The following is a 57,671-nucleotide window of genomic DNA, read 5'->3' on the forward strand; positions in this document are numbered from 1 at the left end:
CATAGCACTATTAACCGACTGTGCTAAATTGTCATTATCATAAATACCGCTTTGTAACTCATCGTTACTTGGTGTCTGATAATCAACACTATAAAGTTCTGGCGGCGGTGCTAACGCTTCATGTGCAATAGCATCTGGAGCTGATGCGGAAGGAGCTGGTTCTATAGCTGGTACTTTGGTAGCAGACCCATTACTATCATAAGTATTGCTCAAGACTTCATCGACTGGTAAAGGACGAAACGCCAATAAACGCAAGATGCACATCTCAAGCGCTTGCATCGGCGTACTTGCAAGCTTGACACCTTCACGAGCTTGTACAACGATCTCATAATACAGCTGCAAGACATCAGGGCTAATATGCTGAGCTAGCGTATAAATATCTTTTGCTTGCGCCTCATTAACATTGAGAGCGACCTCAGGTAACAGCTGAGTTAATGCCAACTGATGTAACAGTTCAGCAAGCCCATCAAACATACTGGTCGCATCGACCATTTGCGCGCGCATTTGCTCAATATGAGCAGCAACCGCCGACTTATCATGATTATAGATATCTGTGATTAGACGCACTAAGTCAGCAGCATCAATAAGACCAAGCATTGCATTAACAGTCGCATCATCCAGTGCGCCTTGACCAAAAGCAATGGCTTGATCAGTCAATGATAAAGCATCACGTACAGAACCTTTGGCTGCACTTGCCAACTGCCAAATCGCTGGCTGAGTATAGCCTACCTGTTCTTTGGTCAAGATATTTGCCAAGTGCTCGCTAAGTAACGTTTGAGGTAATGGGCGCAGAACGAACTGCAAGCAGCGCGAAATAATCGTAATCGGTAGCTTTTGTGGATCAGTCGTCGCTAATAAAAACTTCACATGTTCAGGTGGCTCTTCTAGCGTTTTAAGTAGCGCGTTAAAGCTGTGCGTAGACAGCATATGTACTTCATCAATCAGATAGACCTTATAACGCCCTTGGCTTGGCGCATAAGGCACATTGTCTAACAGCTCACGCGTGTCTTCAACCTTGGTACGAGATGCGGCATCAATCTCAATAAGATCAATGAAACGCCCCTGATCAATAGCAACGCAATTATCACATACGCCGCAAGGGGTACTGGTAATACCTGTATCACAGTTCAAGCATTTAGATAAAATACGCGCAATCGTCGTTTTACCCACACCGCGCGTACCTGTAAACAGATAGGCATGATGCAAACGATTGTAATCAATCGCATTAATCAACGCTTGAGACACATGCGTCTGCCCAATCAACTCATGAAAGTTTTTTGGTCGGTATTTGCGAGCTAAAACTTGATATTGCTGCGTCATAAGAAATGCCAATGTAAATAATACAAATATAAAGGAAGCGTCAAACTATTGAATCATACTATGTTTAGGTTATAACTGAGCTTGAAGTTGGGCCAGTCGGTCATATAAGCGTTGAGTACTTTCATCAATCAATGAGCCTGCTTGATGAAATATATCGAGATAAACTTCAGTATTTACACTGTCTTCACATGGCCGAAACTCTACGCCCAGTAAAAATAAATCGTCCATTACTGGCTCTTGTAACTGGACATTGATATCTGACAATAAATCTTTATAAGAGCGCCTAACATTCTCTGCGCTTAGCGAACTGCTATCGTCTTGCGCATAAAACACCATGAGATAATGGCGTCCAAATACATGATAAGAATGCTCATGACGGACATAACCATTCCAGCGCGAGTCTTGATCCATGGTTCTATAAGCTAAGATTTTTTCTACTAGACACGCATAGGTATACATTGACTCATCTACCAAAATATCAACCTGCTCATTTGGTAAAGGTCTACCCGCTTCATAATAACGCTCAAGAACACTGTTAAACAGCTTGAACCACATCCGAGTATTTTTTTGCATCTCAGCCATTAAGGCATCGGCATACACGGTCTGGTTCGACTCTACTGCTTTAAGTAAGCGTAATTCAACTTGCTCAATTAACTCGTTATCGATTAGCTGCTCTTGCACCCTAATCGCTCTTTGGTGAAAGTCAGGTGATTGTAGAAACTGTTTAAGTAATGTCGATTCGTTTTGAAATGATGCAAAGCTAGATAGTTGACGACGATGAAAATCTAAAAAGGTTGTCAAATCACTTGGCGTCACTAACTGATTAAGGATATCAACGAAGTTTTGATGACTAAAGACTTGTAGGATACTTTGCTCATCATCCAAGTCTAAAACACAGTCTTCTGCAAAAAACCGACTGCCATATTCGTAGCCAACTGCATAAGATGAATGGCCCGATTGATCGTCTTGATGATTAATAGACAATGACGTTAAGCCAATAAAATAAACCGCTTTATCAGTTGTCGCGGCATTTCTATCTACAATTAGGCTATCATTTTTTTGATAAATCTGAGCGTGGCGTTTGATAAGTTGGTTAACAACTTCTTTTCTCCACTCACGAAATTTAGCATTATCCACTTCTTGCTTATTTGCCTGCATCACGACGGTATTGACGAGCAAATAAATAGTAGCGCCAGAAAACTCAAAAACAAAATCATAACCCTGAAAATGATCAGAGTCAGTGATTTTGTCATCAGGCAACTCATACAATGATAAAAAGCATTGCTGAATCATTTTTTGCCATGGCGCATGTGATGCTTGCTGAATATCCATAATACCTCTATAAACGATATTTCACAAAAAAGCTGATACCCATTCTGTGAAAATGAGCAAAAGCTTTTTGTGCTGAGTTAAGTATCAGTTTGGATTTATAGCAAGCAAACCCATCTTAGCTGTCTTGTTTGCGGCGCATGTGCGGGAACAAGATCACATCACGGATACTAGCAGAGTCGGTAAATAGCATTACTAGACGATCGATACCAATACCCTCACCAGCTGTCGGTGGCAAACCATAAGACAATGCTTCGATATACTCTTCATCGAAATGCATGGCTTCATCATCGCCAGCGTCTTTTTCAGCAACTTGACCACGGAAACGCTCGGCTTGGTCTGCTGGATCATTAAGCTCACTGAAGCCATTAGCCAACTCACGACCACCAACGAACAGCTCAAAGCGATCGGTAATCTCAGGATTGTCATCACTACGGCGCGCTAGTGGTGATGTCTCAGCAGGATATTCAGTAATGAACGTTGGCTGACGTAATTGATGCTCAGCCGTTTCTTCAAAGATAATCGTCTGTAGTTTACCCACACCGAACACATCTTTGACTTGCTGCTTAAGTGTCGTAGATGCATATTCTGCTAGGTATTCACGATCATTGATACGTGTCATATCAAAGTTTTCAGCATATTTTGCAATCGCATCAGACATTGACAGACGAGCAAATGGTGCTTTTAGGCTAATGGCTTCTTCTTGATACGTAAGCTCTGTTGTGCCCAACACATCTATTGCTAACTGATTAAACAGACGCTCAGTCAAATCCATTAAGTCATGATAATCAGCGTATGCTTGATAGAACTCAATCATGGTAAATTCAGGGTTATGACGGGTTGAAACCCCTTCATTACGGAAACTACGGTTAATCTCAAATACGCGCTCGAACCCGCCAACGACTAGACGCTTAAGATAAAGCTCAGGCGCGATACGTAGATATAAAGGCATGTCTAATGCATTATGATGCGTCTCAAACGGACGGGCTACTGCACCGCCTGGTATCGGATGCATCATTGGCGTTTCGACTTCCATAAAACGCTCATTAAGCATAAATTGACGAATACCACTAACGATCTGACTACGAACCATAAAGGTATTGCGAGTCGTCTCATTGGTCATCAAATCAAGATGACGATTACGATAGCGCGCCTCGACATCAGCCAAGCCATGGAATTTATTTGGCATTGGACGTAGTGATTTGGTCAGTAGCGTAATTTCTTCAATATGCACATACAAATCGCCTTTACCTGAGCGACCGATGTAGCCTGACACCCCAACGATGTCACCCAAATCTAGTGATTTAATGCTCGCACGCGTTTCCTCATCAAGCTCTTTACGTGCTACATATAACTGAATACGGCCTGTCATATCTTGGATCACGATAAACGAACCACGGTTGAGCATGACTCGACCTGCCACGTTGACCTGTGTTTTTTCACCATTTGCTGCTTTTTCTTCAATTTCCTGCTTTGAGACACCATCAAAAGCCGTCTGTAAGTCTTGCGCATAATCAGTGCGTTTGAACGTATTAGGATACGGCTGTTTACCTGAAGCACTGATATCATCTAGCTTGGCTTGCAGTTGTGCGATTAGCTCGTTAGCATCTTCTACGACTGGGGTTTGATCTTGGTTCTGATTATTGTGCTTTGACATAACACTCTCAATATTTTTAGGTAATTAAATGGATAAACGAAAACAGAAAACAGAAAACAGAAAACAGAAAACAGAAAACAGAAAACAGAAAACAGAAAACAGAAAAATTAAATCAATACTTATTATTATAAGAACAGACATGGTGATAAAAACGATAAAACTACTGGTACTCTTAAAGACTAGCTACTAGTCATTGCCACCGATACTGGCCATCAAATCAGCCTGATGCTCACGCAGTAGTGCATCAAGAATCTCGTCCAAGTCGCCTTCCATAATGGAATCAAGCTTATATAAGGTAAGGTTGATACGGTGATCGGTCATGCGGCCTTGTGGAAAATTATAGGTACGGATACGCTCTGAGCGATCGCCACTACCGACCAAGTCACGACGTATAGAGTCCGCCACATCGACCTGTGCTTGCACTTTGGCTTGTTGAATTTTAGAGACCAGCATTTTCATAGCATGCGCACGGTTTTTGTGTTGGCTACGCTCTTGCTGACACTCTACCACGGTACCTGTCGGAATGTGTGTCAAACGTACGGCAGAGTCAGTCGTGTTCACGTGCTGACCACCAGCGCCGCTTGAGCGGAAAGTATCCATTTTGATATCAGCAGGATTGATATCGACGGTATCATCAATCTCAACTTCCGGCATGACCGCAACCGTACAAGCTGACGTATGCACACGACCTTGGCTCTCGGTTTCAGGGACACGCTGTACGCGGTGAGCGCCTGATTCAAACTTTAGACGACCATATACACTATTGCCAGATACACGAGTGATGATTTCTTTATAACCGCCATGCTCACCTTCATTTGCAGAGAGCACTTCTAGTGTCCAGCCTTGGCTCTGCGCGTATTTTTGGTACATACGGAACAAGTCACCAGAGAAAATCGCTGCTTCATCGCCACCTGTCCCTGCACGAATCTCTAAAAATGCTGGTACTTTATCGTTAGGATCTTTTGGTAGCATCATCAGATTAAGCGCTTCTTCCATCTCTACGATGGTATCACGCGCACTCTCAATCTCATCGATCATCATCTCTTTCATGTCAGGATCTGTTGCATCGGCTAGCATCGCTTCTGCATCAGCCTGATCCGTTTCTGCACCCACGTAGTTTTGCCACAGCGTCGTGATCTCCATCAAGTCGCTGTGCTCAACAGACAATTCACGGAACTTATTATTATCACTAATGACACTAGGATCTGATAATAAAGCGGTGACCTCTTCATAACGGTCTACCATCTGGTCTAAACGCAGGCGTAAGGATTCTTTCATAAAAGGACTTTTAATTAGATAAGAGGAATAAGCCCGTGATTATAGCAAATTTTTTGGGGTAAATTAAAACCTCTAATCATTCTTGTTGATATTGTCGGTAATCTCGATGTTATCTTCTCCAACATCTCTGTTTATATTTAGATGTCACAGCTTAATTTCAATAGCAAAAACAACAGACAAAAAAATAGCTAAGAATATTCTTAGCTATTTTTATCAAAACAAGTAGTCAAAGTATTAGACCTTGCGAACTAAGACCGATCCAATAGAGTAACCTGCACCAAATGAGCAAATAACGCCCAGATCACCTGATACTAAGTCATCTTTGTGGCGATGGAATACAATCATAGGACTCGCTGAGCTTGTATTGGCAAATTCAGCAATAACACTTGGGGCAATCGACTTATCGGCATCTTTACCGACTACGGTACGTAGAATCAAATCCAACATATTGGCATTGGCTTGATGCAACCACATCATCTTAACGTCAGATGTTGGGATGTCGTTTTCTTGCAAGTGCTCAGTGATAATCTCTGACACTTTTGGACAGACTTCACGGAATACTTTACGACCGTTTTGCAAAAACAGCTTATCAGTAACCGGTGCTTTGATATCTGGATACATTTCAGTCTGCGCTGCTAGGTACTCTGAGCGATCCATAAAGCCATATTCGTTTTTAATGTTGGTCGAAAACTGAGTAAATAGCTTAGAGTTTAGAATCTCATAACCTTTTGGCGTATCTAATTCTTCAACGATAGAAGCAGTCGCTACATCACCGAAGATAAAGTGGCTGTCACGGTTGCGCCAGTTTAGATGCGCTGAGGTAATCTCGACGTTGACCACAGCAATACGTTTGGCCAAACCAGAGATGATAGAACCATGTGCTTGTGACAGACCAAAAGTCGCCGCACTACATGCAACGTTCATATCATAAGCAAAGCCGCCAATCATACCAATTTCGTTCTGGATCTCGATAGCAACCGCAGGATAAGTACGCTGGAAGTTTGAGCAAGCAAGGATGATACCGTCTAAGTCATTGGCCTCAAGTCCAGCATCCGCCAAAGCGTCTCTCAGTGCTGCTGCACCCATTTCAGCCATGACTGACAACTCTTCGCCCAAGTTGCGGTAAGGGATAACTGGCGCCATGATTTCAGTATTTAAGATACCTTCTTTTTCCATCACATAACGTGATTTGATACCAGATACTTTTTCGATAAACGCAGCTGAAGAAGGCTCAAGTGCCGTCACTGTCTCTGCAGCTATCTCTTCAGCATGTTCGGTATTATAGTTTTCAACATACTGGTTAAATGATTCAACTAGCTCTTCGTTACTAATGCTGTAAGGTGGGATATAAAGACCAGTGCCTGTGATACAAGTCGTCATGATAAGCTTCCTTGTCTACTACTGTGGTGCTTGGAATAAGCATAAAAGTGGAAAAATAATAGCCATTCAAATTCAGTGAATAACTGTAAACTTAAAATCAGTGTGTTTATTATGCCTGAATATTATAATTTTTCTAATACTTTGTTACAAATAATCTGTTTCTTGCCATAAATTAGCAAAGACTGCCGTCCTTTTTGGATAGCTACGTTATAATTAGCATCATTTATTCTGTACTATTCATCGAACTATCTTAATAATTCAGAACATTGATACGCGCTCATATTTAGGAATACTAATGGCAGAACTTCTCAACTGGTTATTTGGTCAATACGCTGACTACTCTACGATATTTATCATTCTCGAACTGATTGCCGTTGTCTTCGGCGTAGCAAGTGTCTTACTCGCCAGCAAAACCAATATTTTAGTCTTCCCTATCGGTCTGGTCAGTACTGCTATATTTGTGTACCTACTGTGGAAGTGGCAGCTGTTTGGCGATATGTTCATCAATGCTTACTATACCGTGATGAGCTTGTATGGCTGGATTAACTGGTCAAAAAATAAGAAAAACCAGTCTGTTGAACACAAGCAGTCAAATACCAACAATGTTCGTATTGAACATTTGCATGCAGGTGACATCCCTATACTTTCTGCTTTGGCAGCGGGAACGATAGCTTTTGTAGGATTGGTTTATTATTTCCGCCCAGTGATTAATAATGGCTTTAGTTTCGATGGTGCGGTACTTGGAATCCATTTATTTACTTGGGTCGATTATACTGACATGCTCACTACGGCTTTATTTTTGATGGCAATGTGGCTCATGGCACGGCGCAAAATCGAGCATTGGATACTCTGGATCATCGCTGATGCGATATCGGTACCGCTATACTTCTATAAAGGTTTTACTTTTACCGCGCTACAATATGTAGTCTTCACTCTTATCGCAATCTGGGCATACTATGAATGGCAACGACGCTACCGTGTACAACCTCGAGCAGCATACGCCTAAATCTGTCATCAACGTCGCGGTTTTAGGGGCAGAAAGTACGGGTAAGACGACCTTATGTCGTGATTTGGCCGAGCATTTTGATACTCCTTGGGTGTCAGAATACATGCGCACCTACTTACAGGCAAAATGGGACGACGAGCAGCTGACTTGTACGTGGGAAGATCTGATCCCTATCGCACAGGGACAGGTTACACTAGAGAATACCTTGGCCAAACAAGTCGCTCAGTCGTCTAATGCCAGTCATTATTTGTTTTGCGATACCAGTTTGTTTGAGCTGATGGTTTATTCTTATTGGTATTATGGCGACTGCCCTACGGCCCTTGAGCAAGCAGCGTTGGCGCATCACTATGATTTGATATTATTGACTGAGGTTGATACGCCATGGGTCGCCGATGACCTGCGAGACAGTCCACACCAGCGTGATGAGATAAGTGCTTATTTCGCCAGTCAATTAAGCAAGCATCAGAAATCATTCCAACGCATTAGTGGCGATAGAAAAGCGCGTGTTCGGCAAGTAGTAGCGCAGCTCGCTAATATAGATAGAATATCGCCACACTAAAGCTAAAATGAACCATACCCATAATCAACGTTATTTATTCTTTAAGACTTTCGTGTCTTTAAAAATTCTTTGTATTTGAAACCTAAGAGATACCCATGCTAAAGAAGTTTGAGCTTTATTTAGAAAAAACCATATTTAATAGCCGCTGGATACTGGCACCTTTTTATCTAGGATTAGTGCTAGGCATTATTTTATTATTTATTAAGTTTGTCCAAAAGCTATGGCATATGTTTGCTGACATTCTGACGGCCTCTGAAGCCAGTGTGATTGTAGATATATTGGTATTGGTTGATATCTCTCTGGTTGCCAGTTTACTGCTTATCATTATATTCAGTGGCTATGAGATCTTTGTCTCAAAAATCGATACTGGCACTCATGATGATCGTCCTAGCTGGATGGGAAAAGTAGACTTTTCTGGTCTGAAGCTCAAAGTCATCGGAGCAATTGTTGCTATCTCGGCGATTGACCTTTTGAAATCCTTTATGGATATCTCTAGCGGAATGAGTGAACTTGATGCTGACAAGCTCATGTGGAAGGTCATTATTCATATGACCTTTGTATTGTCTGGCTTGTTATTCGCTATCATGGATAAAGTCGTTGGCGATACAAAAAAGCATTAAACACATTAATAATCGAAAAACAATTATCCGAAAATATCAACTTTTACCCTTTCACAGTTATTCCATATTTCCTGCACATCTTCTCTTCATGCCCTCTCTATGATGTCTTTTAAAGCCACAGTCTGCTATCTCGGCAGCTGTGGACTAAAGACACTTAGGAGACGACAACATGCAAAAAACATTATTGACTAAGTTATCCATCATTGTAGGACTATGTATTATCTTTTCAATCGGGCTCACTATGATTGGCTCTATCATATATGAGAGGCAAAACTACGCAGCGTCAGTAATAAAAGAAATCACCCAGCAGCATGTCAATCCACAAGAAGTCATCACCCCTTTTATCGCCATTCCTACGACAGTCACACCAGCCTGCCAGTCAGATGCAACAGATACACTAAATGTAAAGCGCAAATGCGAACCTTCATACTCGAAAACTGAGACGATATTTGCCACTCAGACGCAAGCTGCACAAACCCTAAAAGTAAACACAGACACTTATAAACGCGGTATCTATAGCGCGACTAGCTATGATGGTCAGCTGACATTCGATCAGAGTTATACGTTTGTAGAGTCTTTAGAAAACTTAGATCAGATTGGAACTACAATTGACAATGATGCAGATTCAGTCGGTACCTCTCCTAATGCAGATAACACGCCATTGGCCAAAACCATTACCCACTGGAATAAAGCAAAATTGATCATTCCCGTGTCTGACTTACGCGGTGTCGCTACCCTGCCTACTGTCACAATCAATCAAAAATCAATTGCAGCAAACTATCCGCAGATACCAATGATAGAGAACTTAAACTATGTCGAAGTAGATATTCCTAAAGATGTATTGGATCAATTAATCAATCCTACTAGCCAGCAGAATAAAGATAGCCTTATTGCCACAAACTCAGCGGATATAAATTTAGATAAATCAGTGTTAAGTAGCCAATTATCCAGCCCTAAAGACAATCAAGCGCTCAATATTGTGATCGACTTACCATTAGCTGGCATTAGTAATTTAACGACTGTCCCAACTGGGCAGAACTTTACTCTGTCTATGCACAGTAACTGGCAGACACCAAACTTCATCGGCAAAGCATTACCAAATACCAAGAGCATCACCGCTAAAGGATTTGATGCCAGTTGGCAAAATCAGTATTTAACCGTTGCAAATAATCAGTACCTCTCTCAATGTCTCAGCGTGTCTAACCATCAATGTACTGTCATAAGTGAATCAACGCTCAATATCGATAGTCATTCGTACAATCCTGATTCGCTTGAGGCATCAAGAGGTCTGACGACAGACAGTGCAGCAGTAGCTGGTAGTAATCAAAGTGTTCTGCTAAACAGCTTTGGCGTTAGTTTTGCAAGCCCCAACGATGTCTATCTACAAACTGAAAGAGCCATAAAGTACGCGTTGCTATTAATTTTGGTATCTTTTGGCACTTTCTTTTTATTTGAAGTGCTCAAATCAAGTCGTATCCACCCTATTCAGTATCTACTAGTCGGCTGCGCACTATTTGTCTTTTATGTTTTACTACTACCGCTTGCAGAACAAATCGCATTTTGGCAAGCCTATATGGTAGCGGCCAGTGCTTGTGTGGGACTTATCGGTTGGTATAGCTATTACGTTTTTGGCGGGTTCAAACGGGCTTTAGTCTTTACCGCGACACTTGCCGGACTATATGCTGCGTTTTTCGGTATTTTAAGTACAGAAGATTTAAATCTATTACTGGGCGCGATATTTTGTTTTGTGATACTTGCCTGCGTGATGGTGATGACTCGCAAACTTGACTGGTATAAAGTGACATAAATGATGAGAGCCATGCGCTGTATAAAACAAGTCAGACAAACTGGTAGTAGATAGTATATTTTGAGCTGGCAATTTAAAGGAAAAAAGCACTTGGCTGCCTTAGTTTATCAACTGAGCTAAGGCAGCTAATCGTTATATTATTTGACGATATGATTGTTTAACGCTTTAGCCCAATTATTGCAATTATCCTCACAGCGCGGACAACAATGATTGGGGTCAGATATTTCATCGACGTAACCGCAATACATACAAGCATAATAAACCCCTGCTTCTACTTGCTCGACCGGTCGATATTGCTTAGGGAAAAGCGGCATACCGTAGTCTGTCTTTTCAGAGGTGTGCAATAGAATACTAAAATTGCCATCTGTCTCGAGCAAACCGACACGAACTTGCCCTAAATGCTCAACGCCCTGCTGACGCATTTCAGCAAAAAACTCATCGTGTGACATTTCACCTTTTTTGATTTTATCAAGCACCAGCATGCCATCTTCTACAATATAAAGTGACTTGCCTTCTAACAGGTCTTCAAAAGGCTGAAATTTCATCATCGCCCAAGTACAAAGCCTATAGAGCGAAATGACGGTACCCATGATTAATACCGCTTGAATGATGGGCAGGTCTTCGGTGAACATGGGATCACCTGCAATAGAACCTAGCGATAAAATGATGGTTAACTCAAAAATAGAGAGCTGACGGACACCGCGCTTACCAGTAAATCGTAAAAATGTGATAATCAATACAAACATGACAGTGACACGTATTAAGATTTCAAAGGCAAATAACCAAGTTGTGTCATGAATAAAAATACTTGCCCAATCCATACTATCGTTTCCTATTTATTTATCTGATTTATTGTGTTTAATGAATGTTGTTCTAAAGATTCATTTGATGCAAAGCACATCATCCCTATTTTTAGACCTTATCGTCAATACAACTATCGTTATTCTGATTTAAAAGAGACTTTTTGCCATAAGTACGACAAAATATCCTGTCTTGTGAAACGGCTATAGATTAGATTAATCAGTTATGAATCTATTATCTTTGCTAAGAAATAAGCGTTCGTTATGACAGCGTATCTCAAGACCTAAAAATAAAATCCTATGTTTGCCTGTTTTGTGCCATTTATTCATTGTAGGAATTACTTTTGAAAGCCACTATTTATACCATTATTGCGTTAATCGCCTTTGCTGCAAATTCTCTGTTTTGCCGAATGGCATTGGCGGAAGGCTACATCGATGCTTGGAGCTTTACCATCATCAGGCTAGTTAGTGCGACGGCCTGTCTAGGCATTATCATGGCTATACATGCTTACAGACTGCGACGCCAAACGTCTAATCATGACGAATCTACTGTCCACGCTATATTAAATGACAAAGGCAGTTGGTTAAGTAGTCTCAGCTTGGTGATTTATGCGCTGTGCTTTTCAATTGCGTATGTAGAGCTGGATACTGGCACTGGGGCATTGATTTTGTTTTCAGCGGTTCAGCTGACGATGATTGGCTGGGGTATCTATAAAAAAGAACAGCTCAGCGCGCTACAATGGTTAGCGTTTGTCGTTGCAGTGGCAGGGTTTGTATATCTGATGTTGCCATCCGCTGCCATACCGTCACCATTGGCTGCAGCGTTAATGGCTATGAGCGGCATAGCTTGGGGAGTATATAGTATACGCGGCAAATCATGTGTCTCACCGCTGCGAGCGACAGGGTTTAATTTTGTGCGTAGTTTAGTCGCTGTGCCTATACTACTACTGGTAGGTATGACGTATCTAGATGACTTAGGTTTGAAAAATATCAATTTGGATGGTATTACCATTGAAGGTGTACTACTCGCCTGTGCATCCGGAGCGATCGCCTCAGGGTTGGGCTATAGTATCTGGTATACAGCGATGCCACTATTGAAAAACACACAAGCCGCTATCGTTCAGCTATGTGTCCCTGTGATTGCTGCCTTGCTAGGTGTGATATTTTTATCTGAGCAGTTAACTATGCCCTTTATTATCGCAAGTACGGTCATTTTGGGCGCGGTCTTGGTGTTTACCTTAAATAAAAAAGTACCGGTATAAAATAATGCTATTAACAACCTATCATTAGCTAAACTGCTCAGAAAAAGTTCCAGCTTATGATTCTACCAGACAACATAAAACTCCCCGACTCTTATAAATCGAGGCGTTTTATATTCGAGTTATTATTTTAATATTGCTAGTCTACGGTCAACAGTCGTTGAACAATAGCATTTAAGCAACAGTAACTTCTAGACGAGTATCGACATTGCCGCGAGTAGCATTAGAATACGGGCACACCTGATGCGTAGCTTCGATCAACTGCTGCGCCTGCGCTTCATCAATACCTGATACTTCTACAGACAGCTCTATCTCTAGGTTGTAGCTACCGTCAGCTTTCATACCGATACCCACTTGCGCAGAAGTTTTTGAAGCGGTAACAGGCAATTTCATGTGCTGTGCAGTCATGCTCAAAGCGCTATCAAAACAAGCCGCGTAACCCATGGCAAAAAGCTGTTCTGGATTCACGCCTTCTTTGTCTTGCTCTTGAAAAGATACCAAGTCAAATCCTAAAGAACCATCGTCTAATCCAGTATGGCCAGAACGTCCACCAGTAGCGGTTGCACGCGTTTTATAAAATATTTTCATGAGTAATTATTCCTTGTTTCATATTATTAGAGGTCGTACTTACGCTGTTGCGATGAGATTATTATAGAATCCTCTGCATTTATACGTTAGAACAAACCTCTATAACTCTTGCCTAATCCTACAAATATTTATACTATCAGGCAACTCTATAAAATAAGCACTCGTGATGAATCAAACGACTATTGACCAACTTTTAGCAGTACTACCTAGAAATAAAACCATCGAGTCCGCTGTTTCAGGCTTGTTCTTTTACTGCGCGGACAAACCAAGCAAAGCCGTAAGCTATATTCAAGAGCCAAGTATTTGTATTGTATTGCAGGGAGAACGCGAGATTTATTTGGGTGCTGACTGTCAAAGGTTTGACAATAGTAACTTGATGTTCTGTCCAGTTAATATACCGCTAAGTATGCATATCAAGCACGCTTCGATAAAGAACCCTGTCATTGTTTTATCAATGAAATTAGATTTAGCCATGATTAGAGATGTGTTAGCGCAGATACCGACCACACAACCAGTAGCAGGCAATCATTTAGGGATAAAGTGGCACCTAGATGACACCATAATGGACGCGTTTGAGCGATTGATACGCTTGCTTGATTATCCAAACGATATTGATTTTCTGTCTTCTCTAATTCAACAAGAAATATACTATCGCCTACTCTTGGCTGAGCAAGGCAACAAACTTAAACAATTGGTCGTTATCGGTAGCCATACACGCCGCATTGCCCAAGCGACTGACTGGATAAAGGCACATCTAGATGAACCTATAATGGTTGAGAGCTTGGCTAGTAGATGCGGCATGAGTGTCTCAGGGTTTCATCAGCACTTTAAAGAAATAACCCAGCTGAGTCCACTACAGTATCAGAAAAACTTACGTTTAATGGAAGCTAGGCGCTTAATTAAGATGCATGGGGCGCAAATATCACAAATAGCGATGCAAGTAGGCTACGAAAGCCCTAGTCAATTTAGCCGAGAATATAAGCGGTTTTTTGGTCTGAGCCCGAGTAGTGAGTTGTAGTTATAATCTTATTTTTTAATAGAATAAATTTAACTCGCTTAGGCTACTTTCTATTATATCTATGAAATTCTTCCTCAAAAAACTTCATTTTTAAATTGAATGATTTATGGAGTATTTTAAATAAATAGAAAAATTGGTTGACTCGACTATATATTCGTATTATAACATATTATATATTTAAAAAAAATGAATGTATGGGAGTAGCTTTATTCTGCGTACGATCGATGTAAAGCAATCAATAGAAAGCTTAGGGAGGAGATAACATGATTCGTTTAAGCTACACTCTCAAATGCTGGGCACTTGGCATCACGTTTTTTACAGTGTTCTACTTTATGGTAGTCATGAGTGACCCTGGCTTTAGTAAGTACATTTATATGTTAGCTTTCAGCACTTTGCTATTCCCTATCGCTAAGCGTGCAGTCGATGTCATGACCGATTTTTTCGCACCAGATATTGAGCTGTTCAATGGATTGCTACCATCACTTTTAATCAATATTGTGATTTGGATACTTACTCCATTTATCGTCGCATTAACTGTGATTGCCTATATACTTTATAGCATGGGTGTATTGACAGAAAAGATTAGCCATTAGATATTATACAAATAGAAAGGCTAGGGCGTGTCCTCATTTTAAAAATGGTGATAAAAATGAGATAAATTGCAGTCAAACAAGGAAAATAGCGTAGATAATATCGGGATATTAACCAGCTATTTAACGATGTTTGGCAAAATTTAGCCATTTTTAGCCCGTTTAGATATGATCAATTGAATTGAGGACACACCCTAGATTAGTGCTTGCTAACTTAAACTTTCTATTTGTACATTAAAGTTCTAAACAAATACCTGATAAGATCTTTTGTATCACGTCTCAATCCGCTCACTATATGTAATATGGATTTTTAAATGCTTACTTACTAACTTCATTTCCTCATATATTTCCCGTGTATGAGACTTTCTCTGTAATGTGTCTGAAGAGTTTTTTATAACGAGATAAGAAATCAAATTCAAACTACGGCAACCTTCAATAAGATTTGATTCGCTTGGCATTCTCAATATTTTTGCAAAAACACTATAAAGTAAAATAGCTTGTTTCTTTGCCAAAATCATTGAAGATAATCTTATAACTTCGTTTTGTACATCCTTGTTGACATTATCATTTATAAAGCCAGATTGTTCTCGAAGGAATAGAGATGAAACTTCTCCAAGTATTTCTTTTAACCCTACTATGGGTTCTAAAATCAACTTTAAAGTAAACTGACCTATGACAAAAATTGTGACACCTGCAATTATAGTTAGAAACATTTTATAAACCTCACAATTAAAGAGAATTATATACAACCTTCTAACTCACCTTGTCCCACATTTTGCTTAGACGCTTAGGCGATACTGCCATACGAGTTTTCATAGGCTGGGCAAACAGTTGAATACGGTATTCCTCCACCATCCAGCGATACTCACTGATGGCTTCTTTGTCCGCACGTCCTGCTAGCCGTTCCATATGCAAGTCAAGCGCGTAAACACCATCAAGGTCGGCATCGAGATTGTGCTCCAAACGCTCTAGCCGAATCTGTAACGCTTCAAGATAGCGTGGGTACTGTTGCCAATGGCTATAGTCCATCCGATAAACAAAATCAGCCAAATGTAAATCTTCTAACTGATCTTCGATATCATCGATAGACTCACCAAATATCTCGCGATCTAACATCAACAACCCTTGGCGAATACGCTGCCAACGAGTGTAAACATTCTTAAGCGTTTTAATAACGCTTTGACCAGTTAATAAGAAATTACTCACTACCACTTCGAGAGTCTGAGTATACTCCTCAGAGGTAAACGGTAGCTCCTCGCTCAATCCGACTGCAATATCATCGGCGCTTTCTGGTAAATTTTCAGAATGATCAAATAAGACATAGTGCTCTTCGAGAGCCGCGTCTAACGCAGCATCTATAACGATCGTTTTGAGTTTATCCATATCGCCAAGTGGTGCAAATGCCAGTTTAAATATACTATCGATTTGGCTCGTTAGCTGCTTTTTCTTTGCACCAAGTTTGCCTTTGATTAAAGTCAGCACCCCGATACGATGTGCTTGAAGTGCTGCATTGACATCAGTGTATTGATGAATCGACACAGCTTCTCCCGCTTCATCAGCGACAAGCGCTGCAAACTGTTTCATCACCACACCTGCACTATGATGGTTTTTGCTAAAAGCAAAATGCTCAGGAAACTCAGTATGCACGCCTTGCTGCTCATTTACCGCTTGACTGGTTTCAGATGCATGACGAATCTGTAGGGTTTGTAGATCACGGCCTTTTTCGATGATACGGTTTTTCTCATCGACCACGCAGATTTGTGGCTGCAAATAACGATCAATCGTAGATGGATTGAAGTTCTCTGGCGTCACCGACATGATACCGCGACGATGTAATGCCTGACACAGCTGCTTCAGTAACCCTTGTCCACCCTTTGGTTGCAACTCATCAAACAAACTGTCTGCAGTATTGGGTATCGGTACGATTTGACGACGTATCTCTTTTGGTAGCGACTTGAGCAGCTGCAACACCAATTCATAGCGCCAACCGGGCACGCCCCACAGTAGCTCAATCGCGTCGAGCTGCGGTAATGCGGCAAGCGGTACACGTATGGTCACACCATCATCATCGCTGGCCGGATCAAAGATATAACGGAGTGGCAGTTTTAAATCGCCCAGCTTCCACACTTCTGGAAAGTCCCCTGTGGTCGGCGCTTGGCTATTAAGCACATCTTCATCGGTGAAGAATAGATGCTTGGCATCATGCTTTTCGACTTCTGCACGCCAATCCTCAAACGCTTTGCGACTGGCAACGTGCTCAGGGATTTTCTTATCATAGAACTGATAGAGAGTCTCTTCATCCACCAATAAATCACGGCGACGCAGCTTGTCCTCGATACGCTCAACATGAGCAATCTTATCCATGTTATGTTGCAAAAATGGTGCATTGCGACCAAAGTTACCCGTCACCAAGCCATCACGAATAAATATCTCTCGTGACTCGACCAGATTGACTTGCTCATAATTAGTCAGCTGCTTACTAATAATAATCAGCCCAAACAGACTAATCTGTGCGTAGGCTTTGACGCGTCCTGTTTTCTTGGACCAGTGTGGTTCGAAGTAATGATATTTCAGCAAATCACCTGCTGCTGAGATAATCCATTCTGGTTCAATTTTGGCAACAGTACGCATAAAGACTTGTGAAGTCTCCACCATTTCAAACGCCATCACCCAAGGTGGTATTTGTTTAAACACCGTACTAGCTGGGAATATCTTGGCCTTTTGCTGACGCGCAGCCAAATACTCACCGCGGCTTTCAGTCTTATGCGCGATGATAGACAACAATCCTGTTAACAACGCTCTATGCAGATTGGCATATTTGACCGCTTTTAACTCTTCGTCTTCGATCGCTGTTGGATCATTAACAGCCACATTTTTATCAGCAGCTTTTGACTCATTGACATCCGTTAACTTCAGCTCAGTGACCATCTGTACCAACTGACGATGCGTCTGATGCCATTCACGTACACGCGGGAAGCTTAAATAGTTTTTCTTAGCAAACTGCTTACGCTGATTACCAGACAGTTTATTGCCGTCTTCATCTTTTTCAAACAGCGCCTTCCATAGGCTCAGATAAAACAAAAAGTCAGAGTCGTCTTGACGGAAGACCGCATGCTTTTGATCCGCTTGTGTACGTTTATTGGCAGGACGCTCGCGTGGATCCTGTACAGCAAGCGCTGCCACAACGATCAGCATTTCACGAATACAATCAAAATCAGAACCAGCCACCAGCATACGTGCCAGCCTTGGATCGATTGGCATACGTGCCATTTTCTGACCAGTCGCTGTCAAACGTAGGTGATCAAGCCCTTTTCTCGCTTTTGGCTTGTTAGCTTTGTCTTGAGCAGCAATGTCTTTCTTAGAAGTAATAGCGCCCAATTCATCTAGCAGTTTATGACCATCAGTAACCAATCGGCTATCAGGCGGCTCAATGAATTCAAAGTCATCCACACTACCTAGACGTAGATTGGCCATTTGCAAGATTACTGACGCTAAGTTAGTACGTAAAATCTCAGGCTCAGTAAACTCAGGGCGGCCACTAAAATCTTCTTCACTATAAAGACGAATACAAACACCTGGAGCAACACGCCCACAGCGACCTTTACGCTGATTGGCAGCTGCTTGCGAAATTGCTTCAATCGGTAAACGCTGTACGCGTGAGCGATATGAGTAACGCGAAATCCGCGCAAAACCCAAGTCAATCACATAACGAATACCCGGTACGGTTAATGCGGTCTCAGCAACGTTGGTCGCGATAACAATACGGCGACCTCGACCCGATGGTTGAAAGATACGCTGCTGCTCTTCATAAGTCTGCCGTGCAAACAATGGCAGTACTTCTGTATGGCGAGGGCCATGACGCTCAAGCACTTCCTGCGTCTCACGAATCTCAGCTTCAGTTGCAGCAAATATCAAAATATCAGCCTGATCGGCGTGACCTTTACTTTGCGCGTCGCTAAAGCACTCTTCGACCGCAGCAACCACAGCGCGCGGCAGGTTCTCTTCAAAATCATCGTAGCTGTCATCTTCTGAGCTGTTCACTGGCTCATCTGTCAACGGACGATAACGGACTTCTACTGGAAAGCTACGCCCTTCTACATTAAAAATAGGCGCAGGAACTTGCCGTTTGAGCTTATTGTCATAACGGCTGAAGTATTCACTAAAGCGCTTAGTATCCAGGGTAGCTGACGTAATAATGACTTTTAAATCTGGGCGATTGGGCAGCATCTTTTTGAGATAACCCATAATAAAATCGATATTTAAGCTACGCTCATGCGCCTCATCGATAATAATCGTATCGTACTTACTCAAAAACCGATCATGACCCAACTCAGCGAGCAGAATACCGTCCGTCATGAGCTTTACAATAGATTGCGCTGTCCCTTGCTCATTAAAGCGAATCTTAAAACTGACCGTATTACCTAATGGCTCACCCAGCTCTTCTGCGATACGGTTTGCCACACTACGAGCAGCCAATCGTCTCGGCTGTGTATGCCCTATCTGCCCTGTAATACCGCGCCCTGCTAGCATTGCAAGCTTAGGCAACTGCGTCGTTTTACCAGAACCCGTCTCACCAGCAACGATAATAACTTGATTATCGATAATCGCTTGTACTAAGTCTTCTGCGCGTTGGCTAACAGGCAGATCCAGATTTAGCTTGGCAGGTAAATCACTTGGAATACTATTGATACGTGCCTGCACAGCTTCTTGAGAACGCATTTTTATTTTCTCGTACTGAGCACGTTTTTTAGCGAGTACATCATCTAGCTTCTTTTCTTGCTCAGAATCATGATTAGATTTTTTATTCTTAGGCACAGCAGCACGTGCCAGCTCACGTTCAAGACGGCTTAAGTAATAGCTATCCTTGGCAAGTACTGGTAGATCCGCCAGTGGTACTGCTGGCTTCTTAGTATCTTGAGTTTCATTTACAGTAGATGTATCTGAATCGCTGTTTTCAGGAATATTGAGCTTAGAAGTATTGGGCATATTTGCTTAGGCTATTTATTATGTAGAAGTGGTTAGATTATGGGGGTAATTGGGGTATGATTCAAGTTAGTCGAGTCTTGATTGCTCTTGTATCAATAATGCTGAAACTATCACACATTACAGAACGTATCCGAACTTAAACTATCCATTAAGTTCATTTAATCAGGCGTGTATTGGGTTACTTTTATAAAATTTAGATAAACCTATTATAGCGCCAATTTCTTTAAATTCTTGATGCTTAGATAGCCGACGTACTCTTTGTCTTCTTTAGCATTCAGCTCATCTGTATCACTAATATGCTCAATCGAAAGCTGAACATTGGAGATAAGATCGTTTACGTTATATATATCATCTATATCTACTGCAAACTTATCATCAATATGAGAAGCTGCATTAAAAGGTGACGTTTCATCTTTAAAAGTAAACTGCTTATAAAAATCACTTTTTTTTGCTTGTTTGATCGCGTCAGCTTGGTTAGGTGCAACGATGAGTAGCTTGTAGTGAAATTCTTCAAAACTGCCCTGCTGATAGCCACCTAAATTGATAAAGAATAAATTTAAGTCAGTAGCAACCTTTACTTGCTCCCTTGGTTCAATTAACTTGATGGCATAACTACCCACTTTAGTAATTGCTCTATATGAATCAATATGCCATTTATTTTTTACCTCAGGCCAATGCTCATTGATATCTCCTATTAAGTCACTCACTTGACTGGCTGCGCCAAAGAAAATATCGTGTTGCTCAATCAGACGGCCTTTAGGACGACCTCCAAGCTGAACCATATATAGTGTTAGCATTTTACGTAATCTCTATTAAATCAAAATCCATAGTTAACCTAAAGGTAATGCTGTCATTGCTAGGATAGAATGTTCTTAAGTACTGTCATACTGGAACTACTCTACCCGTCTTCAATGCAAATGCCCAATCTTCACGTCCGTTTCTTAGAGCCATATTTGCTGCTGCTTCATGGTTATAAGCCACCTTGACATGCTCAGTTTGCCAATGTTTACCCTGTTGGGTCTCAATACACTTGATAAGAGCATAATTAGCATGAGGCGAATAAGTTTGCATCTTATGAAGAATAGGCAAATCATCTTCGTAAGCTGGATAGCCAACGCTACCACTATTCACAATAGTTTGTCCTGACGACAGTACTACTGTTCGCGGGATGTGTGTATGACCACATAAGATAACATCATTATCAATACCATCGAGTAACGCCAATATAGTCGCATCATTACGCACTATTGGTTGACCCGTTTCGATATCCTCTAGTAAATATATCATGTCATCGGTCGGCGAACCGTGGCAGAGGTATACATCCTCACTGACATGAAAATCAAATGGTAAAGACCGCATCCATTCAATCGCTTTTTTAGAGAGATCTTTGATAATAAAACCCATGGTTGGATTATTAGCAATTTCTGCCATAGTAGCTTCATAAATCTGCCTATCCTGATTGCCTCTAATAGTAATAATATCATCTCGATTTGCCATTAATAGCTCATAGGTAGCATGAGGTGCTATTGGCCCGTATAAAATATCACCAAGATTGACAATCTGATCAACATCTCGATATCTTATATCAGCAAGCACAGCTTCAAGGGCGTAGACATTACTATGAATATCTGAAATCGCAGCGATGGTTGTTATCTGTTTCTTTTCTAAGTTATCCATTTTCTGACTCACTAATCAAAAACTGCTTTACAACGTCAACGGTTGCTAACGGATCTTCTTCGTGCGGTACATGACCTAAGTTATCAAATATTTTAAGCTGACTATTACGTATATCTCTATGAAATAACGCGGCATTTCCTACAGGAATAAGATCATCTTTTGCACCCCATAAGATCAAAGTCGGCATGTCTAGCTGCTTTATTTGAGCTTGATCGCTCTCATCATCAGTTTCATTTAGGCGACGACTCAAAGCCTGCCGATTACCTTTACGTAGGGTCAATTCATAGTATCTGTTAATCAACTCCTCATCGACTTTGCTGTCATCGGCATACACGCTTAAAACGCTTTTCTCAACAACACTTCTGGGTAGGATGCGATTTAAAATTGGTGACATCGCTGGATATTTAGCAAGTTTAAAACCAATAGGAATATGTTTGGGCGTTGCTGGATAACCAACTGAATCTACCAATATCAATCGATTGACACGCTCAGGATACAAAGCTGCAGTACGCCACGCTACCTTGCCTCCCAATGAATTACCAGCTAGCGTGACACGGTCCAGCTTCAAATGATTAAGTACTTCAATGACAAACGCCGCATAATTTTCGCTGCTATATTGTGTGCTCTCGTCCACATAAGGACCTGTCAAACCAAACCCTGGCAAATCCATGCTCACGACACAGTATTGATCAGACAGCGCCTTGGTCCAGCCCTCCCATGTATGCAAACTTGCCGATGTACCATGCAATAAAACGATTGTTTCGGGTCGGTTTTTTTCGGCTGCATTGTCACGATTTTTATAACAGTTAGCTGACTGCACTACATGCGCCTGCATACCTTGTATGTCTATAAATTCGCTGTTGGGTAGTTGCCATTGTTTTAGCTCAGCGACGGTACGATCAGGTGCCCAGTATTTTGCTATAAATACCATTAACACGGCAATTGCGCCTAGCACTATGAGAACAGTTGCTTTCAATAAATACTGTGTCATATGATCAAATCCATTTAATAAGATGACGTTAATAATAAACATTCTATACCGTTAGCTCGTATGATAAGCCATAAAAAACCCCAACGTTCAATTTGTCTTGAACATTGGGGTTTCACTTATACTAAGCAGATATGACTAGGATTGTAATGACTACTTGATTATATCAAGAAAAAGTACGCCCATAGCCCGATAACGATAGTAGCAATGATATTTAATATGATACCTGTACGAATCATTTCTGTTTGCTTGATCAAACCTGTACCAAACACAATAGCATTTGGCGGTGTGGCAACTGGCAACATAAAAGCACACGATGCACCAATACCGATGACCAATACGAGCACCTCATGTGGCAAACCCATCTGCTCTGCAATAGCGGCAAATACAGGTACTAGCAATGCTGCCGAGGCAGTATTGGAAGCAAATTCTGTCAAGAAAATAATAAATGCTGAGACTGCCATCATCACAACAATAAGTGGTGCCGAAGACAACGCAGTTGCTACGGTTTCCCCTAGTACCAAAGACGCCCCAGATACTTTCAAAATTGTCGATAGCGCAATACCGCCACCAAACAACATGAGCACACCCCAATCCGTATTATCTGATACTTGCTTCCAAGATACCAACCCTAAGCTCACTACTGCTGCCGCTGCTGATAGTGCAACGATAGCATCAGTGTCCGTAATATCTAAAGCTGCACCAATCTTTTTGGAAAATATCCAGCTCAATGCCGTAACGATAAAGACGATGATAGTGACGATACGTGGCTTGTTCCAAGCAATCGGCGCATCATCAACTAGGACAATGGTACGGTTTAGGTTCGGCTTTAGATACAAATACATTGCACCCAACAGTACTGGTAATAGTATCAACATCATTGGGATACCAAACTTCATCCAATCAACAAATGCGATATCCAATGCTTTTGCAGCAATGGCATTTGGTGGCGAGCCGACAATCGTGCCCAAACCACCCAAACTTGCTGAATAAGCAATACCAAGCAGTACAAACACAAAAGTACCGCGATCTTCTTTACTATCAACTTGCGTTAAAATACCGAGTGCCAATGGGAGCATCATTGCCGTTGTCGCTGTATTCGATATCCACATGGACAAGAATGCCGTCACACCAAATATCAAAAATACTGCTGTACTAAGCTTGCCGCCCGACAACGATAGAATTTTTAGCGCGATTTTTCTATCGAGCTTTTGTACATGTAACGCGGCAGCCAAGGCAAAACCACCAAAGAAGAGATAAATAATGGGGCTGGCAAAGCTCTGCAGACCGACTTCAGCATTAAAATCAGGAATGCCAATTAATGTCCCAACCACAACCACCAAGATCGCAGTGATTGTGACGTGTATCGCCTCAGTGAGCCATAGCACGCCGATAAAAAACAGCATTGCTAGCCCTTTGTTAGCACTGACCTCAAATGGCAATACACTATAAATAATAAAACTAATGATTGCCGCAATGGCGACCACGATCAATCCTTTTCCCGTTCCCTTTGGGAATGTATCCGTAAATAAATACTCGTTACCATCATCAGGAATATGGCTATCCAGCTTTTTCTCTGACATAAATTATCCTTATCGCATCCAAAGTGAGTATGAAGTCAAAATTATTGCAACACACACTTATTATAAGACATCATGATATTCATATAGCGAACATTACGCGCGAAAATATCATATCAGAATAACTTATATATGAATACATTTTGATTAATTTTGTTTTTTTAGGATATCTGTTTGATTCGTTAATGATAATCACCTCTCGACTTTGTGAGATTTTTCAATAGTAGCTCTCTCACTACTTTGTTCTCACTGCTTTGAATGGACGCCTTGGTTGATAAAAATTACATAAAGCATTCAAACATTCATCATTTGGGGCTATACAAGTAAAAACCGATACCACATAATTTTAGGGTTAGATAGATAATCATCAATAAAAACAAGAGGAATGACACTATGACAGATGCAAATAAAACCGATGCAACCACAAAAATGGCGCCAAAAGACATCAATCAAGATAGTCTGGCCAAAGAAGATCAACAGCGTACTGACGACTCAGCGCTAGATATGATGCAAGGTATGCATGAGCACGAAGATCACAAAGAGTAAGAGCAAAGCATGTTTTAACAGCTCGCTATTCTACACCTAAATAAACATGTAAAAACCAATACGGTTAATAACAGGCATGATAGGCGTTTATCACTATGATAAGCGCCTATCTTTTTTTGGTTCTCTCATTTCTGGCAGATGGTCTGAGACATAGTTGTATACAAATGCTGCTGTCGACACAATGGCGATGGGAACAAACAAAGCATCATAGCTAACTTTGGCAAACAAAAAAGCCCCCACTGTACTGCCACCGCAGAAGCAATACCAGATAATGGCTTGGAACCCCAAGGTTGGCTTACTAATAGAGCGACCAGCAAGCCAGTTACCGATTGCTGCACCCATATCGGATGTCAGTCCTGTCAAATGAGTTGTGCGAATAACTGCCCCACTATAAGTGGCTACCATCGCGTTTTGTAATCCGCAGGCCATCGCTGCTGCCAATTGTCCGAGATAGTCATGCTGCTGATATAACCAGTAGGCAGCTATTAGTAATGCTGCTTCAAAATATAGCGCACGCCCGTAACGACGGCCTAGTGTTAAGGATGTCTGCCCAATGACAAAACCACTCAATATCGCTCCTGCCAAAAAAGACAGCAAAAGCGCTCCGATATACAAAATACTGTGGGCGTCTGAATAAGCGATAGCTGCTGCAAACAAGCTGACATTACCGGTGACATGCGAGACTGATAAATTGGCAAATCCCATCAATGCGGTTGTATTCACGCAGCCGGCGCTAAATGCCAATACTGCCCCACCCCACAATATCCACTTTGGTAACTTGGTTATCATATTTGTCACCTAAAGGTCTACTGCCAAAAAGACTCATAGTATAACGAGAAAAGGCAGCCAATTGGCTGCCTTTTCAATTTCAATAGCTGAGTGAATCATTGGTAATGACCATCAACGCAAAAAATACTTAAATGATTATTGCGCTGGCTCATCCAGCATCATCAACTGCTCACTGATAGCGACGGTATTAAAGCCTGCATCAACAAACATGATCTCACCCGTGATACCAGATGCCCACGGAGATAATAGGAATAGTGCTGCGTTACCTACTTCCATCTGATTGACATTACGTTGTAGTGGTGCGATTTTTTCGCTGATATCGAGCATTTTGCGGAATGATTTGATGCCACTAGCCGCTAGCGTGCGAATTGGACCTGCTGAGATCGCATTGACACGGATACCTTCGCCGCCCATAGAAGTCGCTAAGTAGCGCACGCTGGCTTCAAGACTGGCTTTTGCCATACCCATGACATTGTAGTTTGGCAATACTGAGATACTGCCTTCATAAGTTAATGTCAGCATAGAACCATGACGCATTGCAAGCAACTCACGAGCTGCTTTTGCCAATGCCACAAAGCTGTAGCTAGAAATATCATGTGCTATGTGGCTGCCTTCACGCGTGGTAGCATTGACAAAGTCACCATCGAGCTGATCCATTGGGGCAAAACCAATGGCGTGTACCACACCATCAATACCATCACCCCAATGCGCGGTTACTTGCTCAAAACAAGCAGCAATCGACTCATCAGAGGCGACATCACACTCTAGCACCAAATCCGCTTCGAACTGTTCGGCAGCCATGTCCACACGCTTTTTGATTTTATCATTCGGATAAGTCAGGATCAGTGAGGCGCCTTCGCGGTGTAGCGCTTCTGCAATAGCCCAAGCGATAGAGAGTTTACTTGCGATGCCAGTTACGACAAATCGTTGTCCTTGCAATAGCATAAGATTTCCTTTTGAATCAATCGAGATGATTTAGAGTATAGGTTTATTTAGAGTAATCAGAAAGTGACGCGTCATGAAATGATGCAAATCAAAAGATGACCTATTATACACGAATTAGTTTAAGTAAACAGTCGTAAACTGTACTTGTCGACTCTCATTAACGTTGTATTAACCTCTCATTTAGTAAACCAATCAGATATCTGCCATCCATAACGGTCTTTATATAAACGTTCTAAACGATATACACCGTTATAGTTATGACCCTATTGATTTGTCTGAGACTCTGAACAGATTAAACACTCAACTGCTTGCTACAGCAGTATGAAGTTCAGCAGATTTCGAGTATAATCACAGCCCTTCCCAGCTTGCACAATTTTATAAGAATCCTGACATGATAGGATTCAACGTTAAGCTACACCCACATTTTGGATGGCTGCCAAACTTATGAGTAACACCCCAATAATAACCCCAGATTATAAAGAAAGTACCGAATCCTATCGCCAACTGATTGGTTCAACTGGCGAAGACTTAGATCGTCCTGGTTTATTAGACACGCCTGTACGTGCGGCAAAGGCTTTTGCTCACTTAACCAAAGGCTATCATCAAAGCATTGAAGAGGTGGTCAATGATGCGGTTTTTCCATCGACCAATCGTGAGCTAGTACTGGTACAGAACATTGAGTTTTATTCACTGTGCGAGCATCATATGCTACCGTTCCATGGTGTGGCTCATATTGGCTACCTGCCTGATGGTCAAGTACTGGGGCTATCGAAGTTTGCCCGCATTGTCGATATGTTTGCCCGTCGTCTACAAATACAAGAAAACCTGAGTGAACAGATTGCACAAACCATCATGGATGTTACTGGCTGTCGCGGCGTGGCGGTAGTCATGGATGCCTCGCACATGTGTATGATGATGCGCGGTGTCAGCAAACAGCATTCAACCACGCGTAGTACCGCGATGCTTGGCGAATATCAACACGACAATCAAGCCCGTAATGAATTTTTGGGTGCGGTACCTAAACGTCAGCCAGCGTTTTAATTGGCTGTTAATTGATTAAGCTGTTGTGAATAACAACCAAATAAAAAGGACGCATATGATGCGTCCTTTTTATTTGGCTGAGCGGTAGAAAAATAGTACTAACCAACTGGTTTTACATCATCTACCCAATCGCCATAACCAGCCGCTTCCATCTGCGCCAGTGGAATAAAGCGGAGCGCTGCTGAATTCATGCAATAGCGCTTGCCAGTCGGTGCTGGACCATCATCAAATACATGGCCTACGTGTGAGTCCGCGTAACGGCTACGAATTTCAGTACGGGTTCCAAATATTCCTCGATCTGGCTTTTCAACCACTAAGCTCGTATCCAATGGACGAGTAAAGCTCGGCCAGCCTGTACCAGATTTATATTTATCACGCGAAGAATACAGTGGCTCACCAGATACGACGTCTACATATAATCCAGGCTCTTTGTTATCCCAGTACTCATTATCAAAGGCACGCTCAGTACCTTCTTTTTGAGTGACTTTGTACTGAATATCACTAAGGGACTTCTTTAGCGCATCTTGTGAAGGTTTTACAAATGTATCTGGATTAAAACCTTTGCTTACTTTGCTATCTGATATGTTATTTAATGTCACTTGCTGTGTGCTATCTGCTTTGGGCGTAAACTTACTAAAATCAAGCTCGTATTTTTTACCATAAACACTCTCGATAAACTGATAGCGACCAGAATTGAAGGTATAAGCTTTATAGCGTATTGGGTTCTTTTTATAATAATCCTGATGATACTCTTCAGCAGGATAAAAAGTACTAGCAGGTACAATCTCGATCACTACTGGCTTGTCATACACACCAGATGCTTGCAGTGATTGCTTGGCCGCTTCTGCGATTTGCTTTTCTTGCGCATTATTATAAAAAATCGCTGGACGGTACTGTGTGCCACGATCAACATACTGTCCTTTATCATCAGTAGGATCAGCGATTCTCCATAGCGCCTGTACTATGCCATTGTAAGTAATTTTCTTAGGATCATAATACACCTGCGCTGCTTCTGTATGCCCAGTACCACCTGCTGATACTTGCTTGTAGGTTGGGTTTTCAGCGGTGCCACCCGTATAGCCAGATACGACTTCTACCACGCCAGGGATTTTTTCATAGCCTGCTTCAACACACCAAAAACACCCACCCGCTACCGTGGCTACTGCCAATCCTGGCGTAGTCGGTGCATATGGGTTAGCGGCAGTTGTACTCTTTACAGTAGAGCTGTTTTCAGTTGATGCGCAGCCTGCGTAAATCGCACTACTCGCTATGATAACTAACCCTATAATTCTAGATGGTAATATGCGATTCATGAGAATCTCCTAAGCGTAATGTCCTCTAAATATCCTAATGCTTTTGTATCACTGAAACATTCCTATACTGTTATATATTTACAGTTCATTAAGATATTTTTTATCAACTGAGTGTAATCACAAGATAAATTAAACGATTATTTGATAACGATTACATATTTTAGTATGACTTAACTATAGAAATAAGACGGAAACTTTATTATCTCAATGCATTAAAAAAGCCTATCCTCCAAAGAGTAATAGACTTTTTTATTTTAATATCACTAGCTCTATAAAAAACTATGACGCTGTTTCATTATTACTATCAGCACGTTCGTCGCTAGCTTGCTTAATTTTCGTTAGAATTTCTTTGATTTCAGATGCTGATAGATAGGTGGGCACAGCATAGGTGTCACTGACTTCTTTTGCCGCTGCCTTTGCAATATCATCAAAGTCGCTGGTTTGCATACCATTGACAGTCGGATCAATATTTAGATCTGCAATCAAGTCTCTAACTTGGGTGATAAGGTGATCTGCTATCTCACTATCGCCATTGGCTGCTTGACCATCCTGTACCATACCGGTTCTTTTCGCCAATGCAGCCAGTCTTTTTTTGCTCGCTTTGCGATTGACGTCGAGCACATAAGGCAACACGATGGCATTAGCACGGCCATGCGGAATACTATAGTAAGCGCCTAACTGATGCGCGATAGCATGCACATAGCCCAGACCTGCTTTGTTAAAGGCAATCCCGCCGTAATGAGCGGCGATACCCATCTCTTCTCTTGCTTTTAGATTACCACCGTCTTTATAAGCTAGTGGTAGATAATGCATGACAGATTTTACGGCAGAGGCTGCATAATAATCTGTCTCTACGCTGGCATTAGCACTCATCCATGCTTCTAAGGCATGGGTCAATACATCAATGCCAGTATCTGCTGTGATATGGGCTGGCATGCCTTTCATGATAACTGGGTCAATCGCAGCGGCTAGTGGTACCATTCTTGGGTCGATAGACAATGCTTTTTGATGCGTTTTGTCATCAGACACTACTGCACCAAGTGTCGCTTCTGAACCCGTGCCAGCTGTCGTTGGTACGCAGTATAGCGGCGTTGCAGGCTTTCTTGCTTTAAGAATACCGATTAGCTGCTTTGGCTTGCACTTGTTGCCTTGAGACATGGCTATCATTTTGGCCGCATCGATCACTGAGCCGCCACCAATGGCTACGATAGAGTCACAATTGGCCTCTATAGACTGACGTAGTCCTTCTTCAACTACTTTAAAAGTAGGATCTGGCGTAACACCGTCATAGATGTGGTAACTGATATTTTTCGCATCTAGATAATCGGTAACTTTTGCTGGTATGCCCAGTTTGTTGAGCACTGCATCCGTGACAATAAACACATTGGTATTGCCTTCATTGATAAGCATATCGCATAGCTCGTCACAGGCAGTCTCGCCAACGAATAACATCGGTCTTCTGATAGGTATCACATAAGATACTGCTTTTAATACCTTTGCCCGAGTCTTAGCCACAGCCAAATAACCAGCATGCTGCAAACTGTTGTTCTTTACCAATTTAGTAATACTGTTTTGTGTTTTCATGAGCACAAAAATCCTTTTTAATGATGGTTTTAACTGCAATAAAGACCGTTAAAGACCGTTTTTGCCAGCCAGTTAAATATTACTAATTTACGAGCGCCAGAATGTATAAAGATACGCATCACAGCATTATAAAATGGGCAGCTCTCTAAAATTATTGTACCACTGCTCTTTTCAATATGTCGCTATTATTATGAACTGCAATGTGTCAATTTTATACCAAGCCGCTTATTTTAGTTGCTTATTTTGATTGATCAATCTAAGTGGCTACAGTAAGTCGTTTAAACTAGTCAGTACTTGCCTTTAACAGTTGCTGAGTATAAATATGTTGTGGGTGATTAAAGAGATCTTCGGTACGTCCAGACTCTACGCAAGTGCCTTGTTTCAATACCATGATATGCTGACACAGTGCACGTACTACCTTGAGATCATGACTGATAAAGACATAGCTGACTTGCAGTCTTTCTTGGATTTCACGTAATAAACTAACTACTGTGACCTGTGTGGTACTATCGAGCGCAGAAGTAGGCTCATCCAATATAAGTAGACTGGGTTTCATAATAAGTGCGCGCGCCAGTGCCACGCGTTGACGCTGACCACCTGACAGCTCATGCGGATAACGCTGCGCAAATGCTAAAGGCAAATGTACCGTAGCAAGACTATCTAGCACCGCTTGCTGACGGGCGACTTTATCCACGCCTTGTACTAACAATCCTTCTTCCACGATTTGCATGACCGTCATACGCGGATTAATACTGGCAAATGGATCTTGAAATACCATCTGTATCTGCGAGCGGAATTTACGCAGCGCTTTTTTGGACAATGCTGAGATATCTTGATCATTGACCACTACCTGCCCATTCACACGTGCTTGGTTGCTTAGCAATTGGCTAAGCGCCAGCGCAATGGTGGTTTTGCCAGAGCCAGACTCACCTACGATACCCAATGCCTGACTTTTTTGCAGTATCATATCGACATCTTTAACCGCATCGAACCAGTGCTTAGTACCACCAAGCAGACCTTTTTCAATTGGGAACTGTACGTTAAGACGCGTCACTTCTAATACGCTTGATTGTTTATCTGCGTTATCGTCTTTTATGGTTAATGCTTGCCCAAAGTCTTGCTTGATAAGTGTGCGAGTATAATCGGCCTTAGGCTGCTCAAATACCACAGACGTTTTACCCTGTTCAATCGTTTGACCTTGGCGCATAACGATGATCTCATCACTATAGCGCCTGACCAGATTGAGATCGTGACTGATTAATATCATCGCCATATTGTGCTTGCGTTTGAGCTCATCTAGTAGCGCCAAAATCTCATGCTGCAAAGTAACATCGAGCGCAGTCGTTGGCTCATCAGCAATTAGAATATCAGGCTTCTGAGCCAATGCCATGGCAATCATCACTCGCTGACGCTGGCCACCCGATAACTCATGTGGGTAACGATTCAATTTGTCAGCAGGATCTGCAATATTGACGTCATCTAGCAAAGCAATGCTGGTGTCTCGCCATTGCTTTTTAGGTACGCCGCTTAGACGCAACGATTCAGCAATTTGTTTAGCGACCGTATGCAACGGGTTTAATGCGGTCATTGGCTCTTGAAACACCATACCAATCCGCTGTCCACGAATAGACCGTAGTGCAGCGTTACGCGCTTTATTATTCGCTATGGGCAAGGTCGACATGCCTATTGTACTTGCCAGCTGCACCTCACCAGTAACGGTGAGGCTGTCTGATAACAGACCTAGTAGCGCAAGACTGGCAATCGATTTACCAGAGCCTGACTCACCAACGATGGCCAAGGTTTGCCCTTGTCTTAGCTTATAAGACAGCGCATCGACCAACTGGATACCTGTAGTCGTAGTAATAGTTAATCTATCTACGGTTAGCATGAGCTTATCTTGTGCACGATTAGGGCTTTCATTTGGCGCGTTGTGTTGCTCGTTGGCGACAATATTTTTAGTCATATTAAGAACGCCTCGGATCAAATGCATCTCGCAGCGCTTCGCCAACGAAGATGAGTAATGATAAAATAAAGGTCAAACTAAAGAATCCTGACAAAGCAAGCCACGGTGCATCGAGGTTATTTTTCCCTTGTACCATTAGCTCACCAAGAGACGGCGAGCCAGGCGGCAAGCCATATCCCAAGAAATCCAGCGCAGTTAAGGCGATAATATTGGCCGTTAAAATAAATGGCAACTGCGATAAGCTAGAAGCTAATGCATTGGGTAAGATATGTCTGAGCATGATTTGGCTGTCCGAAACGCCTAAATTGCGTGCAGCTCGCACATAGTCAAAATTACGGGCTCGCAAAAACTCTGCCCGTACCAAACCAACCAGTCCCATCCAACCGAACAGTAGCATCATGGCAAACAGCATAATAATGCTAGGACTAAACAGACTGACCAAAATAATAATCATAAATAGCTGAGGCATACCGCCCCATACTTCCATAAATCGCTGTCCTGCCAGATCTACCCAGCCGCCATAATAGCCTTGTACCGCACCAACGATAATCCCAATCAGTGCGCCCGCAAGCGTCAAGGCCAAACCAAACAGTAACGACACTCGCATACCATAAAGTATCCGTGCCAGCACATCACGTCCCATATCATCAGTACCAAGCCAGTTCTGAGCATTGGGTGCTGCTGGATAAGGCAGACCAAGCTCGACGTTGGGCGTCTGGTCGGCAAACGGAATAGGCGGCATTATATAAAACCCTTGCTCATCAATCAGCGACTGCACTGCAGGGTCTTTATAATTGGTTTCGGTCTCAAATACACCGCCAAACGTCGTTTCAGGATAGGCCTTTAATACCGGAAAGTAATAATCGCCTTGATATTGAACCAGTAAAGGTTTGTCATTGGCAATGACGTTAGCTGCCATACAAATAACAAATATCACTGCGAAAACAAACAGCGATATCACCCCAAGTCTATTTTGACGAAAGCGATTGAGTCGTGCTTGCCAGATAGGGTTCAAGCGTTGCTTTTTTGTGGTAGATAGCTGCTCAGGCATTGGCGCTTTATCTGGTTCGCTATTAATAGTACTGCGATTTGGTGAAGGTTGATTATTTGACATTAGCGCCCCTCAAAGTCAATACGAGGATCGATTAAGTGATAGCTCAAATCACTGATTAACTGCAGTAGCAGCCCCACTAAGGTAAAGATAAATAGTGTGCCAAATATCACTGGATAATCGCGTTGTTGAATGGCTTCAAAACCTAGTAAACCGAGGCCATCAAGTTTAAAGATAATTTCAATCAAAAAGTTACCGGCAAAGAAGATACCAACGATAGCGGCCGGAATACCTGCGATAATAATCAACATCGCATTGCGAAAAACATGTCCGTATAGTACTTGACGCTCACCTAAGCCTTTAGCACGAGCAGTGAGTACATACTGTTTGCCCAGCTCCTCTAAAAAGCTGAATTTGGTCAGATAGGTCAAACCTGCAAAACCGCCTACAGTACTTGCCAGCAGCGGTAACGCCAAATGCCAAAAATAATCTTTTACTTTACCAAGCGCGCTTAGCTGATCAAAATTTTCGGACGTCAGTCCCTGTAATGGAAAGATATTCCAATAGCTGCCACCTGCAAAGAAAACCAGTAAAATCACTGCGAAGACAAACACAGGTATTGCATGTCCGATCGCTAGCAGCATAGCAGTGGCTTTATCAATGCCTGAGCCATGATGCATCGCTTTATAGACGCCTAGCGGAATAGCGATCATATAGATGAGCAACGTACTCCACAGCCCAAGCGATATCGAGACTGGCAGCTTCTCTATGATAAGATCGGTCACCGACTGCCCTTTAAAAAACGACTCACCAAAATCTAGCTGAGCGTAGTTCTTTAGCATGAGCCAAAATCGCTCTGGAGCGGATTTATCAAAGCCATATTGAGCATTGATCGCAGCGACCATCTCCTCAGAGAGACCACGCGTGCCTTGATAAGTACTGTCGTTGCCACCTGCACTGCCCGCACCAATATTACCGCCAAGCGCATTATCTTTTGCGCCCTGCTCAATAAGTGCCAGCTGCTGCTCAACAGGCCCGCCCGGTGCCGCCTGTACGATCACAAAATTGGCAAGCAATATCAAAAATAGTGTCGGCAATATCAGTAGTAGTCTTTTTAAGATATAACGACCCATAATGGCGACTTCCTAAATAAAGAGAGATAGCAATGACGTTCAGCAGCGAATTGTGGTGTATTAAATAGGTGCTTAAAAGCAAACTATTTGTTAAAAACTTACTTTAAAAGTTGTTTTTCAGCTCACGTAACGCTGCAAATACCGTTAACGACTTCTCATCATCGATAGGCATTTTGGATTTAACTCCTGCGATTACACTCGGCTCTTGTGTACGTAAAAACACATTTACCGTGCGCTCATGCTCTAGTGTCACTGGTAGCGTTGCCATGCCTTGTTCAGTTTGTACCTCTGCTCGTGCTAAGGCTTGCTGCATCGATTCATTGTCAGGTTCAATAGATAGACCAAAACGTAGGTTACTGGCCGTATATTCATGCGCCGGATACAGTAGCGCCTCATGAGGCAAGCCGTTCAAACACTTAAAGCTCTCATGCAGTTGCTCAATCGTACCAGTAAACACACGTCCACAACCTGCACTAAACAACGTATCACCGCAGAAACAATGCTTTTGCCCATCGATATCCAAAATATAGGCCATATGGCTAGCGGTATGCCCTGATACATCCCAGACTTGCGCAGAGCAGCCCCATGCGCTCACCGTGCTACCGTCTTTGATAGTTTGATCTTCATCGACGCCATGCTCACTATGCGCAACCAGATGAGTCATCGGATACGATTCCTGCAACTCTGCGACGCCGCCGATATGATCATGATGATGGTGAGTCGTCCAAATCGATGTTAGTTCGAGCTCATGCGTCTCTAGATAATCAATGACCGGCTGGGCTTGACCTGGATCAATGACAATCGCCTGCTTATTATTTTCATTAATCAATGTCCAGACATAGTTATCGCTAAATGCTTTGATTGGGTGAATACGGATACTCATGTTAAATCCTTACCGGTAGTTGTTTTTGTTACGTGTTATTTTGAATTATCTAGGACGTGTCCTCAATTCAAACGAGTGCCCTCTAAATGGGCTAAAAACAGCTAAATTTTGCCAAACATCGTCAAATAGTTGGTCAATATCTCGATATTATCTGCACTATTTTCCTCGTTTGACGGCAATTTATCTCATTTTTATCACCATTTTTAAAATGAGGACACGCCCTAATCTAACTGTTATTTGACAGCAACAGCATATATGCTCAGCTGACTGTTGTTATCGGTATCGGGTCAAACTTTATAATAAAAACTGTCTACTGCTTTAAATATTTATTGATACGCCCTTCTGCCTCTTTATCCACCCACCAATAATCGATACCAACAGCATTGGTCGGTAGTTTTTCGGTATGGCGATACTGATCCCAGTAAGCGACATTGGTGCCAGACTTGCCGTATAGCGGTACGACATAATGACCTGCGCGCAACAACCGATCTAGCACCTGCGTATACAGTACAATCTCGTCACGATTTTTAGCATTACCAAGGGCAGCAACGACCTTATCGACAGCTGCATTCTTGATACCAGCACTGTTATGATTACCCGGCTCGTTAGCAGCAGCGCTACCCCAGAATGCGGCTTGCTCAGCACCAGGAGATAGACTTTGGGCAAATATATCCACGACCATATCATAATCGAAACGGCGCATACGCTCATAATATTGCGGCCCATCGACTTGGCGCAATGTTGCATCGAATCCCAAGCGTTTTAGATTGCGTATATAAGGCAACAAGACACGGCCCATGGTCTCGCCTGTCATCAAAATCTCAATCTGGGCAAGCGACCCATCAGGTTGATATAGTTTCATATCCTCATAATAAAACCCAGCCTCTAATAGAAGCTTACGCGCCTCTAATAACCCTTGACGATTAAAGCCATTCCCATCACTGGTGGGTAGCTGCCATTCTGCTAATGTCGCTTTACGCTGAATCGGTTCGAGCTCAGACAATAACGACGTCAATACCTGCATCTCTGCATCAGATGGCGTACCCGTTGCGGCAAGCTCTGAGCCATGGAAGAAGCTCTGCAAACGCTCGTACTGCCCATGAAATAGGGTTTTATTCATCCATTCAAAATCATAAGCAGCTGTCAGTGCTTGGCGAACTTTAATATCTTGAAAGATTGGGCGACGCAAATTCATCACCAACGCTTGCATCGGTACTGGATTTTGACTGGTTATCGTCTCTTTTTGGATAAGCCCTGCTTTTACGGCAGGGAAATTATACCCAGTTACCCAGTTCGATGCTTTATTTTCGGGGCGAAAACGGTATTGACCAGATTTAAAACCCTCAAAGGCAATCTCATCACTTTGATAATAAACAAACTTGATCATATCAAAGTTGTAGCGGCCACGATTGACCATCAAATCACGACCCCAATAATTGGGATCACGTATATAACTTACCGAACGCCCAGCATCGACGCGTCCCAACTTATAAGGACCACTACCCATCAATGGTGACAGACTGATTTTCTCAAAATCGGCATCAATGGAAGACTTGGCAAATATAGGGAACTGGCCAACAGTCAGTAAAATCTCTTTGTTTTCAGCAGAGGCAAAGACAAACTTTACTTGTTGATCATTAATGATTTGAATGTCTTTGATATCGCTAAGATAACTGCGAATATACATGGGGCCTTTGTTCAATATCGCCTCAAAAGTCGCTTTTACATCGCGACTGGTCACATCCGACCCATCCCAAAAACGAGCATCAGGATTGAGATGATAGATAATCCAGCTTGTATCACCGGGATCATATGTCACTTTACTTGCCAGCTGTGGATACATGGTAAATGCTTCATTTAATGAACCAGTCATCAAAGTATCATACAGATAGTCTGTGCCAATCATCGCCACACCCGTGGTCATCCATTTATTGGCGCTATTAAACGTACCGCGAGCATCTAGAGACAGCGTACCTCCTGATGGCGCTTTTGGATTGGCATAAGGTAAGTAAGGTGCATCGATGTATTCAGTAGGACTATTGTGACCAAGCGCGGTCGTCGTGATAGGTGCAGCGATACTGCTCGGTATCCAACTGACGGTGATGGTTAGCAATACAGCTTTTAACAGGGCGTTTTTTATTATCATGACGTTATAACAAACCTCTATGCTAACCAATATAAATATCAAAACGTAAAGCCTGACAGCAAAACAGCGTTATAGCAAAATTTTATCATAACAAACTTAGGTTTTTTAACCTAATGGTTTGCCGTGGATATCGCTTCATGGTGATAGCATTAAGCGATATCCACGGCAAACCATTATTACTACGCGCTAGCATGACCAAACTGTCTGTTTATAAATATAAAAAAGGCGCAACCATGACTAGTTACGCCCTTCTTGATGTGCAGTTTATATATAAAAACTTTATACGTTAGCGGTTACTCTTTTGCTTAGGCGTGCTTTTTTTCGAACGCAATCATAAAGTCAACCAGCTGCTGTACCCACTCAATTGGTACGGCATTGTAGATGCTGGCTCGCATACCGCCTACGTCACGATGACCTTTTAGATTTAACAAGCCAGCTTTTTCTGACTCTTCTAAGAATACTTTATCAAGGCTGCTGTCTGCTAAAGTAAATGGCACGTTCATGATAGAACGATACTTAGAATCTACTGGATTATTATAAAAACTGCTGTCATCGATTGTCTTATAAAGTAAGTCAGCTTTTTGCTGATTGATTTTACCGATAGCAGCTACACCTCCCTGCTCTTCCAACCAATCAAACACCAGCCCTGCTAAGTACCAAGAATACGTCGCTGGCGTGTTAGACATAGACTCTTTGTCAGCTTGATGCTCATAGTTCAACAGCATAGGACACCATTCACTTGCTTGCCCCATCAAATCGTCACGGATAATGACAATGACTAGACCTGCAGGACCGATGTTTTTCTGGGCGCCCGCGTAGATCATGCCAAATTTAGACACATCTATCGGCTGCGACAAGATACAAGATGACATATCAGCAATGATTGGCGCATCTACTTGTGGCGGCTCAAATATCTGTAGGCCATGAATTGTTTCATTAGCACAGTAATGAAAATAAACGGCGTCTTTACTGATATTCCAATCGCTTTGCGCTGGTACGTCAGTAAAGTTATTCTCTTTGCCAGTCGCAACTAAATTAATCTCGCCCAAACCCAATGCTTCATAGCGCTTAGCTTCTTTGATTGCTTTACCTGACCACGCTCCTGTCGTCAAATAGTCACCGCGTCCGCCATTTAACAGATTCAATGGAATCGCAGAAAACTGCAAACTTGCGCCACCTTGCAAAAACAGCACTTTATAGTTATCTGGTATTTCCATAAGCGTGCGTAGCTTAGCTTCCGCCTTGTCAGTAATGGCCATATACTCTTTACTACGATGGCTGACTTCCATGACCGACAGGCCGCGACCTTGCCAATCAAGCAGTTCGCTCTGCGCGCGCTCTAATACGGCTGTTGGCATAGTAGCAGGACCAGCACAAAAATTTGGCAGGCGATGCGGTGTGGCAGTTGCTGTAGACGTTGGGGTTGTAGGCATAATCACAGTCCTAGGTATGATGAAATAAAAGGATGTTTTTTATTTCAGTTTGTTGATAAAGGCAATGGTATCGATGTTAGTTTTTATACAACTCAATGAGATATCTGCTCCCACAACTGACGTTTAGCATCACTGTCTGCGAGCATTGCTTCTAATGTCGGCACAGTGGTCAGATTGGGATGTTGAAGGCCATCAGGCAGCGCGGTCAGTGCAGCAACTTGTATATCTTCGCTTCGGCCAATTCGAAAAATATATCCTGCAAGACTGGCATTGGCAAGCTCAGCAGTATCCATACCATCACAAATCGGGAATGATGTTGTCTCGCAAGTGATTGATAGCGCCTGAGTAATGTTTTGCCATAGTTTTTGACTGTCACTATCTAGCGCTTTGATATCAACCACTATTACCCAGTCATTATAGCGGCCACCTTGCAAGTCAAATGGTGCTACTTTTTTTAAGCTATCATCATTTATGCTGTCATCACTAGCACTCTGTGGAAAACTACTTTGCGGAAAATTATTCTGCGCAAATTGAGGTTGCTCAATAGGTGCATTCGTAGAGGTTACAGCAGTTTGGTTCGATGTAGTACTTGGGATGTCATGATAGATAGACCCAGTACTTGAACTAACAGTAGTTGAATCAACGGAATCAAAACTATAAATAACAGGGCTTTGCTCGCTAGCCGTCTGCTCAGCGGTAGCTTGCAAATCAGGATCATACTCATCGGCAACATAGCCCTTAGCATTGTAATCATTGATATCATAACCATCAGTCGATCGATCAACTGTGCCTAAAATTCCAACGCTCACTACTTCATTGTTACTAGACTCAATATCAGTGGAAACAATATTTGACTGCTCAACCGAAGCTGTCGCAATGTCAGCCATATTGATGGTTTCTGACTCAGGTTGTACCCACTGATTGATACCTATCATCGCTAGAATTTGGCGTTGCTGCACACGGCGCTGTAATACAGTTAGCGGGTCTTGGATATCACTCATTCGACTCTACTATCCTACTCATTTTGTTTATATCATTTATAGATGTTTTTATGGTTTTGGCAGCTCTCATTAAGCATGCGCTATACTATCAATTAAGTAATAAATACATGCCCATCAAAACAGCTGTCGAATACCGAGCCAACGCTCTGATATTGCCAACAAACAATCGTATTCATCTTGGCTGATTATCGTATCGTGTAACATCACCGTATGCAACGTACTTAGCCATTGGCGATACTCATTATGAGTAGGCTGGCTCATTTCACTTTCATTATAATCTATTTGACTACCATCCTGTTGCTTCTCTCGATAATTATCAGCATTCGGATCACCTACCAAGCGCTTGATAAAGTGATTGGCAGAGACAGGAACCGCAGAAATAATCGCCAATAACTGAATGCTATTCAAGTGCTGTGCGGTCAATAATAGCCACTGTAAATTAACATCGCTTACTGTCATAAGATCAATATCAATCAAGCGCGCATGCCGTCTCAAATCTACAATATAATGCGCCACACTGTCAGTACCCTCACTCAATAGCGATTGGTCATGCAGTGAGATCATCTGGCCTTTGGCATCTTTTGATAGTCGATAAGCCAATAAGACAACAACTGATACTTCTGATTTACTAAGTCCTGTAAACGCCTGACTTGAAGGATCTAGTTGCGCCCTTACGTCTTCCATACCAGTCTTTAGTATTTGCGGCCATAGAGACTGCGCGTCTGTATCTTGTAAAACTTTAGACAATATCGGTAGTAACTGCTGCAAATGTAGCGCTTGCCATAATGATGATATTGGCGATTTTTGATGTGCTAAAGCTAACGGGTTATTCAGAGTAATCGCAACCGCATGAGCGTTATCACTAGCTATATTTTTATCTGACGAATCATAAGCTAAGCTTTTGGTTAAGTCAGATGTCAGCTGTTGGTTAAACAGCTCAAATATGCCCTGCTGATAACGCAACAACATCGTACGGCATTTCTCTTGTTTTTTATAGTACTGATGACTGTCGTGACTATGATCGTTTTTACTTTTGAGCTTTAGATCTTCAATACATAGTTCAGATAAATTCTTTTGATGCAATTGGTTTAAGGCGAGCTCAATCAAAGCGCTGTCTAAACGTCTGTCCAAACTGGCTACTACTGTCATCAGCTTAGTATCTATCCTATGCGGTAATATTTGCTCATGGGAAGTCGAGTCAGTCGCAACAGAGAAGCCATCATTCCAAATATCATTCAAACTATAAGTGGCAGTCGTTGATAATGATTGATGCTGATGACAAAGCAAGACAGCTTCGACTAATGCTAGCGCACCTAAAGGATGATGACTATGGTTGAGTATGTACTGAGGTAGTGATACCTTTTTAATATCATTAAACCCAATTAATGTGTTTTCTGGTAGGTCAGCGTCAGGTTTGGATTGCCACGGTTTTAACAGCTGATGAGTACCAACGTCTTCGGCCTGTACTTGAAGCCGCCCATCAATTACTACATCAACTTCTACGGCAAACTCTAAACCGTCATCAATCCCTGATTCGCTACTATCCGTATTACGACCGTCGCTTATAGACTCAGCAAGGACTTTTGTGTCACTTGTCTGTTTAGTGTCACCTATATTAATCGTTGCGGCTGTTTGAGATCCAAGTACTGACGAGTGCCGCGTATTTTTTTCTGGCAAATATTCACTTAGGCTATTTTCTTTTGTTATTCCCCAATCACCTAAGCGGCGTTGCCTATATATTTCTTTGACCTTTTGCTGATTTATTCGCTTTTCTTTGGCGACTTGTACCGCGAACTGATGATAAGCATCCGCATTAATAGCGCTCATACGCTCAGTCAAGCTTGGGTGTGTGGCAAACCATGACACATCCCCTAAGTCTGCCCCACTACTGGCAAAGAAAAAATGACTGAGTCCATTGATATCAGCAATGCCAGACAAACGCGAGCCGAGCGAGTCTTGATGAATGGCTTTTAAGGTTTCGATAATCGCAGGCGTACGTGTCAATTGAACACTAGTGGCATCAGCAAGTAGCTCGCGCTCACGATTAAAACTGTGCTTAATCAACTGCGCGCTTGCCATACTGGAGAAGCTTAAACCATGCAGTAGCAATGTCCAGACACTACGCGGGGCTTGACGATCTATTATAGGTGGCGTTTGCACCCATTTAGACTGACGCTTGGCTGAGGACTGCTGTTGTTGTGATTGCTGCTGCCAGTAAGCGACCCATTCACTATGCGTGGTGAAATTGGCGGTTTGCGCTTCTGTATTGCGTGCTAGCATATCAACCTGTCTCTGTGATAGAGACTTTTGGGAAATACTATCGCTATCAAAGTGACTATAATTAAAGAGGCGATTAGAGATTGGATCACTCCAGTCATATAGTATCTGCAAGCCTGCCAACACCACCATCAGCTGTAAATTGAACCTAGCATCACCGTGCAGTATATGGCCGTACTCATGACCGATAAGCCCGTATAGCGCCTCATCAGACAATTTATCTAGTGCTCCTTGGGTGACGACTAATACCATATCTGAGCTATAACGACCAGCGACGAAGCCATTAATCCCCTGCTCATCAGGTAACACATATAAAATCGGCGTACTCAAACCCGAAGCAATGGCCAGTTGCTGTGTAATTTCATAATAGCGACGATAAACTGGCGGAAAATCGCGCTCGTCACGTACTGCTATATGACGTGAACTATAGCGAACCTTTTCTTCAACTTCGTGTTGATGAGCGACTCCTTGACTGTGCTCCCATGGTTCTTGACTATTATCAATAAATAGCCTAACCGCTCCTACTCGCTGGGCAATAGCGCGGCCACCTGCTCGCAGGCGTCGATACTCTAAAAAACTACCACCAACGAAACTGCCTAACGTCAAGACAATGACCAGAACCAAGACCCAATGATATATACCGCCTATAAATACTGTCAGCAGTATAGACATGACAGCCAGTCCTACAGCCATATGAGCAAGTACAATTAAGAAAAACAGTCCATAAAGTAATAGACTGCGACGCGTCCGTATCCGCTGTTCACCAAAAAAATCCATCAGATTAGGCTGCCTAGAGTTCGCCAAAATTATCTAAACCTTAGCCCATGTTGACAATCGGTGCCTGAGCAATCGCTTCTCTATCTTCAAATACCAACTGACTGAGTGGACGAAAGCCAAAAGTCGTACTAACGAGGTTATTGGGGAATACTTCGCGATCATTATTATAAAACATCACGCTATCATTATAATGCTGACGCGCAAATCCGATGCGATTTTCCGTATTGGTTAGTTCGTCCATGAGCTCCTTAATCATACTATCGGCTTTGAGCTCTGGGTAGGCTTCGACGACAGCAGAGAACTGACTCAATGCTTTGGACAACATACCTTCTGCTTTTGCAAATAGTGCCATGTGCTCTAGTGAGTCTGGCTGATGTTTATTAGAGTCTTGTAGGTCTCGGGCATGATTACGTGCGCTAATGACGCGAGTGAGTGTTTCTTCTTCATGACTCAAATAACGCTTGGCAGTTTCGACCAAGTTTGGAATCAGATCATGACGACGCTTTAGTTGCACATCTATTTGAGCAAAGCCGTTCTTTGCTTGGTTACGTGCGCGTACCAATCTATTAAAAATGGATACCCCAAATACGACCACCAACACCAAAAATGCAATGAATAGCCAAACAAACATCTTCATAATCAAACTCCAAGGTGTCTAGAATGTTAATAAAAAGTTAATACATTGTATTTTAACTCATATTAATCAATAAAACCTTAGAACTAGATCGGAACTATAAAGGAAATCGAACAGGAAATTAAATTGAAAACTACATAAGCAATTAGCTAACCATCAGACAAAAATTTGACCCAAAAAAAGCCCTTTACAATGAAGGGCTTAATACATTACAAATATGTCTTTGATACTTTATAAATATAATTATCAAATTTTAGGCAAAAAAAAGCGACTCCATCAGCACATCCTCGGCACACACTATAACTATTACCGTTGCTACCTTCCGGTCCTGGCGGGATTCATAGAACAATGTTGCGAGGCTACCAATGGAGCCACCAGTCGCAAATTATACAAGAAATTTTTAATTTTACAACCCCTATCTTAAAACTGTTTGCTTTAGGCCCTAAATAGCACTGTCATTTAGTTCATTAGCTCAGGTCCGCAATGTATGAGCACAAATTATATCAGTAACTTAGGTCACAAAATTCTCACAGCAACTTATATGAATTTTGCTATTTTAGTGAATGAAGTTGCACCCATGTCGATTTCTAGAGAACAATAGGGACAACTTTTCATGTATGAATGAGCGTTGATAATTGTCATTTATATATTATTAGAATCAATTTAGGAGATAATAATGAAAAATACTTTATTGAATAAAGCAGCACTAGCTTCTGGTACGGTTTGTCTCATGACAGCGATGATGGGTAGCGCCCATGCAGAGCCAACAGGCTATGATCAACTGACATTTCAGACAGAAATAAAAGAAGAGATTCAGAACGATGAAGTACGAGCCAGCTTGTACAAGAAAGCACAAGCAACTGACTCTAAGACTTTAGCTACAATGCTTAACACCTCAATCAACAATGCCATGAAAATTGCCAAGCGCTACCCTAGCGTGACCGTGAGCACAGGGCAACAGCGCACCTATCCACGCTATGACAAAAACGATAAAATCATCGGCTGGACAGGTCAAGCAAACATAGATTTAAAAAGTACAGACTTTTCAGCGACTAGCCAACTAATTGCTGACTTACAAGAAACCTTAGTGATGGACAATCTTAATTTTGGCGTATCAGATACCAAAAAAGATGCGCTAGAACAAAAATTAATGACCGAAGCTTCTCGCGCTTTTCAGCAGCAAGCTAAGAGCCTTACCCGCGCTTGGGATGCTCGTGGCTACCGCGTCGTCAATGTTAACCTAAACACAGGTAGCAACTATCCACGTCCAATGTATAGCGCTATGAGCATGAAATCAGGAATGGCAGACGAGTCAGTACCAAGCCAAAGCTTTGAGTCTGGTAATAGCACTATTTCTGTGACTGCTAACGGTACCATCGAGTTAACTAAATAAGACAGCTTATAGTTAAAATAAAATAAGTGATTTACATTAAAAAAGGCAAGCATCGTTAACGGTGCTTGCCTTTTTATTTTGCTAGCGATATCTATCCATTATATTCAATCATTATTGAGACCATTATTGTGACTGAGCAACTTCCTGTTGACGCAGCTTTAACATCAATTTTTGATACCAAGCTAGCTTTTGATAAGCCAATAGCTGCGCTGCCTTTCTTTTGTTGTCTTGCAATGTGGTTGTATTTTGAATCACATATACAGTACGTGTGATTTGCTCAAGTGTTTGGCCAGTTTCGCTTTGTATAATGGCCTTAATTGTATGAGTACCTGGCAAAACATCAACAGTAGCAATAGACGCGCTCAAACCTTGTGCAACCTCTTTGTCATCAAAATAAATACGGGCACTATCCCCTACCTGTAACGCAGGCTTAATCTGCACATTGACATCGATATTCTGTACGGGACGACGATAGGCTGTCTCTTCGCTAGGTTCAGTAATGGCTAACTGATAGTTTACTGGCGTGGTAACCTTAGTATTTATCGCAGGCGACTCAGTATCAGTCACTGTCTGCGACGCATTTGATGATTGGCGACTTGTATTAGGATTGGTTGTCGTATTCAGACTAGTTGATCTGCTCGTCTCATTACCCGTCGTAATAGCCATTTGACTGACTTGTTTGCCAACTTGCTGCTCATAATCCTGTGGACGGTCGGTAAAGGTGACTTGACCGGTTTGCTCATCGACCACTTTGTAAATAGGTGCAGCATTCGTGAGAGATGTACAAAGACTAGCGAGAGCAACCGTAGTCCATAACCCAACTCTAATCCTACTCTTCAAGAAACTCGGTTTTGCTAATAAAGTCATAATCCATCAACCTAGATAGTGTCTACTATTAATATAATTTTATAAAACTATTATGCGTGAGTTTTGACATGAAATCAGTAGCGATTTCAAAGAAAATTCAGCAATTGGACTGATACACTTTATTAATACGCATAAAAAAACCAGCCAAGTTAACCTTAGCTGGTTTTGTGACTCAAAATAAATGAGTGTTTTAGCGACTAATTAGCAGCTGTAGTACATGTCAAATTCGACAGGGTGTACAGTTACGTTCAAACGTTGTACTTCTTCTTCTTTCAAAGCAATAAACGCTTCTAGCATGTCTTCAGTGAAGACATCACCTTTTAATAAGAAGTCATGATCGTCACGCAATGCTTGTAGTGCAACGTCTAAGCTCTCTGCAACCGTTGGGATTTGTGCTTCTTCTTCTGGTGGCAAGTCATACAAGTTTTTGTCCGCAGCTTCGCCTGGATGCATTTTGTTTTGGATACCGTCAAGGCCGGCCATCAACAATGCAGCAAATGCTAGGTATGGGTTAGCCGTTGGATCAGGGAAACGTGCTTCTACACGTACCGCTTTCGGACTGCTTACGTGTGGAATACGGATAGATGCTGAACGGTTAGATGCTGAATAAGCAAGTTTGATAGGCGCTTCATAATGTGGTACTAGGCGCTTATAGCTGTTCGTTGATGGGTTAGTAATCGCGTTCAACGCACGAGCATGCTTGATAATACCGCCAATGAAATACAATGCTGTTTCAGACAGACCAGCATACTCATCACCAGAGAATGTGTTTACACCGTCTTTTGAGATTGACATATGTACGTGCATACCTGAACCGTTATCACCAACGATTGGCTTAGGCATAAAGGTCGCTGTTTTGCCAAACTGATGCGCAACGTTATGAACAACATATTTCAATTGCTGAACTTCATCCGCTTTACGTACCATCGTGTTGAATGCAACACCGATTTCAGACTGGCAAGAAGCCACTTCATGGTGATGAACTTCAACCGAACCTTCACCAACGATTTCTTCTATGCGTTCACACATAACAGCACGCATGTCATGTGAGCTATCGATCGGTGGTACTGGGAAATAGCCGCCTTTCACACGTGGGCGATGCGCCATGTTGCCCCACTCGTAAGTCTCGTTAGTCGACCATGCTGCTTCTTCAGCCGTGATCTTATGACTAACGCCAGACATATCGACTGACCATTTAACATCGTCAAATACAAAGAATTCAGGCTCTGGACCGAAATAAGCAGTATCACCGATACCAGTAGACTTTAAATACTCTTCAGCGCGACGTGCGATAGAACGTGGGTCACGGTCATAACCTTGTAGCGTGGATGGCTCGATGATATCGCAAGTCACTACCACAGTCACCGCGTCAAAGAACGGGTCAACAAAAGCAGTTTCTGGATCAGGACGCAAGATCATATCTGACGCTTCGATACCTTTCCAACCAGCGATTGATGAGCCATCAAACATTTTGCCATCTTCCATGACATCTTCATCAACGGTATGCGCTGGGAAGCTGATGTGCTGCTCTTTGCCGCGTGTATCAGTAAAGCGAAAATCAACCCATTTAGCATTAGAGGATTGGATAAGATCTAATAGTTTATTCGACATGAATAGTCTCCGTTGTGTTGATCACGTAATTGCGATTTAAAATTATTAATATGATGTTCTTGTCCAAGAATGTCAGATGTGCTCTCAATACTAAAATAGCGCATTCGATATTATGCTTATTATCAGCACTATTTTGCGTATTAGTCAAGATGCTCATCTAAAGCGTTTACTCAATCAGACCAATATTTGTGCACATGGTCTAACATACGCCAATTCAATCCTAACGACATTCTAGCAATATACAACTCATAATGCTGAACTCTTCGGGCTCTTGTTAATAATTATTTTTAGACCAGTTTTTTGGTTTTAAAAATAATCATAACAACAATAATGCAAAGGCTATGCCAATGTATTGACACTCTGATAACAGATATAGTTATAGATAGATTTAATTATCAATATTTACAGTGATTTATACGATTAATATCGTTAGATATTAATTAATTCTCATCTAGTTCAGTTTTAGAATAGCACTTAATTAGAGCACCATTTGAGAACCAAAAGCACTTAATTGGTGCAAATACAAATATATTTATTATTGAAATGCTATTTTATAGTGCAATGCTAATAGTTGCATTCATAACATTACCCTTGATCAAACTATCCTCGTTATCGATACGATAATAAAAAATGTGTTTTTACTTGGTGCTTACTTAGATAGCCTATACCCTACATTTGATAGAAAACAAAATAGTGGTAAGATAACCGCGCGCAATAACCCCCTCTGTTATAGTCATAGCTGCTGATTTCCGGCAATCAAGTGACTCGATAACAGTGAGAACAAATTTCATGTTAAAAATATAATAAAACTGATAAGTTGAAGCCTTAATGATTTTGATGATCGATAATTACGATAGCTTTACGTACAATATCGTACAGTACTTCGGTGAGCTAAAGCAGGACATCACTGTCTGGCGTAATGATCAGGTCAGCATTGAGCAGATTAAAACCCTTGCACCTGATGTGATTGTGATTGGCCCAGGTCCGTGCGATCCTGACCGTGCAGGTATTTCGCTGCAAGCCATTGAGACATTTAAAGGAATTATTCCTATACTGGGTATTTGTTTGGGTCATCAAGCGATCGGTCAAGCCTTTGGCGGTCAAGTGGTCAAAGCTGGCGAAGTCATGCATGGCCGCTTATCCGCTATCTATCACAACGAGCAAGGTGTGTTTGCCAGATTACCTAACCCGTCACAGGTCACGCGTTATCATTCGCTCGTCATTGATAAGACAAGCTTGCCAGACTGCCTTGAACTTACCGCATGGACACAGAATGCTGATGGTAGTATTGAGGAAATCATGGGTATTCGCCATAAGGAGCTGGCTGTAGAAGGCGTCCAGTTCCATCCTGAGTCGATATTGAGCGAAGCAGGTTATCAATTGCTCAATAACTTTTTACAGACTCATGGCTTGGCTACTCTAACATCCGATGAGCTACCACAAGTTGGCTAGATTTGACTAAAAGCACCTTGGTAAAAAATGCTGCCTTCATAAGCCTATGCCAAATTTCACACAGATTCATATAAAAAATAATAGTAAGTGAGACCATAATGAGTACGACAAGAATAGAAGAAACGCATACGCCAGAGAGTATTGCAAAATTGTCTGATGAGCAAACACATCAACTGTTAACCACAGCTTTGGGTAGAATATTTCAACACATCGATTTAACTTTTGATGAGATGTATCAAGTGATGCTGATTATCATGCAAGGTAGATGTAGCGACGCTATGATGGGCGCTATCTTGACGGGACTACGTATGAAGGGCGAATCCATTGACGAGATTACTGCATCAGCCAGCGCCATGCGTGCACTAGCCGCCAATATTGAACCAAAGAACTGTGATTACTTGGTAGATATCGTTGGTACTGGCGGTGATGGTGCTAATCTGTTCAATGTCTCGACTGCATCGGCATTGGTTGTTGCGGCAGCTGGTGCACAAGTTGCTAAGCACGGCAATCGCGGCGTCTCAACCAAATCTGGTAGCTCAGACTTACTTGAGCAAGCAGGTATCAGTCTTGCGCTCACTCCAGAGCAAGCAAAAGACTGTATCGAAAACCAAGGTATCGGGTTTTTATTTGCACCCAATCATCACAGCGCCATGCGTTATGCCAACCCTGTACGCCGTGAATTAAAAGCACGTACCATCTTTAATATTTTGGGCCCATTGACCAACCCTGCTGGCACGCCAAACTTAGTCATCGGTGTATTTACCGCGCAGTTATGTGAGCCGATTGCTAAGGTGATGAAAAACTTAGGCGCACGTCATGTCATGGTAGTAGGCGCAAAAGATGGTCTTGATGAAATCAGTCTTGCGACTTCGACCACAGTCGCTGAGCTAAAAGATGGCGAGATATCAGTCTATGATATGATGCCAGAAGATGCGGGTATCGAGTCCCAAACTCTTATCGGCCTAGATGTCGACTCTCCAGCACAAAGTTTAGATCTGATTCGTGCTGCGCTATCTGGAGCCGACACTCATGACCGTGCCGTACTTAAAGCACGTGATATGATTGCGCTAAATGCAGGTGCCGCGATATACACTGCAGGACTTGCCAGCAACTACCCTAACGGTGTTAGCCGAGCACAAAAAATCATTCAAAATGGCGATGCTTTACTCAAACTTGAGTCTTTAGCCAACTATACCCAACAGCTAGTCGCTCAAGGTTAACTTATAAGCACTCATCTACTGTCTATAGTCAAAGAAATCTAAAACGGATACAAGGCAGCCAACCATAGATTGTACAAATCGTACATCTAAGGAGGACAACGTCGTAGCCATTTAGTAGTTATTAATAGTTTTCTGACTATATTTACATTTAACGATATTCGGATACCAGTATGACCACAACTCATTCAGACATACCATCAGTGCTACAGCGCATTGTCGCCACCAAAGTAGAAGAAGTAAAAGCCGCTCGCGAAGCATTGTCTCTAGAGGACTTGAAAGCACAGGTCGCAGCTGATGACAAACCGCGTCGAGGTTTTGCCGCGGCGCTACGTGCTGCTGGCACTAAAGAAAATGGTATCGGTATCATTGCTGAGATTAAAAAAGCCTCACCGTCTAAAGGCATTATCAATCATAACTTTACCCCTGCTCTATTTGCGCAGCAGTATGAGCAAGCAGGCGCTAGTTGTCTGTCTGTATTGACCGACCGTGATTACTTTCAAGGCGATGACAGCTACCTTATTCAAGCGGCTAATACATCAAGCCTACCGATATTACGTAAAGACTTTATGATTGATGTCTATCAAATCTATCAATCTTACCTAATGGGCGCTGACTGCATCCTACTCATTATGGCTTGCCTAGATGATGCCCAAGTACGAGAGCTACATGCACTCAGTATTGAGCTTGGTATGGACGTATTGATAGAAGTGCATACCAAATCTGAGCTTGAGCGTGCGCTACAGTTGCCACGTTCAGTACACAATATTTACGGTATCAATAATCGTGATTTAAATACCTTCGATGTTGACCTGCAAACCACGCTTGATCTTAAGAATATTTTAAACGACGCACTTGCTACTGATAGTGCTGAACAAAAACCACTTATCGTGACCGAGAGTGGCATTCATAGCAGTGATGATATTCGTCTTATGCTAAATAATGATATTCAGCACTTTTTGATCGGTGAGCAATTTATGAAAACTGATCATCCAGGGCAAGCGTTACAATCCTTACTTGCGGGCGTCGCAGCAGACGGGTAAAGTAACTCAATAATTTATGATTAAATATATGCTAATAGCTTGAACAATGTCTGCACTATAGACATAGTTCAATCAACCATTCATCAATCAACGATACGTTAACTTTTATGTCAAACTCTCTATTTTCAAAAGAAATGCAAGACCAGCTCAAAGAACTCAAAGGCCAGCTGAGCAAAGGCCGTGATACCAATTCACCTGAAGGTGAGAATCAAAAGCCAACTGAGCCGGTGTCGCTACCGACTCAAAAACAAGTAAAAAAGACAGTTAAGCAGCTAGATAGTGAACACATCGATGACGATAAAGTTCTGTTTATGCAAGCCATGCATGGTGTCAATCAGCTAGAAGACAAAAATGTTCGCTCACCTGCCAGCGCAGCTAGAGCAGGTAAACCTGATGCAGCGACACTATCAAAACGTGCTGCGGCTCAAGGTAGTGAAGCCAGTGATCTAGGCGCAGGCTTGTCAGATATGCAAGCACTATTGAACCCTGTCGCTGCTGAAGCTTATTTGTCTTATAAGCAACCAACACTGCAAAATAAAATCTTTGATCAGCTCAAAAAAGGCAAGCTGCGTTGGTATGATGCGGTAGATATCCATGGCTGTACGATAGAAGAAGCACGTGAAGCGATGACTCAACTATTGAGCCAAGCCAAGCAGAAAAACGAAACCATGGTAAAAATCGTCCATGGTAAAGGTAGCGAAGCGATTCTAAAAACCTGTATCAATGGCTGGTTACGTCAATTGCCAGAAGTACTGGCATTTTGTTCTGCTCCACCAAAAGATGGTGGTAACGGTGCTGTACTAGTACTACTTAAAAAACCTAAAGCAGATGGCGAATAGGTCTATTGTTAGTGATACGGTACTACATAAAAAGGACTGCTTATTTGCAGTCCTTTTTTTATCAATCACTTATGGTCTAGACGTAGACTATAACGATGTTTCCTTTAATGAATGCTCTCTTTCATGTACATTCCATTTAATCTGAGCTTCTCACCCTCTATTAGTATATTGACTGAAGCACCTTCTAATTAGCAAAGCGAAATCACTATGAATATACAGACTATTGAAAACATTAACGAACTAGAACAGCAGATTGCTGCGCTGATTGCCATTGAACCAAGGTTTGCTCCTGTCCATAAGCAGGTCGGTACACCTAACCTTAGGCATAATGCAGGTGGGTTTGAGCAGTTGATGAGAGCGATGGTCGGTCAGCAGTTATCAGTTGCCGCCGCTGCCAGCATTTGGAAACGGTTGGTTGATGCAGAATTAATCACTCCGCAAGCTATACGCGAGGCGACAGATGATACTTTGAAGACACAAGGATTGTCTAAGCAAAAAACTCGTTATGTGCGTTCATTAGTAGATCATGATATAGACTTTGCAGCCTTAGAAACCTTGCCAGACTCAGAAGCCATAACAACCTTGACAGCTGTGACAGGGATTGGACGTTGGACAGCTGAGATGTATTTACTATTTTCGCTAAAACGTACAGACATACTCGCTGTCGATGATTTGGCCATTAAAGTTGCAGCCATGGAGTTGTTAGGCTTAGCAGAGCGCCCAACACCCAAGCAGCTTAAAGATCTAACTCAGCACTGGTCACCTCATCGCAGTGCTGCCAGCCTATTGCTTTGGTCGTACTACGGCTCATTACGTGATAAAACCGCAGTACCTTTATAACTAATAGAGCAAAAAACATAGCTAGTGTTATTCACTACCATTCGTGAGCAAAAAGTCTCTTTTAAGGCTGGTTCCATATAGAAAAGCCAGATTTGTTTTTAGTGTGCTTAAACTTACTTTTTCTTAGCATATGACTTTTATGCTTTAGTGCCTTAAGCGCACCACTTCTGCTGACGGTCGCCATAGAGAATTTGTGGTGACTTGCAACATCATTTTTAGCCTTGTCACTATCTTTACGAATATCAACGCCATCGTCGTTGTAATCTTTCCTGTATACGCTTGTGTTTACTTCCTTGTTATCAGACACTTCATTATTAGCAGAGTTACTACTGTTGTCTGATTCATCTCCTTCTGCTGATTCATCAGTGCTACTTCCCACATGATGTTCAAGCTCCGTTTGATTAACAATCAACTGCTGAGTCGGCAATGCATGTTCTACTTTATATTTCGCGACTTTCTTTAATATATCGACAAACAAAGCGTTTTGTTTGTCATAGAACTCAATGATACCAATAGCATTCACATAAGCTTGCAACTGAATAACATAGCAGTCTTGGCGCAGCTCTAAAATATTGACCTGATTCCACTCCTGATTGGTCAAATCATGCTCTTTTATAAATTCATCCAAGTCATTAACCATTTTGAATATTACGTCAAGATCAGCGGTACGCTTAATATATAAGTAATGGAAAAAACGAAACATATCGCGAGAGGTAAAGTTTTCGATCTGCATCGATGAAAAATCACCGTTTGGTACCGTAACAATCGTCCGCGACAAGGTCCGTACGCGCGATGAGCGAATACCAATATCAATAACTGTGCCTTCGTAAGTACCGAATTTACAGTAGTCACCAATACGTACAGGTGAGTCTGCCACCACTACAACACTACCAACTAGGTTTTCGATCGTCTTTTGCGCACCAAGAGCTAACGCCAAACCACCCACACCCAGTGCGGCAATACCAGTGGTCAAATCAAAACCCAAATTGCCAAAAATAACAATCACTGCAAATATCAGTAATAGCGCTTTGACGACCTTACGAAGCAGTCCCAAAATTGAGACTCGCTCAGTATAGTTTTTCTTGTAGCTTAGATTTACCGCTCGAGTAAATATCGCATCGATCACTCGTAATAGTAGCCAAGTCAGCGCCAACCAAGAAGCAATATCCGTAAAGCGATTGACTGGCTCACGCAGGGTCACCGAAACCCCTGCATAAACCATAACCTCGGATAGTATCAATGCCATAATGACCACAGAAAGTGGCAATATTACCTTATTAGGTAACGGCAATGGCGTACCACGCAAATACGGATAAACAATTCTTAATAAATGGTATAGCAACCATACCGCGACATAAGTAAGTACAAAGCTAGTCACAATCATGGTGAGCGCGGCAACCAAATCAGCTAGCTGATAGCCGAAAAGCTTTTTACCATCTAAAGAATCAACCGTGTAGCGCGATACTAAGGTCGGCTCAGTATTTTCTATCACTTCTGGTACTGAGGTCAACGTATCGCTAGAGAACTGCCAATATTGCTCATTCTGTTTTGAGACCACTCTTTCTAGCAATAGCGGAACACTTCGCTCGCCGATATTAATCACACCGACATTTTCTTGGCTAGGTGGCAGTTGGTCAGTTAGATTACCCTCAGGTGAATTGCTAATCTGTAGATCCGGCTGAAAACGCCCTCCGGCATCCAGTGCTTGTTTAAACTGTCGCACAACGGTCGTTGGGTTATCGGACTTAGATAAGTTGAGATAATTACTTGCCAGCAGATAATCATTTTCGCCCAGAGCACTGATAAACCCTTGTACCGTATGACGCGGCGTATCTCTGCCAAATGAGTCAGGCAATGGCGTACTTACTGTCTCTCCACTACTGTCATTACCCACTCCAAGCGCACCAGCCTCCACAGCATAGGCAGTATTTGGCAAGGCAATGCTCAACAGCATAGTCAATAATAACATTGCGACTATAATTGGCATTTTAGTAATAGCAGAGAATAAATTAGGCAAAGGACTGGGAGTCAGATTATGCTTGATAGACAAAACAAACCTCTTAGTTTAAAAATGGCATGATAGATTGACAGGTGACGTCCATACTATAGTAACAATTATTTATAACAGCAGTACTTTTGATTACGCAATTTTGTAGCTAACTGTATTGGTATTTGATTTTTTACTCTATGTGCATTTCTAATAATAAGTATTTATTAAGACAGCTTTCTCTTATAAAACTAGGAAGATGCTCATAAAATATTTAGGTAAATTAATTTTTAATAGACTATTTAGCAAGCTAACCTGAATAACATTCAGCCTACCCTGAATAAAAATTAGGTTAAAGTAGTTTATAAAGCAAGTTAATTTGTAGATAATGAGCACAGTTTTGCTTATATACTGTTTTTTGTAACTTTTGACCCCTTTTACGTCATAATAGTTACCTCTCATTTCTGCATTTTTAACTTGATTACTTTGGAATCGACTATGTCTGTATCACGTGCATCTTCACGTACCTATCTTCGTTTAAGTATTTTGAGCGCGCTTGGCTTACTTGCAGTAAATACCGCAATGGCAGCCATTTCTGAAAACGCTTCCATCAATGATAGTAACCTACCACAAGTTGAGCTTGATGAAATTGTCGTGACAGCCACTCGCACACCTACTAAGACAAGTAATGTAATTGCGCAGACACGGGTGATCGATAAGGAAGAGCTACAACGTTATCAAGGTCAAACCGTTTTGGACGTACTCAAACGTCAACCAGGCGTCGCTTTTAAACAAAACGGTGGTCTTGGCGCTTCTTCAAACTTTTATATGCGCGGCTACGATAGCAAACAAATTCTCGTGTTAATTGATGGTATACGTTATAGCTCAGTCAGCGCTGGAGGCGCCGCGTTAAACTTGCTACCTGCTGATCAAATTGATCGAATTGAAGTTCTCTATGGAGCATCAGGTTCTAGCATCTACGGTGCGGATGCGATGGGCGGTGTCATTCAAGTATTCACTAAAGGCAGCAATATAGATCGAAGTAGCATGTCAGTTACCGCGGGTATCGGCTCAAACGATCATTACGTATATGGTGCAAGCGCACAACTTGCCAATACTAATGGTACTACATTAAGTCTTTCAGCCAGTCACAACGAAACAGATGGTATCAATGCGACCCGACCAGATCCCAGTAATCAAAACGACCCTTATAACAAAGACGCTGATGGTTTTGAGAGCGACAGTGTAAGCCTAGCAGTCAATCAGCGTTTTGGCGATACGTTACTGACAGGTGCTAGTATCTTGTATAGTAAATCCACTACTGAATATGACGACGGTATTTTTGAAGACGTTCATGCTGATCAAGAAAACGGCGCAGCGCAAGCTTATGTCGACTGGCAATATATGCCTGATGCCTCTGTTAAGCTCCAATATGGTCACTCTGTTGATAAAAGTGAGTCTTATGCTAAGTATCCGAACGTATTCGATGGTACTCAAGACCAGATTAGCTTAGTTGGTAAAAACAAGCTGCTAGCTGGTGAAGCTGTTTATGGTCTCGAATACCTCACTCAAGACTTAGACAGTACGGCTTACAGTATTGATGACCGTAATGTCAAAAGTGCCTTTGCTGGCTATGTCGTCGCCAATGACCGCTTTGATGCTCAAGCTAACCTACGCTACGATGATGACTCACGTTATGGTGATGAAACCACCTATAATTTGGGCGGTGCGATGCATCTTAGTCCTAATTTTCGTGTTGGTGCGAGCTATGCTAAAGGCTTCCGCGCACCTGTCTTTAATGATTTAAGCCCTGCATATGGTGGCGATCTTAACCTTAATCCTGAGACTAGCGACAACTATGAAGTATTTGCTCAGTACGATAGCACTCGGCACAGCACACGTCTGACAGGTTATCGCAGTGATGTGGATAATTTAATTGCTTACTCTAATTTCAAAGCAAAGAATATCAATAGCGCTAAGATTGAAGGCATATCATTAACCTCTGACTGGGAAATGAACGACTATCTGTTTGGCGGCAGCTATGACTACCAGAAGGCAGAAGACAGTAGTGGCGGAAGTGATGATGGCAACTCTCTTCCCTACCGTCCTGAACACAAGGGCTTGGTATATGTCGGATACCGTCTGCCAAGTTTAGATATACGCGCTGAATATCAGTATGTAGGGGACTATTACAGCAGAATTACCAATACTGACTCTCAATTTGTAGACAACTATGGATTGCTGAACATCAGTGGTAACTACAAACTTACTGATAATTTGTCTATGACTGCACGTCTAAATAACATCACTAACGAAGATTATATAACAGATATTGGCTATAATACTGACGGTATTAACTACTTTACCTCTCTAACCTACAACTGGTACTAATTTTGGCTGAGTAGTATCAAAAAACATTAAAACAAAAAAGGTCATCAGTCGATGGCCTTTTTTATGGCTATAG

Annotated in this window: 45 protein-coding genes and 1 other RNA gene; 16 read left to right on the forward strand and 30 right to left on the reverse strand. The window is 42.1% G+C overall.

What is annotated here, in order from left to right; translation table 11 throughout:
- The 5 genes from dnaX to I3254_RS11325 form a co-directional block, all read right to left on the reverse strand.
- On the reverse strand, positions 1-1,320 hold a 1,320-nt coding region (dnaX, locus tag I3254_RS11305; RefSeq protein WP_238052930.1), incomplete at its 3' end, for a DNA polymerase III subunit gamma/tau.
- Between the two features lie 69 nt (positions 1,321-1,389).
- A complete protein-coding gene (locus I3254_RS11310; RefSeq protein ID WP_238052931.1) occupies positions 1,390-2,652 on the reverse strand; it encodes a hypothetical protein in 1,263 nt (420 codons plus the stop codon).
- Between the two features lie 115 nt (positions 2,653-2,767).
- The gene (lysS, locus tag I3254_RS11315) at positions 2,768-4,306 is read right to left on the reverse strand and encodes a lysine--tRNA ligase (RefSeq protein WP_102090341.1); all 1,539 of its coding nucleotides are present in this window, start codon (positions 4,304-4,306) and stop codon (positions 2,768-2,770) included.
- A gap of 186 nt (positions 4,307-4,492) precedes the next feature.
- Entirely contained in the window at positions 4,493-5,584 is a 1,092-nt protein-coding gene (gene prfA / locus I3254_RS11320; protein ID WP_057760300.1) for a peptide chain release factor 1, read from the reverse strand.
- Between the two features lie 234 nt (positions 5,585-5,818).
- On the reverse strand, positions 5,819-6,964 hold the full coding sequence (locus I3254_RS11325; protein WP_057760302.1) for a beta-ketoacyl-ACP synthase III: 1,146 nt from the start codon (positions 6,962-6,964) through the stop codon (positions 5,819-5,821).
- Positions 6,965-7,259: 295 nt separating this feature from the next.
- Here I3254_RS11325 and pnuC point away from each other — a divergent pair, with 295 nt between their 5' ends.
- The 4 genes from pnuC (at position 7,260) to creD (ending at position 10,956) form a co-directional block, all read left to right on the forward strand.
- Positions 7,260-7,970, forward strand: coding sequence for a nicotinamide riboside transporter PnuC (gene pnuC / locus I3254_RS11330; protein ID WP_238052932.1), 711 nt, complete (start codon positions 7,260-7,262; stop codon positions 7,968-7,970).
- On the forward strand, positions 7,942-8,529 hold the full coding sequence (locus I3254_RS11335) for an ATP-binding protein (protein WP_238052933.1): 588 nt from the start codon (positions 7,942-7,944) through the stop codon (positions 8,527-8,529). The genes pnuC and I3254_RS11335 overlap by 29 nt, the downstream gene beginning before the upstream one ends.
- Positions 8,530-8,624: 95 nt before the next feature.
- On the forward strand, positions 8,625-9,149 hold the full coding sequence (locus I3254_RS11340; protein ID WP_102093027.1) for a TIGR00645 family protein: 525 nt from the start codon (positions 8,625-8,627) through the stop codon (positions 9,147-9,149).
- A gap of 169 nt (positions 9,150-9,318) precedes the next feature.
- Positions 9,319-10,956, forward strand: coding sequence for a cell envelope integrity protein CreD (gene creD, locus I3254_RS11345; protein WP_238052934.1), 1,638 nt, complete (start codon positions 9,319-9,321; stop codon positions 10,954-10,956).
- A 137-nt stretch (positions 10,957-11,093) separates the two neighbouring features.
- On the opposite strand, the gene I3254_RS11350 is transcribed toward creD, so the two are convergent.
- Entirely contained in the window at positions 11,094-11,777 is a 684-nt protein-coding gene (locus tag I3254_RS11350; RefSeq protein WP_238052935.1) for a YetF domain-containing protein, read from the reverse strand.
- Between the two features lie 323 nt (positions 11,778-12,100).
- Between I3254_RS11350 and I3254_RS11355 the strand changes: the two genes are divergently transcribed.
- Entirely contained in the window at positions 12,101-13,018 is a 918-nt protein-coding gene (locus tag I3254_RS11355) for an EamA family transporter (protein ID WP_102091711.1), read from the forward strand.
- Positions 13,019-13,189: 171 nt separating this feature from the next.
- On the opposite strand, the gene I3254_RS11360 is transcribed toward I3254_RS11355, so the two are convergent.
- Positions 13,190-13,603: an organic hydroperoxide resistance protein gene (locus I3254_RS11360; RefSeq protein ID WP_101204365.1), complete on the reverse strand. Its 414-nt coding sequence runs from the start codon at positions 13,601-13,603 to the stop codon at positions 13,190-13,192.
- A gap of 166 nt (positions 13,604-13,769) precedes the next feature.
- Between I3254_RS11360 and I3254_RS11365 the strand changes: the two genes are divergently transcribed.
- Together I3254_RS11365 and I3254_RS11370 are read left to right on the forward strand one after the other, a co-directional pair.
- Positions 13,770-14,621, forward strand: a complete 852-nt coding sequence (locus I3254_RS11365; RefSeq protein WP_238052936.1) for an AraC family transcriptional regulator — start codon at positions 13,770-13,772, stop codon at positions 14,619-14,621.
- Positions 14,622-14,884: 263 nt separating this feature from the next.
- Entirely contained in the window at positions 14,885-15,214 is a 330-nt protein-coding gene (locus I3254_RS11370; protein WP_101205009.1) for a hypothetical protein, read from the forward strand.
- A gap of 269 nt (positions 15,215-15,483) precedes the next feature.
- Here I3254_RS11370 and I3254_RS11375 read toward each other — a convergent pair whose 3' ends face one another.
- From I3254_RS11375 to I3254_RS11400, 6 genes are all read right to left on the reverse strand, one after another.
- Complete coding sequence (locus I3254_RS11375) at positions 15,484-15,924, reverse strand: hypothetical protein (protein WP_238052937.1); 441 nt, start codon at positions 15,922-15,924, stop codon at positions 15,484-15,486.
- 40 nt (positions 15,925-15,964) lie between these two features.
- Positions 15,965-20,197, reverse strand: a complete 4,233-nt coding sequence (gene hrpA, locus I3254_RS11380; RefSeq protein ID WP_238052938.1) for an ATP-dependent RNA helicase HrpA — start codon at positions 20,195-20,197, stop codon at positions 15,965-15,967.
- Between the two features lie 206 nt (positions 20,198-20,403).
- Positions 20,404-20,994 (reverse strand): DUF1543 domain-containing protein, encoded by a 591-nt coding sequence (locus tag I3254_RS11385; protein WP_238052939.1) that lies wholly within the window; start codon positions 20,992-20,994, stop codon positions 20,404-20,406.
- Between the two features lie 85 nt (positions 20,995-21,079).
- Entirely contained in the window at positions 21,080-21,874 is a 795-nt protein-coding gene (locus tag I3254_RS11390; RefSeq protein ID WP_238052940.1) for a metallophosphoesterase family protein, read from the reverse strand.
- On the reverse strand, positions 21,867-22,865 hold the full coding sequence (locus I3254_RS11395; protein WP_238052941.1) for an alpha/beta hydrolase: 999 nt from the start codon (positions 22,863-22,865) through the stop codon (positions 21,867-21,869). The genes I3254_RS11390 and I3254_RS11395 overlap by 8 nt, the downstream gene beginning before the upstream one ends.
- 158 nt (positions 22,866-23,023) lie before the next feature.
- Positions 23,024-24,445, reverse strand: coding sequence for a DASS family sodium-coupled anion symporter (locus I3254_RS11400; RefSeq protein ID WP_238052942.1), 1,422 nt, complete (start codon positions 24,443-24,445; stop codon positions 23,024-23,026).
- A 390-nt stretch (positions 24,446-24,835) separates the two neighbouring features.
- Here I3254_RS11400 and I3254_RS11405 point away from each other — a divergent pair, with 390 nt between their 5' ends.
- Positions 24,836-24,988, forward strand: a complete 153-nt coding sequence (locus tag I3254_RS11405; RefSeq protein ID WP_238052943.1) for a hypothetical protein — start codon at positions 24,836-24,838, stop codon at positions 24,986-24,988.
- Between the two features lie 93 nt (positions 24,989-25,081).
- Here I3254_RS11405 and I3254_RS11410 read toward each other — a convergent pair whose 3' ends face one another.
- Entirely contained in the window at positions 25,082-25,777 is a 696-nt protein-coding gene (locus I3254_RS11410; RefSeq protein ID WP_238052944.1) for a YoaK family protein, read from the reverse strand.
- Between the two features lie 135 nt (positions 25,778-25,912).
- Positions 25,913-26,722, reverse strand: a complete 810-nt coding sequence (locus tag I3254_RS11415) for an enoyl-ACP reductase (RefSeq protein ID WP_165596971.1) — start codon at positions 26,720-26,722, stop codon at positions 25,913-25,915.
- Between the two features lie 444 nt (positions 26,723-27,166).
- On the opposite strand from I3254_RS11415, the gene folE reads away from it, so the two are divergent.
- Complete coding sequence (gene folE, locus I3254_RS11420) at positions 27,167-27,763, forward strand: GTP cyclohydrolase I FolE (RefSeq protein ID WP_238052945.1); 597 nt, start codon at positions 27,167-27,169, stop codon at positions 27,761-27,763.
- Positions 27,764-27,861: 98 nt separating this feature from the next.
- On the opposite strand, the gene msrB is transcribed toward folE, so the two are convergent.
- The 12 genes from msrB to ffs all read right to left on the reverse strand — a co-directional run bounded on the left by msrB (position 27,862) and on the right by ffs (position 44,326).
- On the reverse strand, positions 27,862-29,076 hold the full coding sequence (gene msrB, locus I3254_RS11425; RefSeq protein WP_238052946.1) for a peptide-methionine (R)-S-oxide reductase MsrB: 1,215 nt from the start codon (positions 29,074-29,076) through the stop codon (positions 27,862-27,864).
- Between the two features lie 279 nt (positions 29,077-29,355).
- Positions 29,356-30,660, reverse strand: coding sequence for an iron-containing alcohol dehydrogenase (locus I3254_RS11430; protein ID WP_238052947.1), 1,305 nt, complete (start codon positions 30,658-30,660; stop codon positions 29,356-29,358).
- Positions 30,661-30,943: 283 nt separating this feature from the next.
- Positions 30,944-32,623, reverse strand: coding sequence for a dipeptide ABC transporter ATP-binding protein (locus I3254_RS11435; protein WP_238052948.1), 1,680 nt, complete (start codon positions 32,621-32,623; stop codon positions 30,944-30,946).
- 1 nt (position 32,624) lies between these two features.
- Positions 32,625-33,638: an ABC transporter permease gene (locus tag I3254_RS11440; protein WP_197707688.1), complete on the reverse strand. Its 1,014-nt coding sequence runs from the start codon at positions 33,636-33,638 to the stop codon at positions 32,625-32,627.
- A gap of 98 nt (positions 33,639-33,736) precedes the next feature.
- Positions 33,737-34,807: a microcin C ABC transporter permease YejB gene (gene yejB / locus I3254_RS11445; protein WP_057760341.1), complete on the reverse strand. Its 1,071-nt coding sequence runs from the start codon at positions 34,805-34,807 to the stop codon at positions 33,737-33,739.
- A 103-nt stretch (positions 34,808-34,910) separates the two neighbouring features.
- A complete protein-coding gene (gene gloB, locus I3254_RS11450) occupies positions 34,911-35,690 on the reverse strand; it encodes a hydroxyacylglutathione hydrolase (protein WP_238052949.1) in 780 nt (259 codons plus the stop codon).
- 310 nt (positions 35,691-36,000) lie between these two features.
- Positions 36,001-37,833, reverse strand: a complete 1,833-nt coding sequence (locus I3254_RS11455; RefSeq protein ID WP_238052985.1) for an extracellular solute-binding protein — start codon at positions 37,831-37,833, stop codon at positions 36,001-36,003.
- Between the two features lie 308 nt (positions 37,834-38,141).
- On the reverse strand, positions 38,142-39,269 hold the full coding sequence (gene serC, locus I3254_RS11460; RefSeq protein WP_165596967.1) for a 3-phosphoserine/phosphohydroxythreonine transaminase: 1,128 nt from the start codon (positions 39,267-39,269) through the stop codon (positions 38,142-38,144).
- 92 nt (positions 39,270-39,361) lie between these two features.
- Entirely contained in the window at positions 39,362-40,270 is a 909-nt protein-coding gene (locus I3254_RS11465; RefSeq protein WP_238052950.1) for a DNA polymerase III subunit psi, read from the reverse strand.
- Between the two features lie 114 nt (positions 40,271-40,384).
- Entirely contained in the window at positions 40,385-43,351 is a 2,967-nt protein-coding gene (locus tag I3254_RS11470; protein WP_238052951.1) for a M48 family metalloprotease, read from the reverse strand.
- 13 nt (positions 43,352-43,364) lie between these two features.
- The gene (locus I3254_RS11475; RefSeq protein ID WP_238052952.1) at positions 43,365-43,961 is read right to left on the reverse strand and encodes a LemA family protein; all 597 of its coding nucleotides are present in this window, start codon (positions 43,959-43,961) and stop codon (positions 43,365-43,367) included.
- A gap of 268 nt (positions 43,962-44,229) precedes the next feature.
- Positions 44,230-44,326: signal recognition particle sRNA small type (gene ffs / locus I3254_RS11480), an RNA gene on the reverse strand.
- A gap of 308 nt (positions 44,327-44,634) precedes the next feature.
- On the opposite strand from ffs, the gene I3254_RS11485 reads away from it, so the two are divergent.
- Entirely contained in the window at positions 44,635-45,351 is a 717-nt protein-coding gene (locus I3254_RS11485; RefSeq protein ID WP_102091728.1) for an SIMPL domain-containing protein, read from the forward strand.
- A 123-nt stretch (positions 45,352-45,474) separates the two neighbouring features.
- Here I3254_RS11485 and I3254_RS11490 read toward each other — a convergent pair whose 3' ends face one another.
- Entirely contained in the window at positions 45,475-46,218 is a 744-nt protein-coding gene (locus I3254_RS11490; protein WP_238052953.1) for a DUF4124 domain-containing protein, read from the reverse strand.
- 201 nt (positions 46,219-46,419) lie between these two features.
- On the reverse strand, positions 46,420-47,829 hold the full coding sequence (gene glnA, locus I3254_RS11495) for a type I glutamate--ammonia ligase (RefSeq protein ID WP_057760355.1): 1,410 nt from the start codon (positions 47,827-47,829) through the stop codon (positions 46,420-46,422).
- A gap of 828 nt (positions 47,830-48,657) precedes the next feature.
- On the opposite strand from glnA, the gene I3254_RS11500 reads away from it, so the two are divergent.
- From I3254_RS11500 to I3254_RS11520, 5 genes are all read left to right on the forward strand, one after another.
- On the forward strand, positions 48,658-49,281 hold the full coding sequence (locus tag I3254_RS11500; protein ID WP_238052954.1) for an aminodeoxychorismate/anthranilate synthase component II: 624 nt from the start codon (positions 48,658-48,660) through the stop codon (positions 49,279-49,281).
- Between the two features lie 98 nt (positions 49,282-49,379).
- On the forward strand, positions 49,380-50,501 hold the full coding sequence (gene trpD, locus I3254_RS11505; RefSeq protein WP_238052955.1) for an anthranilate phosphoribosyltransferase: 1,122 nt from the start codon (positions 49,380-49,382) through the stop codon (positions 50,499-50,501).
- Between the two features lie 170 nt (positions 50,502-50,671).
- Positions 50,672-51,541 carry an indole-3-glycerol phosphate synthase TrpC gene (gene trpC / locus I3254_RS11510; RefSeq protein WP_238052956.1) on the forward strand — a complete coding sequence of 290 codons (870 nt, stop codon included), beginning with the start codon at positions 50,672-50,674 and terminating at the stop codon, positions 51,539-51,541.
- A 107-nt stretch (positions 51,542-51,648) separates the two neighbouring features.
- Positions 51,649-52,380, forward strand: coding sequence for a Smr/MutS family protein (locus tag I3254_RS11515; protein WP_057760364.1), 732 nt, complete (start codon positions 51,649-51,651; stop codon positions 52,378-52,380).
- A gap of 207 nt (positions 52,381-52,587) precedes the next feature.
- The gene (locus I3254_RS11520; protein WP_238052957.1) at positions 52,588-53,220 is read left to right on the forward strand and encodes a DNA-3-methyladenine glycosylase 2 family protein; all 633 of its coding nucleotides are present in this window, start codon (positions 52,588-52,590) and stop codon (positions 53,218-53,220) included.
- Between the two features lie 61 nt (positions 53,221-53,281).
- Here the strand turns inward: I3254_RS11520 and I3254_RS11525 are convergent, their stop codons facing one another.
- Entirely contained in the window at positions 53,282-55,270 is a 1,989-nt protein-coding gene (locus I3254_RS11525; protein ID WP_238052958.1) for a mechanosensitive ion channel family protein, read from the reverse strand.
- Between the two features lie 435 nt (positions 55,271-55,705).
- On the opposite strand from I3254_RS11525, the gene I3254_RS11530 reads away from it, so the two are divergent.
- The gene (locus tag I3254_RS11530; protein WP_238052959.1) at positions 55,706-57,598 is read left to right on the forward strand and encodes a TonB-dependent receptor; all 1,893 of its coding nucleotides are present in this window, start codon (positions 55,706-55,708) and stop codon (positions 57,596-57,598) included.
- Positions 57,599-57,671: the final 73 nt, after the last annotated feature.

It is taken from the genome of Psychrobacter sp. Ps2 (assembly GCF_022129405.1).
Taxonomy (GTDB): Bacteria; Pseudomonadota; Gammaproteobacteria; order Pseudomonadales; family Moraxellaceae; genus Psychrobacter.

Excerpts from the sequence above, each read along its gene's own strand:
- I3254_RS11405 (WP_238052943.1), top strand. The coding sequence starts at position 24,836 with ATGACAGATGCAAATAAAACCGATGCAACCACAAAAATGGCGCCAAAA.
- I3254_RS11530 (WP_238052959.1), top strand. The coding sequence starts at position 55,706 with ATGTCTGTATCACGTGCATCTTCACGTACCTATCTTCGTTTAAGTATT.
- I3254_RS11485 (WP_102091728.1), top strand. The coding sequence starts at position 44,635 with ATGAAAAATACTTTATTGAATAAAGCAGCACTAGCTTCTGGTACGGTT.
- I3254_RS11360 (WP_101204365.1), bottom strand. The coding sequence starts at position 13,603 with ATGAAAATATTTTATAAAACGCGTGCAACCGCTACTGGTGGACGTTCT.
- I3254_RS11475 (WP_238052952.1), bottom strand. The coding sequence starts at position 43,961 with ATGAAGATGTTTGTTTGGCTATTCATTGCATTTTTGGTGTTGGTGGTC.
- I3254_RS11365 (WP_238052936.1), top strand. The coding sequence starts at position 13,770 with ATGAATCAAACGACTATTGACCAACTTTTAGCAGTACTACCTAGAAAT.
- creD (WP_238052934.1), top strand. The coding sequence starts at position 9,319 with ATGCAAAAAACATTATTGACTAAGTTATCCATCATTGTAGGACTATGT.
- gloB (WP_238052949.1), bottom strand. The coding sequence starts at position 35,690 with ATGAGTATCCGTATTCACCCAATCAAAGCATTTAGCGATAACTATGTC.
- I3254_RS11325 (WP_057760302.1), bottom strand. The coding sequence starts at position 6,964 with ATGACGACTTGTATCACAGGCACTGGTCTTTATATCCCACCTTACAGC.
- serC (WP_165596967.1), bottom strand. The coding sequence starts at position 39,269 with ATGCCTACAACCCCAACGTCTACAGCAACTGCCACACCGCATCGCCTG.
- pnuC (WP_238052932.1), top strand. The coding sequence starts at position 7,260 with ATGGCAGAACTTCTCAACTGGTTATTTGGTCAATACGCTGACTACTCT.
- I3254_RS11520 (WP_238052957.1), top strand. The coding sequence starts at position 52,588 with ATGAATATACAGACTATTGAAAACATTAACGAACTAGAACAGCAGATT.
- I3254_RS11415 (WP_165596971.1), bottom strand. The coding sequence starts at position 26,722 with ATGCTATTGCAAGGACAACGATTTGTCGTAACTGGCATCGCAAGTAAA.
- I3254_RS11340 (WP_102093027.1), top strand. The coding sequence starts at position 8,625 with ATGCTAAAGAAGTTTGAGCTTTATTTAGAAAAAACCATATTTAATAGC.
- I3254_RS11410 (WP_238052944.1), bottom strand. The coding sequence starts at position 25,777 with ATGATAACCAAGTTACCAAAGTGGATATTGTGGGGTGGGGCAGTATTG.
- I3254_RS11375 (WP_238052937.1), bottom strand. The coding sequence starts at position 15,924 with ATGTTTCTAACTATAATTGCAGGTGTCACAATTTTTGTCATAGGTCAG.
- I3254_RS11515 (WP_057760364.1), top strand. The coding sequence starts at position 51,649 with ATGTCAAACTCTCTATTTTCAAAAGAAATGCAAGACCAGCTCAAAGAA.
- lysS (WP_102090341.1), bottom strand. The coding sequence starts at position 4,306 with ATGTCAAAGCACAATAATCAGAACCAAGATCAAACCCCAGTCGTAGAA.
- prfA (WP_057760300.1), bottom strand. The coding sequence starts at position 5,584 with ATGAAAGAATCCTTACGCCTGCGTTTAGACCAGATGGTAGACCGTTAT.
- I3254_RS11350 (WP_238052935.1), bottom strand. The coding sequence starts at position 11,777 with ATGGATTGGGCAAGTATTTTTATTCATGACACAACTTGGTTATTTGCC.
- glnA (WP_057760355.1), bottom strand. The coding sequence starts at position 47,829 with ATGTCGAATAAACTATTAGATCTTATCCAATCCTCTAATGCTAAATGG.
- hrpA (WP_238052938.1), bottom strand. The coding sequence starts at position 20,197 with ATGCCCAATACTTCTAAGCTCAATATTCCTGAAAACAGCGATTCAGAT.
- I3254_RS11310 (WP_238052931.1), bottom strand. The coding sequence starts at position 2,652 with ATGGATATTCAGCAAGCATCACATGCGCCATGGCAAAAAATGATTCAG.
- I3254_RS11435 (WP_238052948.1), bottom strand. The coding sequence starts at position 32,623 with ATGACTAAAAATATTGTCGCCAACGAGCAACACAACGCGCCAAATGAA.
- I3254_RS11490 (WP_238052953.1), bottom strand. The coding sequence starts at position 46,218 with ATGACTTTATTAGCAAAACCGAGTTTCTTGAAGAGTAGGATTAGAGTT.
- trpC (WP_238052956.1), top strand. The coding sequence starts at position 50,672 with ATGACCACAACTCATTCAGACATACCATCAGTGCTACAGCGCATTGTC.
- trpD (WP_238052955.1), top strand. The coding sequence starts at position 49,380 with ATGAGTACGACAAGAATAGAAGAAACGCATACGCCAGAGAGTATTGCA.
- yejB (WP_057760341.1), bottom strand. The coding sequence starts at position 34,807 with ATGGGTCGTTATATCTTAAAAAGACTACTACTGATATTGCCGACACTA.
- I3254_RS11500 (WP_238052954.1), top strand. The coding sequence starts at position 48,658 with ATGATTTTGATGATCGATAATTACGATAGCTTTACGTACAATATCGTA.
- I3254_RS11430 (WP_238052947.1), bottom strand. The coding sequence starts at position 30,660 with ATGAAAACACAAAACAGTATTACTAAATTGGTAAAGAACAACAGTTTG.
- I3254_RS11395 (WP_238052941.1), bottom strand. The coding sequence starts at position 22,865 with ATGACACAGTATTTATTGAAAGCAACTGTTCTCATAGTGCTAGGCGCA.
- I3254_RS11370 (WP_101205009.1), top strand. The coding sequence starts at position 14,885 with ATGATTCGTTTAAGCTACACTCTCAAATGCTGGGCACTTGGCATCACG.
- I3254_RS11385 (WP_238052939.1), bottom strand. The coding sequence starts at position 20,994 with ATGCTAACACTATATATGGTTCAGCTTGGAGGTCGTCCTAAAGGCCGT.
- I3254_RS11400 (WP_238052942.1), bottom strand. The coding sequence starts at position 24,445 with ATGTCAGAGAAAAAGCTGGATAGCCATATTCCTGATGATGGTAACGAG.
- folE (WP_238052945.1), top strand. The coding sequence starts at position 27,167 with ATGAGTAACACCCCAATAATAACCCCAGATTATAAAGAAAGTACCGAA.
- msrB (WP_238052946.1), bottom strand. The coding sequence starts at position 29,076 with ATGAATCGCATATTACCATCTAGAATTATAGGGTTAGTTATCATAGCG.
- I3254_RS11390 (WP_238052940.1), bottom strand. The coding sequence starts at position 21,874 with ATGGATAACTTAGAAAAGAAACAGATAACAACCATCGCTGCGATTTCA.
- I3254_RS11465 (WP_238052950.1), bottom strand. The coding sequence starts at position 40,270 with ATGAGTGATATCCAAGACCCGCTAACTGTATTACAGCGCCGTGTGCAG.